At 70.9% G+C, this 53975-nt stretch carries 53 protein-coding genes and 1 riboswitch (2 of these 54 running past the window's edge); of the genes, 25 read left to right on the top strand and 28 right to left on the bottom strand.

What is annotated here, in order from left to right; translation table 11 throughout:
- The 5 genes from ACWFR4_RS30050 to ACWFR4_RS30030 all read right to left on the bottom strand — a co-directional run.
- A protein-coding gene (locus tag ACWFR4_RS30050) for a DUF6328 family protein (protein WP_453467198.1) crosses the window boundary here: on the bottom strand, positions 1-116 show its 5' portion. 442 nt of this gene lie to the left of the window's left edge; only the first 116 of its 558 coding nucleotides appear in the window; its start codon is at positions 114-116; its stop codon lies off the left edge, out of view.
- Positions 117-223: 107 nt separating this feature from the next.
- Entirely contained in the window at positions 224-697 is a 474-nt protein-coding gene (locus ACWFR4_RS30045) for a C40 family peptidase (RefSeq protein ID WP_453458463.1), read from the bottom strand.
- A 3-nt stretch (positions 698-700) separates the two neighbouring features.
- A riboswitch (cyclic di-AMP (ydaO/yuaA leader) is annotated at positions 701-878 on the bottom strand.
- Positions 879-1231: 353 nt separating this feature from the next.
- Positions 1232-1540, bottom strand: a complete 309-nt coding sequence (locus ACWFR4_RS30040; protein WP_453458460.1) for a hypothetical protein — start codon at positions 1538-1540, stop codon at positions 1232-1234.
- 7 nt (positions 1541-1547) lie between these two features.
- Positions 1548-2183: an ATP-dependent Clp protease proteolytic subunit gene (locus ACWFR4_RS30035; RefSeq protein ID WP_453655414.1), complete on the bottom strand. Its 636-nt coding sequence runs from the start codon at positions 2181-2183 to the stop codon at positions 1548-1550.
- A gap of 192 nt (positions 2184-2375) precedes the next feature.
- On the bottom strand, positions 2376-2735 hold the full coding sequence (locus ACWFR4_RS30030; protein WP_453458455.1) for a hypothetical protein: 360 nt from the start codon (positions 2733-2735) through the stop codon (positions 2376-2378).
- Positions 2736-2965: 230 nt separating this feature from the next.
- Between ACWFR4_RS30030 and ACWFR4_RS30025 the strand changes: the two genes are divergently transcribed.
- On the top strand, positions 2966-3244 hold the full coding sequence (locus ACWFR4_RS30025; RefSeq protein ID WP_266566943.1) for a type II toxin-antitoxin system Phd/YefM family antitoxin: 279 nt from the start codon (positions 2966-2968) through the stop codon (positions 3242-3244).
- Between the two features lie 99 nt (positions 3245-3343).
- Here the strand turns inward: ACWFR4_RS30025 and ACWFR4_RS30020 are convergent, their stop codons facing one another.
- Positions 3344-3589, bottom strand: a complete 246-nt coding sequence (locus ACWFR4_RS30020; protein ID WP_453655413.1) for a hypothetical protein — start codon at positions 3587-3589, stop codon at positions 3344-3346.
- Positions 3590-3942: 353 nt separating this feature from the next.
- Here ACWFR4_RS30020 and ACWFR4_RS30015 point away from each other — a divergent pair, with 353 nt between their 5' ends.
- The 7 genes from ACWFR4_RS30015 to ACWFR4_RS29985 all read left to right on the top strand — a co-directional run bounded on the left by ACWFR4_RS30015 (position 3943) and on the right by ACWFR4_RS29985 (position 10282).
- Positions 3943-4245 (top strand): urease subunit gamma, encoded by a 303-nt coding sequence (locus ACWFR4_RS30015; RefSeq protein WP_453458449.1) that lies wholly within the window; start codon positions 3943-3945, stop codon positions 4243-4245.
- A gap of 16 nt (positions 4246-4261) precedes the next feature.
- The gene (locus tag ACWFR4_RS30010; RefSeq protein WP_326714182.1) at positions 4262-4573 is read left to right on the top strand and encodes an urease subunit beta; all 312 of its coding nucleotides are present in this window, start codon (positions 4262-4264) and stop codon (positions 4571-4573) included.
- Entirely contained in the window at positions 4566-6287 is a 1722-nt protein-coding gene (locus ACWFR4_RS30005) for an urease subunit alpha (protein WP_405483029.1), read from the top strand. Before ACWFR4_RS30010 ends, ACWFR4_RS30005 begins: the two co-directional genes overlap by 8 nt.
- A gap of 19 nt (positions 6288-6306) precedes the next feature.
- Positions 6307-6981 (top strand): urease accessory protein UreF, encoded by a 675-nt coding sequence (locus ACWFR4_RS30000; protein WP_453655412.1) that lies wholly within the window; start codon positions 6307-6309, stop codon positions 6979-6981.
- Positions 6982-7046: 65 nt separating this feature from the next.
- On the top strand, positions 7047-7724 hold the full coding sequence (ureG, locus tag ACWFR4_RS29995) for an urease accessory protein UreG (protein WP_453655411.1): 678 nt from the start codon (positions 7047-7049) through the stop codon (positions 7722-7724).
- Positions 7721-8476 carry an urease accessory protein UreD gene (locus ACWFR4_RS29990; RefSeq protein WP_453458438.1) on the top strand — a complete coding sequence of 252 codons (756 nt, stop codon included), beginning with the start codon at positions 7721-7723 and terminating at the stop codon, positions 8474-8476. Before ureG ends, ACWFR4_RS29990 begins: the two co-directional genes overlap by 4 nt.
- 294 nt (positions 8477-8770) lie before the next feature.
- Entirely contained in the window at positions 8771-10282 is a 1512-nt protein-coding gene (locus ACWFR4_RS29985; protein ID WP_453458470.1) for an alpha/beta hydrolase, read from the top strand.
- Between the two features lie 94 nt (positions 10283-10376).
- Here the strand turns inward: ACWFR4_RS29985 and ACWFR4_RS29980 are convergent, their stop codons facing one another.
- Positions 10377-11099: a lysophospholipid acyltransferase family protein gene (locus ACWFR4_RS29980; protein ID WP_453458436.1), complete on the bottom strand. Its 723-nt coding sequence runs from the start codon at positions 11097-11099 to the stop codon at positions 10377-10379.
- Between the two features lie 188 nt (positions 11100-11287).
- Here ACWFR4_RS29980 and ACWFR4_RS29975 point away from each other — a divergent pair, with 188 nt between their 5' ends.
- On the top strand, positions 11288-11692 hold the full coding sequence (locus ACWFR4_RS29975; RefSeq protein ID WP_453655410.1) for an SSI family serine proteinase inhibitor: 405 nt from the start codon (positions 11288-11290) through the stop codon (positions 11690-11692).
- Between the two features lie 38 nt (positions 11693-11730).
- Here ACWFR4_RS29975 and ACWFR4_RS29970 read toward each other — a convergent pair whose 3' ends face one another.
- From ACWFR4_RS29970 to ACWFR4_RS29950, 5 genes are all read right to left on the bottom strand, one after another.
- Positions 11731-11889, bottom strand: coding sequence for a hypothetical protein (locus tag ACWFR4_RS29970; protein WP_453458432.1), 159 nt, complete (start codon positions 11887-11889; stop codon positions 11731-11733).
- An 84-nt stretch (positions 11890-11973) separates the two neighbouring features.
- Positions 11974-12924: a cytochrome c oxidase assembly protein gene (locus ACWFR4_RS29965; protein WP_453655409.1), complete on the bottom strand. Its 951-nt coding sequence runs from the start codon at positions 12922-12924 to the stop codon at positions 11974-11976.
- 103 nt (positions 12925-13027) lie between these two features.
- The gene (locus ACWFR4_RS29960) at positions 13028-14053 is read right to left on the bottom strand and encodes a 6-phosphofructokinase (protein ID WP_453458427.1); all 1026 of its coding nucleotides are present in this window, start codon (positions 14051-14053) and stop codon (positions 13028-13030) included.
- Positions 14054-14196: 143 nt separating this feature from the next.
- Positions 14197-14925 carry a type 1 glutamine amidotransferase gene (locus ACWFR4_RS29955; protein ID WP_453458424.1) on the bottom strand — a complete coding sequence of 243 codons (729 nt, stop codon included), beginning with the start codon at positions 14923-14925 and terminating at the stop codon, positions 14197-14199.
- Positions 14926-14948: 23 nt separating this feature from the next.
- The gene (locus ACWFR4_RS29950; RefSeq protein WP_453458421.1) at positions 14949-16187 is read right to left on the bottom strand and encodes a MurT ligase domain-containing protein; all 1239 of its coding nucleotides are present in this window, start codon (positions 16185-16187) and stop codon (positions 14949-14951) included.
- Positions 16188-16328: 141 nt separating this feature from the next.
- Between ACWFR4_RS29950 and def the strand changes: the two genes are divergently transcribed.
- A complete protein-coding gene (def, locus tag ACWFR4_RS29945; protein WP_383991315.1) occupies positions 16329-16883 on the top strand; it encodes a peptide deformylase in 555 nt (184 codons plus the stop codon).
- Positions 16884-16893: 10 nt separating this feature from the next.
- On the opposite strand, the gene ACWFR4_RS29940 is transcribed toward def, so the two are convergent.
- Positions 16894-17550: a TetR family transcriptional regulator gene (locus tag ACWFR4_RS29940; protein ID WP_116500183.1), complete on the bottom strand. Its 657-nt coding sequence runs from the start codon at positions 17548-17550 to the stop codon at positions 16894-16896.
- Positions 17551-17714: 164 nt separating this feature from the next.
- Between ACWFR4_RS29940 and ACWFR4_RS29935 the strand changes: the two genes are divergently transcribed.
- The gene (locus ACWFR4_RS29935) at positions 17715-18944 is read left to right on the top strand and encodes an acyl-CoA dehydrogenase family protein (RefSeq protein WP_453458418.1); all 1230 of its coding nucleotides are present in this window, start codon (positions 17715-17717) and stop codon (positions 18942-18944) included.
- 63 nt (positions 18945-19007) lie between these two features.
- Here ACWFR4_RS29935 and ACWFR4_RS29930 read toward each other — a convergent pair whose 3' ends face one another.
- From ACWFR4_RS29930 to ACWFR4_RS29920, 3 genes are all read right to left on the bottom strand, one after another.
- Positions 19008-21200 (bottom strand): alpha-N-acetylglucosaminidase, encoded by a 2193-nt coding sequence (locus ACWFR4_RS29930; RefSeq protein ID WP_453655408.1) that lies wholly within the window; start codon positions 21198-21200, stop codon positions 19008-19010.
- Positions 21201-21359: 159 nt separating this feature from the next.
- A complete protein-coding gene (locus ACWFR4_RS29925) occupies positions 21360-22697 on the bottom strand; it encodes an SWIM zinc finger family protein (protein WP_453655407.1) in 1338 nt (445 codons plus the stop codon).
- Positions 22694-25564 (bottom strand): SNF2-related protein, encoded by a 2871-nt coding sequence (locus ACWFR4_RS29920; RefSeq protein WP_453655406.1) that lies wholly within the window; start codon positions 25562-25564, stop codon positions 22694-22696. Before ACWFR4_RS29920 ends, ACWFR4_RS29925 begins: the two co-directional genes overlap by 4 nt.
- A 319-nt stretch (positions 25565-25883) precedes the next feature.
- Between ACWFR4_RS29920 and ACWFR4_RS29915 the strand changes: the two genes are divergently transcribed.
- On the top strand, positions 25884-26939 hold the full coding sequence (locus ACWFR4_RS29915; protein ID WP_453458408.1) for a fatty acid desaturase family protein: 1056 nt from the start codon (positions 25884-25886) through the stop codon (positions 26937-26939).
- Between the two features lie 283 nt (positions 26940-27222).
- Positions 27223-27405: a hypothetical protein gene (locus ACWFR4_RS29910; protein WP_116500187.1), complete on the top strand. Its 183-nt coding sequence runs from the start codon at positions 27223-27225 to the stop codon at positions 27403-27405.
- 9 nt (positions 27406-27414) lie between these two features.
- On the opposite strand, the gene ACWFR4_RS29905 is transcribed toward ACWFR4_RS29910, so the two are convergent.
- From ACWFR4_RS29905 to ACWFR4_RS29890, 4 genes are all read right to left on the bottom strand, one after another.
- Complete coding sequence (locus ACWFR4_RS29905) at positions 27415-28818, bottom strand: tannase/feruloyl esterase family alpha/beta hydrolase (RefSeq protein WP_453655451.1); 1404 nt, start codon at positions 28816-28818, stop codon at positions 27415-27417.
- Between the two features lie 175 nt (positions 28819-28993).
- On the bottom strand, positions 28994-29932 hold the full coding sequence (locus tag ACWFR4_RS29900) for a hypothetical protein (RefSeq protein WP_453655405.1): 939 nt from the start codon (positions 29930-29932) through the stop codon (positions 28994-28996).
- A 179-nt stretch (positions 29933-30111) separates the two neighbouring features.
- The gene (locus tag ACWFR4_RS29895) at positions 30112-30408 is read right to left on the bottom strand and encodes a hypothetical protein (protein WP_453655404.1); all 297 of its coding nucleotides are present in this window, start codon (positions 30406-30408) and stop codon (positions 30112-30114) included.
- Between the two features lie 71 nt (positions 30409-30479).
- Entirely contained in the window at positions 30480-31025 is a 546-nt protein-coding gene (locus ACWFR4_RS29890; protein WP_453458400.1) for a PadR family transcriptional regulator, read from the bottom strand.
- A gap of 135 nt (positions 31026-31160) precedes the next feature.
- Between ACWFR4_RS29890 and ACWFR4_RS29885 the strand changes: the two genes are divergently transcribed.
- On the top strand, positions 31161-31940 hold the full coding sequence (locus ACWFR4_RS29885; RefSeq protein WP_453655450.1) for an alpha/beta fold hydrolase: 780 nt from the start codon (positions 31161-31163) through the stop codon (positions 31938-31940).
- On the opposite strand, the gene ACWFR4_RS29880 is transcribed toward ACWFR4_RS29885, so the two are convergent.
- Positions 31937-32536 carry a class I SAM-dependent methyltransferase gene (locus ACWFR4_RS29880; protein ID WP_453458398.1) on the bottom strand — a complete coding sequence of 200 codons (600 nt, stop codon included), beginning with the start codon at positions 32534-32536 and terminating at the stop codon, positions 31937-31939. The two genes, ACWFR4_RS29885 and ACWFR4_RS29880, sit on opposite strands and share 4 nt — an antisense overlap.
- Before the next feature lie 225 nt (positions 32537-32761).
- Here ACWFR4_RS29880 and ACWFR4_RS29875 point away from each other — a divergent pair, with 225 nt between their 5' ends.
- From ACWFR4_RS29875 to ACWFR4_RS29855, 5 genes are read left to right on the top strand one after another with little or no spacing between them, the layout of a single operon-like run.
- Entirely contained in the window at positions 32762-33535 is a 774-nt protein-coding gene (locus ACWFR4_RS29875) for an MHYT domain-containing protein (RefSeq protein ID WP_382772440.1), read from the top strand.
- A 56-nt stretch (positions 33536-33591) separates the two neighbouring features.
- A complete protein-coding gene (locus tag ACWFR4_RS29870) occupies positions 33592-36132 on the top strand; it encodes a sensor histidine kinase (RefSeq protein ID WP_453458392.1) in 2541 nt (846 codons plus the stop codon).
- Entirely contained in the window at positions 36129-36566 is a 438-nt protein-coding gene (locus tag ACWFR4_RS29865; RefSeq protein WP_344385925.1) for a roadblock/LC7 domain-containing protein, read from the top strand. The genes ACWFR4_RS29870 and ACWFR4_RS29865 overlap by 4 nt, the downstream gene beginning before the upstream one ends.
- 16 nt (positions 36567-36582) lie before the next feature.
- Positions 36583-37014 carry a DUF742 domain-containing protein gene (locus tag ACWFR4_RS29860; protein ID WP_382606806.1) on the top strand — a complete coding sequence of 144 codons (432 nt, stop codon included), beginning with the start codon at positions 36583-36585 and terminating at the stop codon, positions 37012-37014.
- Entirely contained in the window at positions 36995-37600 is a 606-nt protein-coding gene (locus ACWFR4_RS29855; RefSeq protein WP_116500196.1) for a GTP-binding protein, read from the top strand. Before ACWFR4_RS29860 ends, ACWFR4_RS29855 begins: the two co-directional genes overlap by 20 nt.
- Positions 37601-37647: 47 nt before the next feature.
- Here ACWFR4_RS29855 and ACWFR4_RS29850 read toward each other — a convergent pair whose 3' ends face one another.
- A complete protein-coding gene (locus ACWFR4_RS29850; protein ID WP_453458389.1) occupies positions 37648-38076 on the bottom strand; it encodes a PPOX class F420-dependent oxidoreductase in 429 nt (142 codons plus the stop codon).
- A 96-nt stretch (positions 38077-38172) separates the two neighbouring features.
- Between ACWFR4_RS29850 and ACWFR4_RS29845 the strand changes: the two genes are divergently transcribed.
- Positions 38173-38571, top strand: a complete 399-nt coding sequence (locus ACWFR4_RS29845) for a roadblock/LC7 domain-containing protein (RefSeq protein ID WP_116500198.1) — start codon at positions 38173-38175, stop codon at positions 38569-38571.
- 110 nt (positions 38572-38681) lie between these two features.
- Positions 38682-39668: a DUF6397 family protein gene (locus ACWFR4_RS29840; protein WP_453458386.1), complete on the top strand. Its 987-nt coding sequence runs from the start codon at positions 38682-38684 to the stop codon at positions 39666-39668.
- A gap of 37 nt (positions 39669-39705) precedes the next feature.
- Here the strand turns inward: ACWFR4_RS29840 and ACWFR4_RS29835 are convergent, their stop codons facing one another.
- The 3 genes from ACWFR4_RS29835 to ACWFR4_RS29825 form a co-directional block, all read right to left on the bottom strand.
- On the bottom strand, positions 39706-40269 hold the full coding sequence (locus ACWFR4_RS29835) for a tetratricopeptide repeat protein (RefSeq protein WP_453655403.1): 564 nt from the start codon (positions 40267-40269) through the stop codon (positions 39706-39708).
- Positions 40266-41138, bottom strand: coding sequence for an acyl-CoA thioesterase (locus tag ACWFR4_RS29830; protein ID WP_453458381.1), 873 nt, complete (start codon positions 41136-41138; stop codon positions 40266-40268). The genes ACWFR4_RS29835 and ACWFR4_RS29830 overlap by 4 nt, the downstream gene beginning before the upstream one ends.
- Positions 41139-41205: 67 nt before the next feature.
- Positions 41206-43719, bottom strand: coding sequence for a DEAD/DEAH box helicase (locus ACWFR4_RS29825; protein WP_453655402.1), 2514 nt, complete (start codon positions 43717-43719; stop codon positions 41206-41208).
- A gap of 157 nt (positions 43720-43876) precedes the next feature.
- On the opposite strand from ACWFR4_RS29825, the gene ACWFR4_RS29820 reads away from it, so the two are divergent.
- Positions 43877-44671: a metal-dependent hydrolase gene (locus ACWFR4_RS29820; RefSeq protein ID WP_266667943.1), complete on the top strand. Its 795-nt coding sequence runs from the start codon at positions 43877-43879 to the stop codon at positions 44669-44671.
- 32 nt (positions 44672-44703) lie between these two features.
- On the opposite strand, the gene ACWFR4_RS29815 is transcribed toward ACWFR4_RS29820, so the two are convergent.
- Both ACWFR4_RS29815 and ACWFR4_RS29810 read right to left on the bottom strand, forming a co-directional pair.
- Positions 44704-46494 carry an ABC transporter ATP-binding protein gene (locus tag ACWFR4_RS29815; protein WP_453655401.1) on the bottom strand — a complete coding sequence of 597 codons (1791 nt, stop codon included), beginning with the start codon at positions 46492-46494 and terminating at the stop codon, positions 44704-44706.
- A complete protein-coding gene (locus ACWFR4_RS29810; protein WP_453655400.1) occupies positions 46491-48440 on the bottom strand; it encodes an ABC transporter transmembrane domain-containing protein in 1950 nt (649 codons plus the stop codon). The genes ACWFR4_RS29815 and ACWFR4_RS29810 overlap by 4 nt, the downstream gene beginning before the upstream one ends.
- Positions 48441-48687: 247 nt before the next feature.
- Here ACWFR4_RS29810 and ACWFR4_RS29805 point away from each other — a divergent pair, with 247 nt between their 5' ends.
- The 3 genes from ACWFR4_RS29805 to ACWFR4_RS29795 all read left to right on the top strand — a co-directional run bounded on the left by ACWFR4_RS29805 (position 48688) and on the right by ACWFR4_RS29795 (position 52677).
- Positions 48688-49374: a L,D-transpeptidase family protein gene (locus ACWFR4_RS29805; RefSeq protein ID WP_453655399.1), complete on the top strand. Its 687-nt coding sequence runs from the start codon at positions 48688-48690 to the stop codon at positions 49372-49374.
- 71 nt (positions 49375-49445) lie between these two features.
- The gene (locus ACWFR4_RS29800) at positions 49446-51101 is read left to right on the top strand and encodes a peptide-N4-asparagine amidase (RefSeq protein WP_453655398.1); all 1656 of its coding nucleotides are present in this window, start codon (positions 49446-49448) and stop codon (positions 51099-51101) included.
- A gap of 190 nt (positions 51102-51291) precedes the next feature.
- A complete protein-coding gene (locus ACWFR4_RS29795) occupies positions 51292-52677 on the top strand; it encodes a cation:dicarboxylate symporter family transporter (RefSeq protein WP_453655397.1) in 1386 nt (461 codons plus the stop codon).
- A 50-nt stretch (positions 52678-52727) separates the two neighbouring features.
- On the opposite strand, the gene ACWFR4_RS29790 is transcribed toward ACWFR4_RS29795, so the two are convergent.
- A protein-coding gene (locus ACWFR4_RS29790) for a Gfo/Idh/MocA family protein (protein ID WP_453655396.1) crosses the window boundary here: on the bottom strand, positions 52728-53975 show its 3' portion. 243 nt of this gene lie beyond the right edge of the window; the window shows 1248 of its 1491 coding nt (coding positions 244-1491); its start codon lies beyond the right edge, outside the window — the gene reads right to left on this strand; it ends in the stop codon at positions 52728-52730.

Raw genomic sequence — 53975 nt, 5'->3', positions numbered from 1 at the left:
TCGCCGAAGTTCCGGTCCGCGCGCTCCAGCGGCGTCTCGTGCCGGTCCAGGCCTCCGCTCGGCGGGCCCGGGGCGCGTGGGGCGTCGTCGTCGCCTGCCGTTCGGTCCTCGTCCATACGACCACGAGTACCCCATCGCGCGGTTCCGAGGCGGACGGGGCGGATGTGAGTACTCTCCGGCGCCTGACGGGTCCCCAGGGCGCCCGGGGACCCGTCAGGCGGCGCTAGCGCACGCGCCCGTACCAGACGCTCTTCGTCCAGATCCGCTGGAGTCGCACCACGTCACCGGTCTTCGGCGAGTGCCAGATCTTTCCCTTCCCGGCGTAGATGCCGACGTGGTAGACACCGAAACCCGAATGGAAGAAGACCAGGTCACCGCGTTTTCGATGGGATGCGGAGACATGGCGGGTCTTGTTGTACTGCTGGGCGGCGGTGCGGGGCAGCTTCTTTCCCGCAGCCTTGAACGAGTAGAGCGTCAGGCCCGAGCAGTCGAATGTGTGCGGCCCAGTGGCGCCCCACCGGTAGGGGCTTCCCCTCTTGGAGGCCGCGATCTGGAGTGCCTTCGTCGCCGGTGGCGCGGCTTCCGCTTCGGGCGCGGCTCCGGGGACCAGCAGGCTGCCACCCGTTACGGCGAGTGTGAGGGCCGAGGCGGTTCCGGCCCGGGCGAGCAGCGACGGGACACGATTGAGCGCAGTCATGCGCAACCCTTCGTCAGCCGCCTGTGAAGGATGACCTGTCGGATTCGGGCTGGCGAAGTTGCCCGGCCGCGATGTGCGGCTTCACCCCAAGGGCCGGCCCGGAAAACAGCTCCGGCGGCCCGTCGTGCTCGGGTCCTCCACTCCTGCCGATCCACTTCTGTCGACCTGGCATCCGTACGGCGGCAGGACTCGGCGTCCGCACGGACCGCCCCGCCGCGGCGGCGGGGGCTTGTCGTCGGAAGGGATCTTCACGCACGAACGGCGCGAACGCAGCGCCGAATCGGCGTTGAGTGAGTGTCCTCACGACTGACCTGTTCGGGTGGACAGCACACCTTTCCACCCCGGCGCGGGGGTCCCGGCGACGCCCGCACCAGCAGCGGAAGGCGGAATCCCGGACTCTGCGTAGGCGTTCCGCGCAACTCTTCCGGTTCGCATGTGCGAGTACCGGCTACTCCGTATGTGGGTACCTCTTCTGGTCCGTTTCGGCCCGGGTCCGGACGGTTCGCGTCGACCGCTTCGGTCTCGAATGCACCGTCAATTGACCGGCTCCGGCGGCACTGTGACCCGTTGTGACCTCCTTTCTCCGTCCAGGACCCGCAAAGCCTGGGCCAGCGTCGTCGCGTGGACCTCGCTCTCGCCCCGCTGATGCATGAGCGTCAGGGCGTCCCTGAGAGCCGTCGCCCTGCCGACGAGCGCTTGAGCGGCGCGCAGTCCGCCGTACGTGTGGTCGCTCCTGGCCGGGTTGATCCTTCCGAGCAGATCGACCACCTCCAGATAGCGGTCGAGGAGTTCGCACTCGGCCCGCGTCAGTGCGGGCAGCGGAGGCAGTTCGGGCGGCAGCATCGTCGGCTCACCTGGCGCCGGGGGCCGAACCGGACGTCTTACGGTTGTCGATGACCCGGTCCGCGAGCCCGTACTCGACGGCGTCCTGGGCCCGGAGGATCGTGTCCCGCTCGATATCGGCGCCGATGCGCTCGCGGCTCTGCCCGGTGTGCCGCGCGAGCAGTTCCTCCAGCTGGGCGCGCATGCGTACCAGTTCACGGGCCTGGATCTCCAGGTCGGTCGGCTGGCCCTGCGCGGGCTCGGGCAGCCCCGGCTGATGGATCACCACGCGCGCGCCGGGCAGCACGGCCCGCTTCCCCGGCGTCCCGGCCGCCAGGAGCACGGCGGCGGCGGAGGCGGCCTGCCCGAGGCACACGGTCTCGACCTCGCAGCTGACGAACCGGATCGTGTCGTAGATCGCCGTCATCGCGCTGAACGAGCCGCCGGGGGAGTTGATGTACAGCGAGATGTCCCGGTCCGGCGCGGCGTACTCGAGGTGCATGAACTGCGCCATCACGTCGTTCGCGGAGATGTCGTCGATCGGCGTCCCCAGAAAGACGATCCGCTCCTCCAGGAGCTTGGAGTACGGATCGAGGGTGCGGTGCCCGGCCGAGGTGCGCTCGGTGAACTCGGGCAGGACGTAGCGGGCGGAAGGTCGGTTCATGGCACATGCCTCCGTGAGCGCGGAACTCTGTCGCTGCTTCTGTAAAAAATGTACAGGACGTACGGATGGTCGAGTAGGGCTCAGGGTGCGAGAAACGCGAAAGGGAGGGCTCAGGCTGCGAGAAACGCGAAAAGGGGCCGGCCCGCGCCCGAGGCGCCGGCCGACCCCCTGCTCCGTTCTCCTGTGTCGTGGCTACCGGTCGCCGTCGTCCGACCTGGACAGGCGCAGCGCGAGGTGTTGCAGGAGGTCGGCGGTCTTGATGTCGGTCCGGCCCGCGTCATGCACCTCGGCGAGCTCGGAGAAGAGGAACGCGAACGCGCCCACCAGGGAGATCGTCACCGGCATCAGTGCTGCGACGGTGGCCTCCGCCGCCTCCTCCACGCTCGATTCCGCCGGGATCTCGATGGAGGGGAACACCTCTGTCACCAGGCGCCCGAGCTGGGCGTCCTCGGCCTCGATGTCGGGCTCGGCTTCCTTGCTGAGCCTGCGCACCATTTCCTGGGTCTCGGTCAGGACGCCGATTGCGCGCAAGATGATCTCGCTCTGTTCCATGCGCGGAGCCTAGGCGCGCGAGGCCCCGCCGCGGGCGCTGTTCCGGGCGGGGCTCCGTCGGATCCGCGCAAGCAGCCATGCAGCACGAACAGTTGACACGTCGACGCTACGCGCAGCCACTGACATCGACGGCGCCCCGAACCGTCCCGCCCGGGCTGCCGCCCTACCTGTGCGTCGCGGTGCGGTCACGGACCGTGTCCGTGCTGCGGGCCCGGTCTAAGCTGGAGAACATGGCCTACGAGATTCCGGTGACGCAAGCCCGCGCTGAGCTCGCCGATCTGATCAACCGCGTCGTGTACGGCGGGGAGCGCGTCGTCGTGACCCGGCACGGCAAGCCGCTCGTCGCGCTGGTCTCCGCCGCCGATCTCGAGCGCCTCGAAGCCTTGGGGGAGCCGGAGGACGAGCAAGTGATCAGCTCCGTCTCCAGCATCGGCTCGACCTCGTCCACCGGCGGCGACCGCCACCGCTTCGGCATCGCCGCGGAGCACCGGGGGCCGGAGGTCAGGTAGGTCGGTCAGGTTGGACAGGTCGGGAGGTCGGACAGGTCCGGCAGATCTGGCCGACCTGGTAGGTGAGGTACGTGTGTCAGGCCTCAAGCGGGGCCTGGATCAAGTGACTTGGGCTTCCTGGCCCCTTCGCCGGAGCCCGCCCCGCTTCTTGCGAAGCCCGCCGAGCAGTACGTGTACGAGCCCGAGCCCCGTCCGGGCCGCCGGCGTGAGCGCGGGCGTCGAGGCTCGCGCCCCGTCGAAGCACGAGACCGAGCGCAGCGGCGTTCCGCCCGCGCCCGGCGGCGTGAAGTGGCCGACGCGGCCGACCGGTTCGGACTGCCGCGGCATCGGCAGCGCCGACGACATCCCCGCACCTGCGTGCCCTTCGGGGCATCGGCGGTCGCGGCGCCACGGCGGTCACGGCCGGCTGGAGCCGCGCGGCAGGCGCTGTTCGGGGAGGTCCATGTCGAAACTTTGCAGAACGGCCTGCAGGCCCAGATGGGTATGGGTGAGCCCAGCCGACAGTCATGGGCGGGTCAATGGGTGGTTAACCTCGTTGAAACTCCCCGCAATTAGCCTGCACCGCACGTCACCAGGGGCTTTTGTGGCCGGGATGCACAAGATCATGTGCATTTCTTGTGTGTTACATCTATACCCGTCGCGGTGGCCGCGGCAGCCGGATCCCGCACGGTCCGGAGTGAAGGACTGTGAGGTGAGCTGTGCAACTGACCCCGCACGAGCAGGAACGACTGCTCATTCATGTGGCGGCCGACGTGGCCGAGAAGCGTCGGGGCCGGGGTCTGAAACTCAATCATCCCGAGGCGATCGCTCTCCTCACGTCGCACATTCTCGAAGGTGCCCGTGACGGCCGGACCGTAGCCGAACTCATGTCGTCCGGTCGCAAGGTGCTCACGCGCGACGACGTCATGGAGGGCATCCCCGAGATGATCCACGATGTGCAGGTCGAGGCGACCTTCCCCGACGGCACCAAGCTCGTCACCGTCCATGACCCGATCGTCTGACGGGGGGAGCGTTTCCATGATCCCCGGAGAAATCCTGTTCGCCGACGAGCCCGTCGTGTTCAACGAGGGCCGCGAGGTCACCCGTCTGACCGTGCTCAACGCCGCCGACCGGCCCGTCCAGGTCGGCTCCCACTACCACTTCGCCGAGGCCAATCCCGGTCTGGAGTTCGACCGTGCCGCAGCGCACGGTCTGCGACTCAACGTCGCCGCAGGGACCGCCGTGCGCTTCGAGCCCGGAATCCCTGTCGACATCGAACTCGTGCCTCTGGCCGGCCGGCGCATCGTGCCCGGTCTGCGGGGCGAGACCGGAGGTGCCCTCGATGGCTGAACTCTCCCGCGCCGCCTACGCCGACCTGTTCGGCCCCACCACAGGCGACCGCATCCGCCTCGCGGACACCGACCTGCTGATCGAGATCGAGGAGGACCGCTCCGGCGGCCCCGGACTCTCCGGTGACGAGTCGGTGTTCGGCGGCGGCAAGGTGATCCGCGAGTCCATGGGCCAGTCACGCGCTACGCGCGCAGACGGCGCCCCCGACACCGTCATCACCGGCGCCGTGATCATCGACCACTGGGGCATCGTCAAGGCCGACATCGGTATACGGGACGGCCGGATCACGGCGATCGGCAAGTCCGGCAACCCGGACACGATGGACGGAGTCCATCCCGACCTCGTCATCGGCCCCGAGACCGAGATCCTCGCGGGCAACGGCAAGATCGTCACCGCCGGCGCCATCGACACCCACATCCACTTCATCTCGCCGACCATCGTCGACGAGGCGCTCGCCTCCGGTGTCACCACGCTCATCGGCGGCGGCACCGGCCCGGCCGAGGGCTCCAAGGCGACCACGATCACCCCTGGTTCGTGGCATCTTGCCCGCATGTTCGAGGCGATGGAGTCGAGCCCCGTCAACATCGGCTTCCTCGGCAAGGGCAACACCACGTCCGCCGAGTCGATGTACGCCCAACTGCGCGCGGGCGCCGTCAGCTTCAAGATCCACGAGGACTGGGGCGCGACCCCCGCCGTGATCGACGCCTGCCTGAACGTCTGTGAGGACACCGGCGCGCAGCTCGCCGTCCACACGGACACCCTGAACGAGGCGGGCTTCGTCGACGCCACGTTCGACGCCGTGGCGGGCCGCACCCTGCATGCCTTCCATGTCGAGGGCGCGGGCGGCGGACACGCGCCCGACATGATCACGGCCGTCTCGCTGCCCAACATGCTGCCGAGCTCGACCAACCCGACGCGGCCGCACACCGTCAACACCGTCGAGGAACACCTCGACATGCTGATGGTCTGCCACCACCTCAACCCGGCCGTCCCCGAGGACCTGGCCTTCGCCGAGTCCCGGATCCGGCCCACCACCATCGCGGCCGAGGACATCCTTCACGACATCGGCGCCATCTCGATCATGTCCTCGGACTCGCAGGCGATGGGCCGCATCGGCGAGGTCGTCCTGCGGACCTGGCAGACCGCGCACGTCATGAAGCGCCGCCGCGGCCAACTGCCCGGTGACACCCGCGCCGACAACCGGCGCGCCCGTCGCTATGTCGCCAAGTACACGATCAACGCGGCCGTCGCCCAGGGCATCGACCACGAGATCGGCTCCGTCGAGACCGGCAAGCTCGCCGACCTCGTGCTCTGGGACCCCCAGTTCTTCGGCGTCAAGCCGCAGCTCGTCATCAAGGGCGGCCAGATCGCGTACGCTCAAATGGGTGACGCCAACGCGTCCATCCCCACGCCGCAGCCCGTCCTGCCCCGCCCCATGTTCGGCGCCCACGGCAGGGCCCCCGCCTCGAACTCGTTCTTCTACGTGACGCAGACCGCCCTCGACGACGGTCTGCCCGAACGCCTCGGTCTCGACCGGAAGTTCGTGCCGATCCGCTCGACGCGGGGACGCACGAAGGCGGACATGCGGGAGAACGACGCGCTGCCGCGGGTCGAGGTCGCCCCCGACAGCTTCGCCGTCACCATCGACGGCGAGCTCGTCGAGCCCGCGCCCGCCGCCGAACTGCCGCTGGCGCAGCGGTATTTCCTGTTCTGACGGGTCGAGAAGAAGAGTCATGACACGAGCCGCACTACTCGTTCTGGCCGACGGCCGCTTCCCCGCCGGTGGGCATGCCCACTCCGGCGGGGCGGAGGCCGCCGTCAAGGCGGGACGCATCACCGGCGCGGCGAGCCTGGAGGAATTCTGCCGGGGCCGTCTGCACACCACGGGACTGGTGTCGGCGTCTCTGGCGGCCGCCGCCGCGCTCGGCCTCGACCCGGTCACCCTGGACGAGGCCGCTGACGCCCGTACGCCTTCGCCCGCCTTGCGCACCGCGGCGCGCAGGCTCGGCAGACAACTCATGCGTGCCGCGCGCGCGGCCTGGCCGCATCCCGAACTCGACGCGCTCGCCCGGCGGTTCCCCAAGGGGGCGCACCAGCCGGTGGTCCTCGGCCTCGCCGCGCGGGCCGCGGGCCTCGGACCCGTCGACGCCGCCTACTGCTCTGTGTACGAGAGCGTCAGCGGGCCCGCCAGCGCGACGGTCAGGCTGCTCAGCCTCGATCCGTTCGACGCGACGGCGGGGCTCGCGCGGCTCGCGGACGACATGGACCGCGTCGCGACGGCGGCCGCCGAGGCGGCGGCACGCGCCGTCACCGAAGGGGTGGATTCACTGCCCGCGGCGTCCGCGCCGCTGCTGGAGGTGGGGGCCGAGGCCCACGCGGCCTGGGCTGTACGCCTGTTCGCTTCGTAGGACGCGACCTGGCGGACGCGCCCCAGGGCGCCCCGACCTCCACACAGAACGATTGGAGTAACACCATGCACCTCGACCACTCGCACGACGGCCCCGCCGCGGTCAGCGCCGACGCCCGCCGTCCCGACGGCACCCGCCGCGCACTCCGTATAGGCCTCGGCGGCCCCGTCGGCTCCGGGAAGACGGCCACTGTCGCCGCTCTCTGCCGCGCGCTGCGCGACGAGCTGTCCCTCGCCGTCGTGACGAACGACATCTACACGCGTGAGGACGCCGAGTTCCTGCTCCGCGAGGCCGTGCTGCCGCCCGAGCGCATCACCGCCGTGGAGACCGGCGCCTGCCCGCACACCGCCATCCGCGACGACATCTCCGCCAACCTGGAGGCCGTGGAGGACCTGGAGGACGAGGTCGGGCCGCTCGACCTGATCCTCGTCGAGTCCGGCGGCGACAACCTCACCGCCACGTTCTCGCGCGGCCTCGTCGACGCGCAGGTCTTCGTCATCGACGTCGCCGGCGGCGACGACATCCCGCGCAAGGGCGGTCCCGGCGTCACCACCGCCGACCTGCTCGTCATCAACAAGACGGACCTCGCCCCGTACGTGGGCTCCGACCTCGCCCGGATGTCCGCCGACGCCAAGGCGCAGCGCGCCGAACTTCCCGTCATCCTCCAGTCCCTGCGCTCCGCCGACGGTGTGCGCGAGGTCGCCGACTGGGTGCGCGGACAGCTCACCGCGTGGACGGCATGACAGCAGGCGTACGCTCCACGGCCCGCATCACGGCGAGCGACGACGGCCGGGGTGGCACCTGTCTGCCCGTCCTCGACGGAGAAGGCTCCCTGGCCCTGCGCCGCACCCGCTCCACCGGTCCCGACGCGCGCGTCATGCTCGTCGGCGCCATGAGCGGGCCGCTCGGCGGCGACCACATGAGTGTCGAGGCGCATGCGACGACCGGTGCCCGCCTGCGTATCGGGTCCGTCGCCGCGACGATCGCCCTGCCGGGCCAGGCCAAGGGCGAGGCGCGCTACGACGTCCGTCTCACGGTCGACGACGGGGCCGAACTGCACTGGCTGCCCGAGCAGTTGATCTCCGCGTGCGAGAGCGACCTGCGCGTCACCACGCGGGCCGAGCTCGCCCCGGGCGCCCGGCTCGTGCTGCGAGAGGAGCAGGTGCTCGGCCGCACCGCGGAGGAGCCCGGTCGGCTCACCAGCCGACTCACCGTCCACCGAGCGGGCCGGCCGCTGCTCGACCAGGAGCTGGCCTGCGGTCCGGGCGCACCCGGCGGCTGGGACGGCCCCGCCGTGGTCGGAGGACACCGGGCGCTCGGGCAACTCGTGGTCGTAAGGCCCGAGTTCGAGAAGGACAGGCCGCCTCCCGCGCTGCTCGGCGAGAACGCCGCGCTGACGCCGCTCGCCGGGCCTGCGGTCCTGGTCACGGCCCTCGCGTCCGACGCGCTGCGGCTGCGCGGAACGCTCGACGACGCCCTGCGTCGCCTGGCCTGAGGGACGGCCCAGGGGCCCGGCCGGTCCGAACCAAACGACCGTACGGGCCCATTCCGCTCACCGGGACGAGTTATACCGTTTATCGGATTGGTAAAGAACGTCAACTGTCCCTGTTGCCGGGGACGGTGTAGGCGCAAGGATCCCCGTACTGATCGAGAACCCGATCGAAGTAACGATCGAATCGATGTACGGAGGCCTCAGTTGAGACGGACTCGACTTACCAGTCGAAGCAGCCGGACGGCGGTGATCGGCTCCGCCGGAACCCTGGTGGCGGCGACCCTGATTGCCGGAGCGATGGCGGCGCCGGTGGCGAGCGCGGACTCCCGGACCGGCCAGGACCGTGAGGCCCGCGGTGCGGCCGTCGCGGCGGCCCGTGCCGCCAAGGCCGGCATCGACTGGAAGGACTGCCCCGCTGACTGGGGCATAGCCAAGCCCATCCAGTGCGGCTGGGTGACGGTGCCGCTCGACTACGCGAAGCCGTACGGCAAGCAGATCAAGCTGGCCGTCGACCGCATAGGCGCCACCGGCACCAAGGACGAGCGGCAGGGCGCTCTCGTCTACAACCCGGGCGGCCCCGGCGGCTCCGGCATGCGCTTCCCGGCGCGCGTGACCAGCAAGAACCCGCTGTGGACGAAGACTTCGAAGGCATACGACTTCGTCGGCTTCGACCCGCGCGGTGTCGGCCACTCGGCGCCGATCTCCTGCATCGACCCGCAGGAGTTCGTGAAGGCCCCCAAGGCCGACCCGGTCCCCGACTCCGAGGCCGACAAGCTCGCCCAGCGCAAGCTCGCCAAGGAGTACGCGGACGGCTGCGCCGAGCGCAGCGGCGACATGCTGCCGCAGATGACCACGCCGAACACCGCGCGTGACCTCGACGTCATCCGTGCCGCCCTCGGCGAGAAGAAGCTCAACTACCTGGGCGTCTCCTACGGCACATACCTGGGTGCCGTCTACGGCACGCTCTTCCCGGGCCACGTCCGCCGCATGGTCGTCGACAGCGTCGTCGACCCGTCGCGCGACAACATCTGGTACGAGGCCAATCTCGGCCAGGACGTCGCCTTCCAGGGCCGCTGGAACGACTGGACGTCGTGGGTGGCGAAGAACGACGCCTCCTTCCACCTCGGTGACACGCAGGCCAAGGTCGAGGCCCAGTGGCTGAAGCTGCGCGCCGCCGCCAAGAAGAACCCCATCGGCGGCGTCGTCGGCCCCGCCGAGCTGATCGCCTTCTTCCAGAGCGCCCCGTACTACGACTCGTCGTGGGTGCCGGTCGCGCAGGTGTGGAGCAAGTACGTCGCCGGGGACACCCAGGCGCTCGTCGACGCCGCGGCCCCCGACATGTCGGACACCGCGGGCAACGCCGCGTCGGAGAACGGCAACGCGGTCTACACGGCCGTCGAGTGCGCCGACGCCAAGTGGCCCACCAGCTGGAACAAGTGGGACCGCGACAACACGCGCCTGCACAAGGACTATCCGTTCATGACGTGGGCGAACGCGTGGATGAACCTGCCGTGCGCCACCTGGCCCACCAAGCAGCAGACCCCCGTGAACGTGAAGACCGGCAAGGGCCTGCCCGCTGTTCTGATCGTCCAGTCCACGCGTGACGCGGCCACCCCCTACAAGGGCGCCGTCGAGCTGCACCAGCGCTTCAAGGGCTCGCGCCTGATCACCGAGAAGGACGCGGGCTCCCACGGTGTCACCGGCCTGACCAACCCGTGCATCAATGACCGGGTCGACACCTACCTGCTCACCGGCAAGACGGACAGCAAGGACGTGACCTGCACCCCGCACGCCACGCCCAAGCCGTAACCACCGTCCCGCGGTGAAACTGTGACGGCCCGGCCTCCCCCAGAGGCCGGGCCGTCTTCATGCCGTCGCCGCCGGGCGCTCGAACTGCCCGGGCTCAGCTCAGAGGCATCCGCGGGAACTTCCGTGCCTTCTCCTTGGCCGCTTCGGCCTCGGCCTTGACGTCGGCCGCGTACTTGTCGACGTACTCCTGCCCGGACAGGCCGAGGATCGCGTAGATGATCTCGTCCGTGACGGCGCGGAGGATCGCCTTCTCCCCGTGCATGCCCGCGTAGCGCGAGAAGTCCAGGGGCTCACCGAAGCGGATCGTCACGCGGTGGAGGTTCGGGATGACCTGGCCGGGCGGCTGGGCCTCGAAGGTGCCGATCATCGCGCAGGGGATCACCGGGACCTGCCCCTTGAGCGCCATCGCGGCCACGCCGACCTTGCCCTTGTAGAGCCGCCCGTCGTGCGAGCGCGTGCCCTCGGGGTAGATCCCGAGCAGCTCACCCTTGCTCAGCACGCCGAGGCCCTCGCGGATCGCCGCCTGGCCCGCCTCCTTGCCGGAGCGGTCCACGGGGATCTGACCGGCGCTGCGGAAGAACGCGGCGGTCAGCCGGCCCTTGATGCCGGGCCCTGTGAAGTACTCCGCCTTCGCCAGGAACGTGATGCGCCGCTTCAGGATGGCAGGCATCAGGAAGTGGTCCGAGAACGACAGGTGATTGCCCGCGACGATCGCCGCGCCCGACTCCGGCACGTGTTCGAGCCCCTCGATCCGGGGCCGGAAGACCAGCCGCAGCAGTGGGCCCAGAATCACGTACTTGAGCAGTCGGTAGAACATGCTGGGCCGCCTTCCCCGTGGATCAGATGCGTGCGCACAGTAACCAATCGGCGGCCCGCGCGCGAGAGCCCGTTCGGACCTCGCCGGACCTCCGGCCGGGGGACCGTACGGCGCGTCCGCTTGGCGGCTGCCCGGTGCAGGGAGTGCCCTGGCCTCCCTTCGTCCCGCACGCTCACCGGAGGTCCCGCATGCGTCCGCACGTTCTCGCCGCCACAGCCCTTACCGTCCTCGCCGCGGCCCTCACAGCCTTCGCCGCGGCCGGCCCCGCCCGCGCCGCCGACCCGCCCGCGCCCCAGGGGGTCTTCCTCACCGTCTCCGGGGACCAGGGCTCGTGGATGCGCGGTGAGCTCCTGCGCTGCGAGCCGGAGGCGTGGGGACACCACCCGCACGCGTCCGAGGCGTGCGGAGCACTCGACAGGACGCAGGGGAATCTGGACGCGCTCGTCGCGGACCCGGAGATGTGCACCCAGGTCTACGCCCCGGTCACCGTGAGTGCGAGCGGTACGTACCGCGGCAAGCAGATCGCCTGGCAGAAGACATTCGCCAACGCGTGCACGATGGAAGCGTCGACCGGATACGTCTTCCGCTTCTGACGCCCGGGACCCGCTCCCGCGCGGCACCGCGCCAGGCGTCAGGTGCTGCGCGACGCGGCCATCCCGAGGGTGAGCAGCCCGAGCACGACCCAGCCGAACCACAGCCAGCCGTTGCTCCCGAGTGCCACCGTGTAGGCAGTCACCGCGACGAGGCCGCCGATGGTGAGCACCCCCATCGTCTTCATCGATCCGGGCATCGCCCGCCTCCTCCCGGCAACCCGGACGGCGCAGCGCCCGGACCACGGCTGAACACCATGGTCACCCCTCAGGGGCGCCGGGCGCTACTGCCCGCGTGTGTTCAGTGAGGCGAGGTACGCGTTGTACGCGGCCAGCTCCTGGTCGCCGTCGCGGTCGGCGGCCCTGTCCTTGCGGCGCGCCTGCCGGTCCTCGGACTTCTTCCACTGGAACAGCAGCGCGAGCAGCACGAGCACCGAGGGCACCTCGCTGAACGCCCAGGCGATGCCGCCCGCCGCCGTCTGGTCCGCCAGCGCGTCGATCCCGAGCGAGGCCGGCGGGTGCTCGTACGTGCCGATCATCGGCCCGGACGCCATCATCAGGGCGATACCGAAGAACGCGTGGAAGGGCATGCCCGCGAAGAGCTCCAGCATCCGCATCACGTAGCCGGGGCGGTGCGGGCCCGGGTCCACGCCCATGATCGGCCAGAAGAAGACCAGGCCGACGGCGAGGAAGTGCACCATCATGCCGATGTGTCCGACCTTCGAACCCATCAGGGTGTCGAAGATCGGCGTGAAGTAGAGCGCGTACAGGCTCGCGATGAACAGCGGGATCGTGAACGCGGGATGCGTGATGATCCGCATGTACCGGCTGTGCAGGAACATCAGGAGCAGCTCGCGCGGCCCCTTGGTGCCACGCCGCGCCACCGGCATCGCCCGCAGGGCGAGCGTGATCGGGGCGCCCATCAGGAGCAGGATCGGCGACAGCATGCTGATCACCATGTGCTGCACCATGTGCACGGAGAACATGACCATGCCGTAGTCGTTCAGCTTGGTGCACATCACCAGCATCACGGTCAGCACGCCGACGACGAACGACAGCGTGCGGCCCACCTGCCAGCTGTCACCGCGCCGCGCGAGCCGCACGACACCCCAGCCGTACAGGCCGAGCGCCACCAGGCAGCCGGTCAGGAAGAAGGGGTCCGGCGACCATTCGAGGCCTCGCCCCAGCGTGAACGGCGGCAGATCCATGTTCATGCCGTGCCCGCTGTGATCCATCCGCCGGCTCCTGATTGGTACTGGTTGTGGGCTGTCTGTCCGCACCAGAGTAGAACTGCCCCCGGTCGCGGCTGCGACCGGGGGCAGACTCTTCAAGCACGGACTACAGAACGCACTCCGCCTCGGCGTACCGCTCCTGCGGAACCGTCTTCAGCGTCTCCACGGCCTCGGCGAGCGACACCATCACGATGTCCGTGCCGCGCAGCGCCGTCATCATGCCGAACTCGCCGCGGTGCACGGCCTCGACGGCGTGCCAGCCGAAGCGCGTGGCGAGCACCCGGTCGTACGCGGTGGGGGTGCCGCCGCGCTGGACGTGACCGAGGATCACCGGGCGGGCCTCCTTGCCGAGGCGCTGCTCCAGCTCACCGGAGAGCCGCGTGGCGATGCCCGCGAAGCGCTCGTGGCCGTACATGTCCTTGACGCCCTCGTCGAACTCCATGGAGCCGGCGGCGGGCTTGGCGCCCTCGGCGGCCACGACGATGGCGAACTTCTTGCCCGCGGAGAACCGCTCGCCGACCTTCGCGGCCAGCTCCTCGATGTCGAAGGGGCGCTCCGGCACGACGATGGCGTGGGCGCCCGCGGCCATGCCCGAGTGCAGCGCGATCCAGCCGGTGTGACGGCCCATGACCTCGACGATCAGGACGCGCTGGTGGGACTCGGCGGTCGTCTTGAGGCGGTCGAGCGCCTCGGTCGCGACGCCGACGGCCGTGTCGAAGCCGAAGGTGACGTCCGTGACGGCGATGTCGTTGTCGATCGTCTTCGGTACGCCGACGATCGGGAGGCCGCTGTCGGACAGGAGACGGGCCGCCTTCAGCGTGCCCTCTCCGCCGATCGGGATGATCGCGTCAAGACCCAGATCCGCGACATGGCCCCTGGCCCGCTCCACGCCGTCGCGCAGATGCGCGGGCTGGACCCGCGACGAGCCGAGGATCGTGCCGCCGCGGGCGAGGATGCCGCCCACCGCGTCCAGGTCGAGCTTGCGGTAGTCGCACTCCAGCAGGCCCTTCCAGCCGTCGTGGAAGCCGATGACCTCGTCGCCGTGGTCGACGACGGCGCGGTGCACGACCGAACGAATCACGGCGTTCAGGCCGGGGCAGTCTCCGCCGGAGGTGAGGACACCAATACGCATAGCCCGAAAACCTTTGCAACGTGGGCCGATGACCGGACCACGTCGTCCGGGCTGGATCCCCGCCACCCTACCGGCGGGAGGGGGCGGGGCCGCACCAGGCGTCCGCCTGCTGGACTGGCCCGCTCACTTGTGCGGGAGGGTGATCAGGCGGGCTGCTGAGCCGCCGCGATCCGCTCGTTGCGCAGCGCCTCGTACCAGCGGTCGTCGACCGGCGGCAGCGCGTTCACATCGAGGGCCAGCTTCAGGAGCAGGTCCGCGATCAGCGGGTTGCGGGCGAGGACGGGACCGTGCATGTACGTGCCGAACACGGTGTCGTTGAACGCGCCCTCCGTGCCGTCACCCGTGCCGTTGCCCTTGCCGATCTGCACGCGGGCGAAGGGCCGCGCCGACGGGCCGAGGTGCGTGATGCCCTGGTGGTTCTCGAAGCCCGTCAGCGGGGGGAGCCCCAACTGCGGGTCGATGTCGCCCAGTACGTCGCCGACGCACCGCTCGCCCTCACCACGCGTGGACACCACGTCGAGCAGGCCGAGGCCCTGCTCGCGCTCGCCCAGGTCGTTGATGAACTCGTGGCCGAGGATCTGGTAACCGGCGCAGACCGAGAAGACGATCGCGCCGTTGGCCACGGCCCGCTGGAGACCGCCGTCACGCCGAAGCCGCTCCGCGGCGAGACGCTGCGGCCGGTCCTCACCGCCGCCGATCAGATAGATGTCGCCGGAGGTGGGCACCGGCTGGTCGCTGCGCACGTCGAGGCGGTGCACGTCGAGGCGGCGCTGGCGGGCGCGGCGCTCCACGACGAGGGCGTTGCCCTGGTCGCCGTACGTGCTCAGGAGGTCGGGGTAGACCCAGACAAGACGAAGGCCGTTGTCGCTCATGCTCATGAATCCTCTGCGGGGTCTCAGTTGCCGACGCGGCGGCGGACGTCCTGGAACGCGGTGTAGTTGGCGATCAGCTCGATCCGTCCGGGCGGGGCGGACTGCACCGCCTCGTCGACGCTCTCGCAGACCCGGAAGTCCAGGCCGGCGACCTCGAGCCGTACGGCGAGGTCGAGCCTGCGGTCGCCGATCACGAAGATCGGGTGACCGGCCAGACGCGTGTAGTCGACGTCCCACAGCCAGGAGGTGTCGGTGCCGTCGGCGCCGCGTGCGTTGACCGAAAGGATCACCGGGGTGGGCGGCGGGTCGATCAGGGAAAACGTTTCGAGCCAGCCCGCCGGGTTCTTCGCGAGCAGCAGACGCAGGTCACGGCCGAGGAACTGCACGACGTCGTAGCGCCCCGCGACCGCCTGCACCTGGTACATGCGCTCGAGGGCCACCTGCGGCGGCACGCCGAAGCACGCGGCGACGGCGGCCGACGAGGTCGCGTTCGCCTTGTTGGCGCGGCCGGGGAGCTGGAGGTGGATCGGCCAGGCGGAGCCGTGCGGGTCGAGGACGTAGTCGCCCTGGAGCGCCCAGCTGGGCGTCGGACGGCGGAAGCCGCACTCGCCGCAGTACCAGTCGTCGCCGGGGCGCTGCATCACGCCGCCGCACGACGGGCAGGACCACGCGTCGTCCTTCCACTCCTGGCCGGCGGCGACCCACACCACGTTCGGCGAGGAGGACGCGGCCCAGACGACCAGCGGGTCGTCCGCGTTCGCGATCACGATCGCCTTCGAACCGGCCAGGCCCTCGCGCCACTTCTCGGCGAGCATGCGGGTCTCGGCGGCACGGTCGAGCTGGTCGCGCGAGAGGTTGAGCAGCGCGATCGCCTTGGGAGCGGTGTCGCGGGCGACGCCCGAGAGGTACTTCTCGTCGACCTCGATCACGCCGAACTTCGCGTCCGAGCCGCCGGCCAGCGCCGACGTGATGCCCGCGGGCATGTTCGCGCCGAGCGCGTTCGACACGACGGGGCCGGCGGCGCGCAGGGCCTCCGCGATCAGCCGCGTGGTGGTGGTCTTGCCGTTCGTCGCCGAGACGAGCACCACGTCCAGATGCTGCGCAAGCCGCCCGAGCAGCTCGGGGTCGAGCCTGAGCGCGACCTTGCCGCCGATCACCGATCCGCTGCCGCGGCCCGCCGCGCGGGACACCGCCGCAGCCGCCTTGCCCGCCGTGACGGCCAGCTTGGCCCGCGGAGTCAGCGGCTCCGAGTTGCCTGACATCGTTCTGGATCCTCCTTGCGTACGGCGCCGCGCCTGCCCCCGGCATCGCTTGGTGGAGTCAGCCTATCGAGATCCACCTTTGAGCCCGAACCGCGGCACCACCCCGGATCCGGGGCTCGCCCTGACCGTACCCTTACGGCCATGCGACACGGCTCGATCCCGGGCGCCTCCGGGCGCGTACGACCCCTGACCCTGCTCGGTGATCCCGTGCTGCACACGCCCTGCGAGGAGGTGACAGATTTCGGCTCCTCGCTCGGCCGTCTTGTGGAGGACCTGTTCGCGACGATGTACGCCGCCCAGGGCGTGGGCCTCGCGGCGAACCAGATCGGTGAGTCCGCGCGGGTGTTCGTGTACGACTGCCCCGACGACGAGGACGTCCGCCACCTCGGGCACATCGTGAACCCGCGTCTCGTCGAGGCGGACGGCGTGGTCGTGCGCGGCCCGGAGGGCTGCCTCTCGCTGCCGGGCCTGGAGGCGGGCACGCCCCGCTTCGACCATGTCCTCGTCGAGGGCGTCGACCTGCGGGGAGAGCCCTTGGTCGTGCACGGCACGGGCTGGTTCGCCCGCTGTCTCCAGCACGAGTGCGACCACCTGGAGGGGCGGGTCTACACGGACCACGTCACGGGGTGGCGCCGCCGCAGGGTCCTGCGCCAGGCGGCGCGGGCCTCCTGGGCGACCGGCACGGCGGCGTCCTAGAGCCTCCCGGCTAGAACCCCGGCCCGCCCACCTTGTCGCCCGCCGCCGCGAGCCTGCCCCACAGCAGGTCGGCCAGGCTGCTGACCAACTCGCTCCGCGAGCAGGGCCTTTCGCCGAGCCACCAGTCGCCCGCGGCGTGCATCATGCCGACGATTCCGTGACCCCAGACCCGCGCGAGCTGCTGGCTGCCGGGGCCGAGGTCGACGCGCTCCTCGATGACCTCGGCGAGCTCCTCGCCCATGCGGCGCAGCAGGGGAGCGGAGTGCTTGCCCACGTAGAAGCCCTGCTCGCCCGGCGCCGCGCTCTCGGACACGCTCTCCGAGGGGTGCATGAGGAAGCGGTACACCTGAGGGCTCGCCTCGATCGCCGCGAGATAGGTGTCGAGCGTCGACTCGACCCGCTCCCGGCGCTCGGCCGGGGCGTCGAGCGCGGCCCGCAGCGAGGCGAGAAGCGCGTCGGTGTGGCGCTTGGCGAGCGCGGCGTAGAGGCCGCCCTTGTCGCCGAAGTGCCGGTAGAGGATCGGCTTGGTGATGCCCGCCTCGGCCGCGATGGCGTTCATGGACGCACCGGGCCCGTCGCGGAGCACCACGCGGTCCGCGGCCTCCAGCAGCTCACGCCGCCGGCGCTCGGCAGACGTCTGCTGTTCCGTCCGCTGTGTGGTCTCCATGAGGTTTCTCCCCGCCCGTGCGATGGCCTGACGCACGCGAAACGTAACACTCGAAGCCCTGGGGGCATCGAACGGGCTGCCGGGAGTTGACAGGGGCTACTGGCGAGTAACAGACTGCCGTTACCGCAAGTAACGTGTGAAGTGTACGCAGTGCTGGAGGGGTCATGGCCGAGTTCACGATGGATCTGAACGACGAGCAGAAGGAAGTCAGGGACTGGCTCCACGGGTTCGCCGCCGATGTGATCCGTCCCGCGGCCGCCGAGTGGGACGAGCGCGAAGAGACGCCGTGGCCGGTCATCCAGGAAGCCGCCAAGATCGGAATCTACTCCCTGGACTTCTACGCGCAGCAGTTCTTCGACCCGACGGGTCTCGGCATCCCGATGGCCATGGAGGAGCTGTTCTGGGGTGACGCGGGCATAGCCCTGTCGATCGTCGGGACCGGGCTCGCCGCGGTCGGCGTCCTCGCCAACGGCACCGAGGAGCAGATCGGCACCTGGATCCCCCAGATGTACGGCGACGCCAACGACGTCAAGGTCGCCGCCTTCTGCTCGTCCGAGCCGGACGCCGGATCCGACGTGGCCTCCATGCGCACCCGCGCCGTCTACGACGCGGCCAAGGACGAGTGGGTGCTCAACGGCACCAAGACCTGGGCGACCAACGGCGGCATCGCCAACGTCCACGTCGTCGTCGCCGTCGTCGACCCCGAGCTCGGCTCCAAGGGCCACGCCTCCTTCATCGTCCCGCCGAACACGCCGGGTCTGTCCCAGGGCCAGAAGTTCAAGAAGCACGGCATCCGCGCCTCGCACACCGCCGAGGTCGTCCTCGAGGACGTGCGCGTCCCCGGCTCGTGCCTGCTCGGCGGCAAGGACAAGCTCGACGAGCGCATGGCACGCGCCCGTGAGCGCGCCAGGGCCGGCGGCGGTGAGCGCGTGAAGAACGCCGCCATGGCCACGTTCGAGGCGTCCCGCCCGGCCGTCGGCGCGATGGCGGTGGGCACGGCCCGCGCCGCCTACGAGGAGGCCCTGGAGTACGCCAAGACGCGTACGCAGTTCGGCCGCCCGATCATCGACAACCAGGGCGTCGCCTTCCAGCTCGCCGACATGCGCACGCAGATCGACGCGGCGCGACTTCTGGTGTGGCGTGCCTCCTGGATGGCGACCACGGGCAAGAAGTTCGAGTCGGCCGAGGGTTCCATGTCGAAGCTCTTCGCGAGCGAGACCGCCAAGAAGGTCACCGGCCAGGCCATCCAGATCCTCGGCGGCAACGGCTTCACCCGCGAGTACCCCGTCGAGCGCATGCACCGCGACGCCGCGATCTACACGATCTTCGAGGGCACGAGCGAGATCCAGCGCCTGGTGATCGCCCGCACCCTTTCGGGCCTGCCGATCCGCTAGCCGAATCGGCCGGTGCCCTTCGCGCGGCGGAGGGCACCGGCTTCGGCGGCCGTGCCGCAGTGGTCAGAGCTGTGCGGCGACCTTGCGGGCGATACGGACGACATCGCCCGAAGGCCGTGCGGAGTACGCCGGGTGGTCGCGGACCCAGCCGTCCTCAAGGGCGTACCAGTCGACCGGCCGCGCAGCGGTGCCGTCTGCGAGTGCGGCCGAGAGTGCGTCGAAGTAGGTTCGCCAGCGCAGTGTGTAGAGGCCGCCGATGAGCCCGGCCCACTCGCGGTTCGCGTAGTCGTGCAGACCCCCGTCGTCGGCGCCCGAACGCGGGCCCCACACCGTCACCAGGGACACGGCGTCGTACTCGAGACGGTCCCGCTCCTCGTCGTCGGCGCCCCACGCGCGAGCGTCGGCGATCCAGCGCCCGAGCAGGTGCCGCGGCTGCGTGGCGACGGTCTCCTCCAGCAGCCCGAGCCACGTGAACCACTCACCCGTCAGCTCCTCGAACGCCGCGCTGTCCTTGGCGTCGTACGCGGCCTTGATCCGCGGCAGCAGAATGCGGCTGCGGTGCGAGATCGTCTGCCGGGTGACGTCCATCAGGTCGTAGGCGTACGCGGAGCTGCGGCGCAAGTCCGGTGCCACCGCGAGCAGTTCGGGCAGGGCGCGTGCGAACTCCTCGGGGTCGTAACGCAGCGCGCCCGGCGACCACGACGCCCCGCTGGAGACGTCCAGATCGGGCCGGGCGCCGAACAGGCCGTCGTGGCCCTCGCTCCAGCTGTCCGCGCGTGTGGTGCCGTACGCGGTGCGGCGCAGGACATCCCAGGCGGCCACCGCGTGCGCGTCGTGCCCGCCGTAGCGCTGCACCGGCCACTGCTCGAACCAGCTCTTCAGCTCGACCGGGCCGTCCGTCCACGGCAGATCGCTGAAGAGGGCGAACGCGGCCGGGTTGTTGTCGGCGCCCTCGGGCATGAGCGCGATGCCGTCCAGGGCGCTGTTCTCCTTGGTGCGCCAACTCTCGTACAGCGAAGCCCAGTCGGGGGTGTTGGCGCCCATCGTCGTATGGCCGCCGAAGTTCCAGATCGAGCCGAACGCGTAGGGCGTGCCCGCCCAGTCCTTGTCGCGGTCGGTCACCGAGGGGAAGCGGTCGGAGAGACCGTCGACGATGAACATCTTCGAGCGGTCGACGGCGTCGAGGATGTCGCGGCGCGGGTTGGTCTGCCAGCCGAGGATGTTCCAGATCGCGCCGGGATGGGCGGTGCGCAGCGCCTTCTCGACCGCCTTGGCGGCCTCGCCGACCGGCACGTCACCCGGTTTGCCGCCCTCGTGCAGCAGGTCGAGCTTGTACATGGTGGTGTCGCCGAGCAGTTCGCTCTGCACGCGGTAGAACGCCTCCGCGATCCTGGCGAAGTGCGGGTCGCGCGGGTCGAGCCAGTCGGGGCGCGTGAAGCCGACCCAATCGCCCTGGGGGACTGTGTGCGCGCCCGCGTTCCGGTCGGCGAAGCCGGGCGGGACGGTGCCGAAGTAGCCGGGGAGCACCGGGGTCATGCCGAGTTCGCGGATCCGGCGGACGACTCTGCGGGCGAGCGCCGCACGCCGGTCGAGAAGCCGCCGCGACACCGGGCCGCCGAACCCGGACATGTTCTGCAGCAGCCACCACGGCTGGTGGGCCGGGCCCGCGATCCACGCGCGCATCTCGGCGTCGTCGTAACCGAATTGCTGGAACGTGCGGTGGTAGACGGTGTCGGCGCCGAGGTGGACGAGGACCTCGTTGAAGCCGTGCAGGGCGAGGACGTCCAGCTCGCGCTCCCAGTAGTCCCAGCCGTGATACGGGCCTGTGTAGCCGTCGTTGGTGTCGTTGAAGGCGAACCGGTGGGCGACGTTCGCGCCGCGCGTCAGGGGTGCGGCGAGGCCGGGCAGCCGCGCCGGCAGGGACTCGGTCTGCTCGCCGTTCCACGAGAAGTGCGCGTGGGCGTGGTGCCGGAGGTACTGGTGGAAGCCCGTCAACTGCACGGCGGGCGTGGTGCCTTCGACGAGGATGCGGCCTCTGGACCCCGACACCCTGAACGCGTCGCCCGTGCCACCGGTGGGGCGGGGGACGGTGCGGAAGGTGACCTGGTCGTGGTGGCGCGGCAGCAGCCGGGCCAGGGCGTCGGCGGCCGGGGTGCGGGAGGCCGCCGCGCTCTCGGCGGCGGCACCGGTCGCTGACGCGGCGAGTGCGGCGGCGGAGCCGAGGGCGGTGAGCACGGTACGGCGACCGAGGTTCATGAAGCACTCCAAGCGCGTGAGTGGACTGGACCACTTGCGCCGGGGATCTTACGTAGGGCGGGAAGGGTTCGGTAGGGAGTGGGGGCAAGCGCTTTCGGGGGCCGCCGGACGGGAGGCCGGCCGGGGTGGACACAGGCGCGTGCTCACCCCGGCCGGACGTCACTCGTCCCCGACGGCGGCCGAGAGCGCCGCGGCCGGGTCATGGGCCGCCGGGCCCGCCGGGAGCCACCGGCCGCGGTTCTCGCGGAACGGCCACCAGCGGCCGTCGCGGCCGAGGCGGACCTGCGTGCCCGTGTCGGCGGCCGTCCACCGATTGCGGGTCGCCCGCAACGGTGGGCGCTCCCCGGCGTCCCAGGCCGCTTCGACAGCGGTACGCGCGCGTGCCGCGATCTCCGCGTCCGGCGTCCACTCGTCCTCCAGAACGGACAGGCCGGCGGTGCCTCCGTGTTCCCATGCCAGCACGGCCGCCGCGAGGCCATCGCCGTCCCGCCCCGACCCCTCCGCGAGCCGGGCCCCGATCCACGCCTCGGGGGCGCCCGCGGCCAGTCGGACGGCATCCTGATGGATCATCAATTCCACGCTCGGTGCGCGGAGTTCGTGACCAGGGGTCAGCGCATCCGTCAGCATCCGGTGCGCCTCGGCGGCCGCCCGCGCCCCGAGGAACTCCAGTGCCGTCACATCCGTCCCGGGGGGCGGCTCCGTCTCCGTGTCCAAGGACGGTACGGGCCCCGCTTCGGGTGGCACCGGGGGAGCGGCGGGCAGCGGCGGCAGTATGCTCCCCGCCGCGAAGACCTGCGTGGCGTCGACGCCGTCCGCGCCCGACGGCTCCTCGTCGGCCTCCTCGTCGGCGGACCCCGCAGAGGCGGACGCGACGCTGCGTACCTGGAGTTCGTCGAGCAGCGCCCGCTCGCCACGCCCGCGCATCAGCAGCAGTACGAACGGGTCGTGGTCGATGAGACGGGCCAGCTGATAGCAGAGCGCCGCCGTGTGGGCGCAGTGGTCCCACGCGTCACACCCGCAGTGCGGCTCCAAGTCACCGATGCCGGGCAGTAGTTCCACACCGGCCGCCGCCGCGTCCTCGACCAGGTGCGGCGGCATCTCACGGTCGAGCAGCGCCGCGATGTGCCCCGCCCGCTCGACCGCCATCCCGAGGAAGCGGTCCCACTCCTCCTCGCTCAGCCGTTGCAGCAGCACGTCGGCGCGGTACACGGCGCCGCCCCCGTCCCCGACGACCGCGGTGACCCGACCGGGCCGCACCGAGACCGCCCCCACGGACCCGGCGCGCGCGAGCCCGCGCCCGGCCTTCAGCTGCTGGAGGTCGAGAGCCGTGTCCTCCAGTGCCTTGAGCCAGGTCTGCCCCCACCACGACTGCGCGAAGCTTCGCCCCCGGACGGGCGCCAGCGCCGCGAAGACACGTTCCTCGTCCGATGCGTCGGCCCTCTCGCTGTTGCCCTCGGTGTCGAACAGGTCGTCGTCGTACTCGTGACGGTCCGTCATCGTGCGCCCCCTCGCAGCTCGACCAGATCGGCCAGTTCGGAATCGGTCAGTTCGGTCAGGGCCGCCTCGCCGGAGCCGAGTACCGCGTCGGCCAACTCCCGCTTGCGGACCAGCATGTCGGCGATCCGGTCCTCGATCGTCCCCTCCGCGATAAGGCGGTGGACCTGCACCGGCCTGTTCTGCCCGATCCGGTACGCGCGGTCCGTCCCCTGCGCCTCGACCGCGGGGTTCCACCAGCGGTCGTAGTGCACGACATGTTCGGCGCGGGTGAGGTTGAGGCCCGTACCCGCGGCCTTCAGGGAGAGCAGGAAGACCGGCACCCCGCCCTCCTGGAAGCGTCCCACCATCGCCTCGCGCGCGGCGATGGGCGTGCCGCCGTGGAGGAACTGCGAGGCCACGCCGCGAGCCGCCAGGTGCTGCTCGATCAGGCGCCCCATCTGCACGTACTGCGTGAAGACCAGCACGCTCGCGTCCTCGGAGAGGATGGTGTCGAGCAGTTCGTCGAGCAGTTCCAGCTTGCCGGAGCGGCCGGGGATGCGCGGCTCGTCCTCCTTGAGGAACTGGGCCGGGTGATTGCAGATCTGCTTGAGCCCCGTGAGGAGCTTGACGATCAGTCCGCGCCGGGCGATGCCGTCCGCTCCGGAGATCTCCGCGAGCGTCTCGCGCACCACGGCCTCGTAGAGCCCCGCCTGCTCGGTGGTGAGTGACACGGCGCGGTCGGTCTCGGTCTTCGGCGGGAGCTCGGGCGCGATGCCGGGGTCCGACTTGCGGCGCCTGAGCAGGAAGGGACGCACCAGTTGGGACAGGCGCTGGGCGGCGGCGGGGTCCTTGCCCTCCTCCACCGCACGCGCGTAACGCGTGCGGAACGTGCCGAGCTTTCCGAGCAGCCCCGGGGTCGTCCAGTCGAGGATCGCCCACAGCTCGGACAGGTTGTTCTCCACGGGGGTCCCGGTGAGCGCCACGCGCGCGCGTGCACCGATGGTCCGCAGCTCCTTCGCGGTCGCCGAGTGCGGGTTCTTGACGTGCTGTGCCTCGTCGGTGACGACCATGCCCCAGTCGACGCCCGCTAGTTGCGCGGCGTCGAGCCGCATCGTGCCGTACGTGGTGAGCACGAACTCACCGGCGGCGAGGTCCTCCAGGCTGCGGCGCCCGCCGTGGAAGCGGCGTACGGGGGTGCCGGGCGCGAACTTCTCGATCTCGCGCTGCCAGTTGCCCATGAGGGACGTGGGGCAGACAACGAGGGTCGGGGCGGCGGTCTCCGGGGCGGTCTGCCGGTGCAGGTGGAGGGCGATCAGCGTGATCGTCTTGCCCAGGCCCATGTCGTCGGCGAGGCAGGCGCCGAGGCCGAGGGATGTCATGCGGGCCAGCCAGTTCAGGCCGCGCAGCTGGTAGTCGCGCAGGTCTGCGGCCAGCGCGGCGGGCTGTCCGACGGGCTCCATGCCCTCCGGGTCGGCGAGCCGCTCCCGCAGCTCCGTGAGCCAGCCCGTCGGGTGGACGTCGACGCGGCGGCCGTCGACCTCCGTGGAGCCCGTCAGGACCGCGCCGAGCGCGTCGATCGGCGTGACTTTGCGATCCTGGTGCTCGCGGGCGCGCCGGGCCTCCTCGGGGTCGATGAGGACCCACTGGTCGCGCAGCCTGACCACGGGCCGGTTGGCCTCGGCGAGCCGGTCGAGCTCCTCCCGGCTCAGCTCCTGGTCTCCCAGCGCGAAGCGCCAGTTGAACGCGAGGAGCGCGTCCGCCGCGAGGAACGACGGGGTGTCCGTCCGGAGCCGGTCCGGGGCTTCCCCTCCGGGTGCACTGTCGTCCGGAGGGCCGATGACCGCGCGTGCGCTCAGCCGGCGTGCCAACTGCCGGGGCCAGTGCACGTCGACGCCCGCCGCCGCGAGGGCCCGTGCACCGGCGCCGAGCAGGTCGGTGATCTCCTCGTCCGCGAGATCGAGCGCGTCCGGGACGGCCGCCGAGAGCAGCGGCGTGAGGGGCGCCCAGGCGCGGGCTGCGCGCCGCAGCGCGAGCAGGGTGTCCATGCGGGCCCGCGGCCCGAACGCCTTGGCCGAAGCACCCGACGCCGCCCAGACCTCGGCGGCGTCGGCGACCAGCGCGGGGTCGCTGACGCTGTGCATCTGGAGCACGGCGCGGAAGGCGACGTGTTCCTCGTTCTCGGCTCCCGTTACGCCCCGGTCGAGGCCCTGCACCTCGACGCGCAACGAGATCCGCACGCCCGCGTCGTGTCCCGCGGCGACATCGGCGGCCCACGCGCGGTGTTCGGGCACCCGCTGCGGCTCGGCCGCGGCGAAGGGCCGTGTGCCCGCCGCGAGGCTCGCAGCGGGGGAGCGGGGCAGGGTGTCGGCGACGGCGTCGAGGAAGGCGCGCAGCAGCGCCTCGGGCGCGGGGAGGCGGAGCGGACCCGGACCGTCCAGGGGTGTCGCGTGGGCCTCGGGCGGCATCGCGGAGGCCAGTTCCCCGACCCGCTCCAGGTCCTCGGCCCGTAGCGGGCCCACGCGCCAGGCATCGTGATCGGTCGGCGTGAGCCCGGGCAGCAGCAGGCCGCGCGCCGCGAACTGGAGGGCGAGCACGGAGGCGGCGCCCCAGAAGACGGCGGTCGGGTGCGCCTGCGCGGTGGCACGCGCGCGCGTGAGGACCGGCAGCGCGGCGCGTACGGGCAGCAGGACGGCGGGTACGGACTCGCGCTCGGCACCGGTGTCTCCCGGTACGGCGAGGCTCAGCTCCTCGGGCGTGCCGGCCTCGGTGTGCGGAGGCCGCCCGCCGTCGGGGCGCCAGAAGGCGACTCTTCCTGCGCGTGCCGGGTCACCGGGCACGAAGACAGCGCAGCAGCGGACCAGTTCGGAGATCTCGGGGAGTGTTGCCACGGGATGCCTGTGGGCAGCGATGACGTATTCCTCAAATTTGACTACCGGCGGAATCGCCGAGGGTACCCCAAGACCCCGACCGGTGTACCGCGCCGCAAGGTGACGCCGGTCACTCCCGCTCGAAGGGGTGTGGCTAGCCCCCCTTCGGGGACGGTGCTACCCCCGCGCGCAGCCGGGTGGTGGCCTCATGGTGCCCAAGGCCGCCGATTCCTAGGTTTGTTGAGGTCAGGCCGTCTCGTGAGCAGGGCGTCCGGACAGAACGCCTTTCCCCTCCCCCTCACCACTCCCACCGCCATGCCCAGAGACCGGAGACCTCGCCATGACCCTGGCCGTCGAACCCGTAGTGGACCATTCCGCAGGAGCGGCCGGGACGCAGCCGCAAGGAAGCGAGTTCACGCCGTTGCTGCGTACCGTCAAGAGTCAGGATCTCCTGGAGCGGCGCACCGGCTGGTACGTGCGCAACATCGCGCTGAACGCCCTGTCCCTCGCCGCCGTCGGCACGGGCATGGCCCTCATCGGCGGTTCCTGGTGGGTCCTCGCACTCGCGCCGGTCCTCGCGGTCCTCTGCGCGCGCACCGCCTTCGTGGGGCACGACGCCGGCCACGCGCAGATCACCGGAAACCGCACCATGAGCCGGGTCATCGGGCTCATCCACGGCAATCTCCTGCTGGGCATGAGTTACAGCTGGTGGAACGACAAGCACAACCGGCACCACGCCAATCCCAACCACATCGACAAGGACCCCGACGTGGCCGCCGATGTCCTCGTCTTCACGAGCAAGCAGGCCGCGACCCGCTTCGGATTCCGCCGCTGGCTCACCCGCAACCAGGCCTGGCTGTTCTTCCCGCTGACCCTCCTGGAGGGCCTCGCCCTGAAGCTGCACGGCTTCCAGGACCTGCGCCGCCAGCCCCCGCGCGAGCGCGCCGTGGAGGGGCTGCTCCTCGTCGCCCACGTCGTCGGCTACGTGACCCTGCTCCTGACCACCATGCCGCTCGGCCACGCCCTCGCCTTCGCGGCGATCCACCAGGCACTGTTCGGCCTGCACCTCGGTATGGCCTTCGCGCCGAACCACAAGGGCATGGAGATGCCCGACCCGGACGGCGAACGCTGGGGCCACCTGCGCCGGCAGGTCCTCACCTCCCGCAACATCAAGGGCGGCGCGCTGACCGACTGGTTCCTCGGCGGCCTCAACTACCAGATCGAGCACCACCTGTTCCCGAGCATGCCCCGCCCCCACCTGCGCCTGGCCCAGCCCCTCGTCAAGGCCCACTGCCGCGACCTGGGCATCCCCTTCACCGAGACCGGGCTCGTCGACTCCTACCGGCAGGCCCTGCGCCACATGTACGAGGTCGGGGAGCCGCTGCGCATGGAGTGAGGCCCTGTCCGGGTGGGTCCGGTCGCCTCCTGTACAGCCCTGAGCCCCGGGTTCCTCGCCCGGGGCTCAGGGCGTGCGTCGCGCCTGGGGCTGCGCGGGGCTCAGGGGCGCGTGTTCTCCGGAGCTGCGCGGGGCTCAGGGGTGCGTCAGGGTGGAGGCTCAGGGGTGTCTCAGGGTCGTGAACAGGAACCGCCCGGGCCGCGAGTCCGTTTCAGAGAGTAGAGGCGGGGGCCCGCCTCTCATGGCGAGGGCGCTTTGCAGCCCCCCGAAGGAGGCGACGGACATGTCGAGGAACGCGAAGATCGCCGCAGGAGGTGTGGCGGCCGGACTCATCCTGTTGATCTGGCTGCCCTGGTGGGCGTCACTCCTGATCGTGCTCGGGGTGCCCGCGGCGGCCTACCTGGCGCTGGACCCCTCCCAGCGGCGCAGGCTCCGCCGCGCCTCACGCAGGGAGATCGGCCGCTGACGGACGGTGCTACGGGCGGGTGGCAGCTGCCACTGCCGTCGCCGAGCAGCTGTTGACGACGTCGCCGCCCGCCGGCCTGGCGATCGTGTGGTCGGCCGGCGGCCGCGCGCCGTCCTCCACCCACGCGGTGAGCACGTCGAACGCGGACCGATAGCAGGGCAGCACGGGCCGCAGCCGGTCGGGATAGGTGTCGTAGAGGCCATCGGTGTGCGTGCCGTCCTGCACGGTGTACGAGCGGTGCAGGCGGCCGCGCCCCCGGTCGTCGACCATCCGTCCGTAGACATCGGCGTCGGCCGCGATCGGCAGCAGGGTGTCCAGGTCGCCCTGGAGCGTGATCAGCGGCTTGCCGATCCGCCCGCTCAGCGCGACCCGTGCGACGGCCCGGTGGACCGAGGCGGGGCGTGCCGCGTAGTCGTAGGAGGCGTCGGACGCACACGGAGCGAGCAGCTCGTCCGTCGTCGAACCCGCTGATGGGCCTGGGCACTTGGAGTCGTAAGAGGGGTCGAACTCGGCGCGGTAGATCTTCTGCGTGATCCCCCAGTAGGCCTTCTGGTGGTAGGCCCACAGGAATTCGGACCCGCGCGCGAAGCCCACGCGGTACAGATCGTCGGCGTCGGCCTGCCCGAGCCCATGGGCGACAGCGGTCGGCAGTGAGGTGAGCAGGTTCGGGCCGTCCGCGGTCCAGAGGGTGCCCTCCCAGTCGACGCCCCCGTCGTACAGCTCGGGATGGTTCTCCAGCTGCCAGCGCGTCAGATAGCCGGCGTTGGAGATGCCGGTCATGTAGGTCCGGCGCGGAGCCCGCCCGTAGCGCTGGGTCACGGCCTTCTTCGCCGCTCTGGTGAGTTGAGTGGTCCGGTTGTTCCACTCGACGATCGCGTCGCCGGGACGCTTTCCGTCACGGTAGAAGTCGGGTCCGGTGTTGCCCTTGTCGGTCGCCGCGTAGGCGTATCCCTGGGCCAGGACTCGGTCGGAGATCGCCGCGTCCGTCGAGTACTGCTTACGGTTGCCGGGTGAGCCGGTCACCACGAGGCCGCCGTTCCAGTGGTCGGGCAGTCTGATCACGAACTGGGCATCGTGCTGCCAGCCGTGCGTCGCGTTCGACGTGGAGTCGTCCGGGAAGTACCCGTCGATCTGCGAACCGGGGACGCCGGACGGGTTGCGGGTCCCCTTCGCGGTGAGGCCCGCCTGGTCGGCGGTGTCGGTGTACGGGGTTCCGGCCAGAGCCGCTGTCGTCAAGTCGTCCAGACAGGCGCTCTGTTGAAGGGCGGCACCCGGCACGTGCACCCGCTCCTGGCGCGCGCAGTGCGTCCCGCCTCCGCCGCTCTCCACGGCGGCCCCCGCGGGCACCGGCCCCGAGGCGGCCAGCGCCAACAGAGCCGTGGCGAAGAGAGGGACTGTTCCGGGCACGCGCATGGTGAGCCTCCGCGACGACGAGGGACCGGCAAGGGTGACGAGCGGGGCCATCGTGCGGGTGGGACCAGTCACCGGGCCATGGGCCGGCGCCACATGGGGGAGGGAAGCGGTATGTGGGGCGGGGGGTTTGGTGCGGCCTGCGCGCAGCGGACCGGGTGGCCCGCTGCCGGAGGGGTCAGGAAGGGCGCACGGCCATCTTGTCGAGCGCTTCCAGGAGGCCGGGCAGCTCGGCGCCCCGCCCCACGGGCAGCACCTCACCGGGCTCGTCGTCCAGGAGCACGAACGCGATGTCGTCCGTACGGGCCACCATCGACCAGCCGGGACCGTCGGCCCGGAGCGTCCGGGCATCCCCGGACGCGAACGCCGATCGGACACGGCCGAGGGGCGGAGGGCTGTCCACGTAGGCGCGCACCTCGGAGAGGACCCGCCGGATGCCCACGTGCGGGGCGCGGGTGCTCTGCGCCTCGGTGCCGCTTCCTGAGGGAGTGGTGGCGGCGTCGCCGGAATCGGTGGTGGTGGGGGTGGCCGTGCTGTCGGCGTCGGGGCCGGCGGGCTTCGTGCCGTCTGTCCCCTCCGCACCAGAGGCGCCGCCCGCGTCGTCCGTCAGAAACGCGCTGTCGTCGATCTGCTCCCGCCAGGAAGCCCACTGGAGGGCGATCTCGTCGGCGCCGAGGCGGCGTTGGGCTGGGCCCCACGTCTCGGTGTTCGGCGGAGTGAGGGGCGGACCGTCCATGATCTCGGGGTCGTGTTCCGGGTCGTGCGGGGCGGGGACGCCCGGCGCGGACACGGACAGGGCGAGCGGCCACCCCGGCAGGGCCGAGACCACCGTCTGCTCGTCGGGCGACAACTCGTACTCCATGCCGCAGTCCCAGGACGCGATGGCGACGGCGACCAGGGACACGTCGTCGATGACGACGGTCCAGCGCGCCCCCGCCCCGTCCTGCCCGAGTACGAGCCCGTACCCGTCGGCGAGGGGCGCGAGCCCGAGCGCGGAGCATGCCTCCGGGTAGTCGTCCCCGAGCACGCTGGGGAACTTCGCAGGGGTCAGCAACACCGCCGTCAGTACGTACAGCGCGTCGTCCCCGGCGGCGACCGCGTCGTCCGTCCCGGCCATGCCAGCCTCCCCTGAGCTTCGTCCGTCGGCGCACCCTAACCAGTCGCGGTGGAGATCGTCGAGGGCGTTGAGCTGGAAATTCTCATCGGGGACCCGGTGTGGCGCCCGGTGGGCGGACCATGCCAAGATCCCGTGTGCACTTCGTGTGCCTCCCGTGGAGGGTCGACCGGAGTCGCGGGTCAGGTGGTGGCGGGCAGGCCGAGCAGCGCCCGTGCCACCACCTCGGGCGATTCGTCGCGTTCCCGTGCGAGCGCGACGACCGCGCGGCACGCGAGTTCGTTGATGCCGAATGTCAGGGCCTCCGGAGATACCCAGGTCGCGGCCTCGGCGAGCCTGTCCTCGTCGTCCTCGACGGATGCCGACACATAGGTGGCCGCCGCCTCGAAGAGGTTGGGCGGCCGCTTGCGCGGCGGTGTCGCGATGCTCGCGTCGGCCGGTGTCCGCGTGGCCAAGACCTTGCGGAGTCTGTCGAACATGTACGCCACCTTCCCCCTGTGTGATGTGCGACGGTGCGTCACATCCTCAACGTAGAGCGGGAGTTCGAGCGTCAGAAGAGTTTTGTCTCCGTGCGTGCCTGCAAGTCCGTGAGGGTGGAGCGCAGCCAGGCCAGTTCGGCCCGGCTGGTCGCGCGGGCGATGGTGAGGATGCCGCGGCGGAACGGGTCGCCCAACTCCTCCGCGCGCAGGGGGCGTTCACCTTCGTAGAAGAAGCTGGCCGGTTCCTCCAGGAACGCCAGCCTGCGCGCGAGCACGGTCGCCTGCGCCGCCGGGTCGTCTAGGTGCCGCAGGAACGCGAGGACCGTGAACCAGCGGTTCTCGTCGGTGATGTCGGCCCGGCCGGGCTCCGCCAGCCTGCCGCGGAGCTCCTCCCGGCCCGCTGCCGTGAGGTTGAGGACGTGGCGCTGGGCCGCGACCGACCCCGGCTGTGTCTCGCGGGTGAGCAGGCCCGCCTTCTCCAGGCGCTTGATCGCCGGATAGAGCGTGCTTTCGGCGACGGGCCGCACGTGGCCGGTCAGCGCCGTGATCCGTTTGCGCAGCTCGTATCCGTGCAGAGGCGCGTCGTAGAGGAAGCCGAGGATGGCGAGTTCCAGCATGCCCCCATTGTGCCGGACTCCATCCGCGGTCGGTGTACATCGACCTAGTAATACATCGACACCGATGTATGCTCTACGGAGTGCCTCGTAAGGGCGGGGTGTGCGGTTGCTGGGGAGAGGGAGTGGGAGCGCATGATGAAGCAGGCCCGGTTCGACTCGCAGGGGAGCTGTATCCGCTGGGTCGAGGCCGCCGGGGACGGGGCTCCGCTGGTGTACGTCCATGGGCTGGGGTCCGCCTCGACCGTCTACCACGCGCACATCGCCGGCAGGCCCGAACTCGCGGGCCGGCGTTCACTGTTCGTCGATCTGCCGGGGCACGGCATCAGTGACCGGCCCGCCGACTTCGGGTACTCGCTGGACGACCACGCCGGTGCTCTGGCGGCCGCTCTCGACGCGGCCGGCGTGTCCCGGGCCGAGCTCGTCGCGCACAGCATGGGCGGCGCCGTGGCGATTGTTCTCGCCCACCGGCGCCGCGACCTCGTCTCGCGACTCGTGCTCACCGAGGCGAACCTCGACCCGTACCCTCCCCGCGTGGAGGGCAGCAGCGGAATCGCCTCCTACGGAGAGGACGAGTACGTCAACGGCGTCGGCCACGCGCGCGTGCTCGCCAAGGTCGGTCCCCTGTGGGCGGCCACCATGCGTCTCGCGGACCCCCTCGCCCTGCACCGCACCGCCGTCGGGCTCGCCCACGGTACCCGCCCCACCATGCGACGGATGCTCATGGACCTGGACATCGACCGGCTGTATCTGCAGGGTGCGCGCAGCGGTGAACTCGCGGACCGCGCGGGCCTCGAGGCCGCGGGTGTACGCGTGCGCACCGTGCCCGACGCCGGGCACAACGTCATGTTCGACAACGCGGAGGCCTTCGCCACGGCGGTGGCGGACCACGCTCTCGCGTCGCCCGGCACGCGTTAGTCCTGGCGCTCCGCCAGCGCCAGGAAACGGGCGTCCTCGTCCACGTACGACGTCATCCGCCAGCCCGAACCGGCCAGCAGTGAGCGAAGGTTCGGTTCGGCGCGCAGGTCGTCCGTGGTGAGCTCGCGGCCCTGTCGCGCCGCCAGTGCCGCCCGCCCGATGGGGTGGAACAGCGCGAGGAGTCCACCCGGGCGTACCACCCTCGCCAACTCCCGCAGATTCTCCTGTGGTTGGGGCAGGTGCGCGACGAGGCCGGAACCGAAGACGGCGTCGAGCGACTCGGACCGTACGGGCAGGCGCGTCACGTCGGCAAGCATCAGTGAGCCGGCGCGATCCCGTCCCGCCCGCACGGCGGCCTCCAGCATCGCGGGCGTCAGGTCGACCCCGAGGACGGCCCCCGAAGGCCCCACGGCGTCCCTGAGCGCCGGCAGGGCGCGTCCCGTGCCGCATCCCGCGTCGAGCACCCGGTCGCCCGCGCGGAGCCCCAGCTCGGCGACGGCCCTCTCGAAGCGTGGACCGTCGTCGGGGAACCGTGTGTCCCACTGAGCCGCGCGGGCCGAGAAGAACTCCTGTACGTGCGTGTGGTCGTCGCTCATGACTCCATGATCCCTCGCGTGCGGGAGCGTGTGGGCGGGTGTGAGGGATCGAAAACTCCGCATGCGACCGATGGGAACCGATGCGAACCGAAACCGCCGCATGCGCGGACGGTGCACATGTTCGAGCCTGACGCGATCGTTCACGCGCGTCTCTCTGTCATATTCCAGCAGCTTTCGAAATGCGCCCCTGCTGTGCGCCCCCGAGAGGTCTAGCGTCCCGGAGCCATGGGACACCTGGACCACGCCACCTTCGGCTGGCTTACCCCCGTGCTGTCATACGTGATGGCCTCCATCGGCGCCGCGCTCGGTCTGCGCTGCACCGTCCGCGCCCTCGGCGCCACCGGCCGTTCGCGGCGCAACTGGCTGATCACCGCGGCGTCCGCGATCGGCACGGGCATCTGGACGATGCACTTCGTGGCGATGCTCGGCTTCGGCGTCACCGGTACGCAGATCCGCTACGACGTGCCGCTCACCGTCCTCAGCCTGGTCGTCGCCGTGGCCGTCGTGGGCGTCGGCGTCTTCGCCGTCGGCTACAGCCGTGACCGCAACCGCGCTCTCGCCCTCGGCGGGCTCACCACGGGACTCGGCGTCGCGAGCATGCACTACCTGGGCATGGCGGCGCTGCGCCTGCACGGCCAGGTGCGCTACGACCCGCTGCTCGTGGGGCTCTCCGTCGCCATCGCCGTCGTCGCCGCGACGGCCGCCCTCTGGGCCGGACTCAACATCAAGTCGCCCGCCGCTGTCGCGGTCGCCTCCCTCGTCATGGGCGGCGCGGTGAGCAGCATGCACTACACCGGAATGATGGCGGTGAGCGTGAAGGTCGCGTCCTCCGCAGCGGCCCTGCCCGGGGCCACGGCGATGCAGTTCATCTTCCCCCTCGCCGTCGGCCTCGGGTCCTACCTCTTCCTGACGTCCGCGTTCGTCGCGCTGTCCCCCACCACGGGGGAGCGCGAGGCCTCCGCGTCGGCCCAGCGGCCCGTCGAGAGCGTCGCCCGCTGACGGCGGACCGGCGCCACCACCCTTCGCACCACGAGCGCACCACGAGCGAGGAGGCCATGCGTACACCCCGTAGGACCCCCATCAACGGCGCGCCGCCCAAGCCCGCGCCCCCGGCGCGCGGACGGCGCGCGCACGCCGGACCGCCCGCGGAAGAGGACCACACAGCGGACGACCCGTCCGCTCCGACCGTGCCTCCTACGCGCGCGGGCGGCCGAGGACTGCGGCCCCGCACCGTCCGCGCCAAGATCGTGTGCCTCCTGATGGTGCCCGTTGTCTCGCTGCTCGCCCTGTGGGCGTACGCGACGGTCACCACCGCCCAGGACGTCGCCCGCATGCGGCAGTTGCAGCGGGTCGACTCCACGGTCCGTGGCCCGGTCGCCGACGCGGTCGCCGCGCTCCAGGCCGAACGCACCGCCGCTGTGGCCTACGCCGCCGAGCCGGCGGCCGACCGCGGTGACGACCTCAGGAAGCGCACCTCGGCGACCGTCAAGGCTGTGGCGAAGCTTCGCCTCGGCGACGGCAACACCGTCGCGGACGGCGCCGATCTGCCAGCCCGGGTCGGTGAGCGCCTCTCGGCGTTCGTCACCGGCGCCGAGAAGCTGCGCTCCGTGCGCAGCGCGGTGCTCGGCCGGCGCACCGGCTGGGAGGGAGCGTACGGGCAGTACACGAAGACGATCGACTCGGCGTTCGCCGTGACCGGCGCGGTGACCGGGATCCAGGACGACCGTCTCGGCTCCGACGCGCGCGTGCTGCTCGAGTTCTCGCGGTCCGGCGAGATGCTCGCCCGCGAGGACTCCCTGCTCGCCGCCGCACGACTCGCAGGCGCCCTGGACGGCGCACGGCTGCGGCTGTTCACCGGAGCGGTCGACACCCGGCGGACCCTCGCCGAATCGGCCGTCGCCGACCTCCCGGCACCGCAACGGACAGCCTGGCGCCACCTCGTGGAGGGGAGCGCGTACGGCGACGTACGCGCCGTCGAGGACAAGGCGCTCGCCGCCAGGCCCGGCAGTGCTGCGCTCGCCGCGGCACCCGCACTCACCTGGGACAGCGCGCACACGACCGTGCAGAACCGGTCCCGCTCGATCGAGGCGGACGCGGCGCGCACGGCCGCGGTCCGGGCGGATCCGTTCACCCGCGGACTGCTCACGCCCGCGGGCGCCGCGGTCCTCTTCGGCCTGCTGGCCGTCGCCGCCTCCCTCGTGATCTCCGTACGCATCGGCCGGGGCCTGGTCATCGAACTGATCAGCCTGCGCAACAGCGCCCTGGAGATCGCCCGGCGCAAACTCCCGCACGCCATGCGGAAACTGCGCGCCGGCGAGGAGATCGACGTCGGCGCCGAGGCGCCGGAAGGACCTCCCGCCGAGGACGAGACCGGACAGGTCGCCGAAGCGCTCGGCACGGTGCACAGGGCAGCCCTGCGCGCCGCTGCCGAACGCGCGGAACTCGCCAGCGGGATCTCCGGGGTCTTCGTCAACCTCGCCCGCCGCAGCCAGGTCCTCGTACACCGTCAGCTCGGCCTCCTCGACACCATGGAGCGCAGGGCCGAGGACCCGAACGAACTCAGCGACCTCTTCCGCCTCGACCACCTCACGACCCGCATGAGGCGCCACGCGGAAAGCCTGATCATCCTCTCCGGAGCCGCCCCGGGCCGCGCTTGGCGCACCCCCGTCTCGCTGACCAACGTGGTCCGCGCGGCCGTCTCCGAAGTCGAGGACTACGCGCGCGTGGAGGTACGGCAACTGCCCGCCGCCGCCGTACAGGGCGCGGCGGTCGCCGACCTCACCCACCTCCTGGCCGAACTCGTCGAGAACGCCGCCCAGTTCTCCCCACCGCACACCAAGGTGCGGGTCAGCGGCGAACCCGTCGGAAACGGCTACGCCCTGGAGATCGAGGACCGTGGGCTCGGCATGGGCAAGGAGACCCTCGCCGAGGCCAACAACCGCATCGCCCACTCCGAAGCGCTCGACCTGTTCGACAGCGACCGGCTCGGGCTCTTCGTGGTCAGCCGGCTCGCCCACCGCCACGGCGTCAAGGTGCACCTGCGCACCTCGCCCTACGGCGGCACCACCACGGTCGTCCTGCTGCCCACACCCCTGCTGCACGCCGGAACCCCGGAACGGGCGGACACCACCCAGGAACACGCGACGGAGCACCACTACGCGCGCGTGCCCGACCGGGAAGCACCCCACATGAACGGTAACTCTGTGCCCGGCCAGGGGCCGCGCCCTGCCATCGTCGCCGCCGTACACGCCGTGCCGGACGTCGACACGGCTCACGACGCCCCACCGCCCCCGGGAGTCACTGCCCTGCGCCTGCACAGGCAGCCCGCGAACAACGCAGACAACACCGACGACGAATCACCGGACGGACTGCCCAAGCGGGTGCGGCAGGCGAGCCTCGCGCCCCAGCTGCGCGAGCGGCCCGAGGAGCAGAACGGCGCCGCACAGCACCAGGAACCCGATGCACGGACGCCCGAACAGGCACGGCAGCGCATGGCGGCCTTCCGTGACGGCTGGGTCCGGGGCGGCGGCCGCCCACCAGGAGCCGGTTCAGGACCCGTGCCCGGCAGCGACAGCACCGAAGGAGATCCCACATGATCCAGGACCCCACCACGGGCGCCGCGCCCCGGTCCGGAGAACTCGACTGGCTCCTCGACGACTTGGTGCAGCGCGTGGCCGAGCTGAGGCACGCGGTCGTCCTGTCCAACGACGGGCTCGCCGTCGGCGCGTCGAGCGGTCTCGGCCGCGAGGACGCCGAACACCTGGCCGCCGTAGCTTCCGGCTTCCACAGCCTCGCCAAGGGGGCCGGCCGGCACTTCGGAGCGGGCGGCGTTCGCCAGACCATGGTCGAGATGGACGACGGCTTCCTCTTCGTCGCGGCCGCGGGCGACGGTTCCTGCCTCGCCGTCCTCAGCACGGCCGACGCCGACATCGGCCTCGTCGCGTACGAGATGGCCCGCATGGTCAAGCGGGTCGGCGAACACCTCTACACCCCACCGCGGTTCGCCGCGCACCCGCCCGCCGCCGGATGACCGGACGGCCACGACGATGAACGATCACGGGCACAGGGACGACCAGGGTCGGGGCAACCCGGACCGGTCGGGCAGTCAGTGGTACGACAACGAGGCCGGGCCCCTGGTCCGCCCCTATGCGATGACCGGCGGGCGCACCTCACCCGGGCCCAGAGGGGTGCGTTTCGACCTGATCGCACTCGTCAAGCTCGACGACGCCGCGCCCGGCAAGGACGACGACACGGCGCTCGGCCCCGAGCACAGGGCGCTCATCGAGCTGTGCCGCACCGAGACGCAGTCGGTCGCCGAACTCGCCGCGGGCACCGACCTCCCCGTAGGGGTGGTCAGGGTGCTCCTGGGTGACCTTCTCGACATGGGTTGCGTCAAGGTCAGCCGGCCCGTGCCGCCCGCTCAGCTACCCGACGAAAAGATCTTGAGGGAAGTCATCGATGGCCTCCGAGCACTCTGAAGAGACGAACGCCGACAACTCCGCCCTGGCTCTGAAGATCCTGGTCGCGGGCGGATTCGGGGTGGGCAAGACCACCCTGGTCGGCGCCGTGAGCGAGATCCGACCGCTGCGCACCGAGGAACTGCTCAGCGAGCTCGGCCAGAACGTGGACGACACGGGAGCCGTGGAGCGTAAGACCACGACGACCGTCGCCATGGACTTCGGCCGCATCACCATCCGCTCCGGTCTCTCGCTCTACCTGTTCGGCACGCCCGGCCAGGACCGTTTCTGGTTCCTCTGGGACGAACTCTCGCAGGGCGCGCTGGGCGCCGTGGTTCTTGCGGACACCCGTCGGCTCGAGGACAGCTTCCCCGCCGTGGACTACTTCGAGCACCGCCGCATCCCGTTCGTGGTGGCGGTCAACTGCTTCACGAACGCCCGTACTTACGGTGCGCTCGAGGTGTCGCGTGCCCTCGACCTCGACCGCGGGACACCCGTCGTGCTGTGCGACGCCCGCGACCGCGACTCGGGAAAGGAGGTGCTGATCCGGCTCGTCGAGTACGCCGGGCGGATGCACACCGCCCGGCTCCTCGACTCCGTGGGCTGAGTGCGCCGTAGTCAGTCGGCGAGCCCGGCCCGAGGGGTGCGCCGTCGTCAGTCGGCGAGCCCCGCGAGGGCCACGACCTTCTCGATCCGCACGCGCACCAGGAGCTCGCCGGGCACGCCGTTGCGCTCGCCGAACTCCTGGGCGCGGTCCTCGCCCATGTAACGCCCGCCGATCCTGGCGGCCGAGGCCCGCAACTGCCCCAGGTCCTCGCTGAGTTCGGCGCGGCCCTCGATCACCGTGAAGGAGAACGGCGGCCGATCGTCGTCCACGCACAGGGCCACCCGGTTGTCCCGGGCGAGATTGCGGCCCTTCACGGTGTCCTTGCCGGTGTTGAACAGGAGGTCCTCGCCGTCGAGGACGAACCAGACGGGCGCGATGTGCGGGCTGCCGTCGGGCCGCACGGTGGACAGCTTGGCGGTACGGGTCCCCTCGGAGACGAACGCCCGCCATTCCTCATCGGTCATCTTGTGTGCCATGGGGTCATCCTGCTTGCCGAGACGCCGGGCGTGGGGAAGGCTGGCGAGACAGATCCTCCGGGTAGGGGAGCGATCGGGAATGGGGGAGACGGGATCATGGCGGACAACGAGGGGCTCGGCTGGCTGCTGGACGACCTGACAGAGCGTGTCGAGCACGTGCGCCACGCCCTTGTCCTGTCCAACGACGGTCTGGTCACCGGAGCGAGCAGCGACCTCAGGCGGGAGGACGCCGAGCATCTGGCGGCAGTGTCGTCCGGTCTGCACAGCCTGGCCAAGGGATCCGGGCGGCACTTCGGTGCCGGCGGCGTCCGGCAGACGATGGTCGAGTTCGACGACGCCGTCCTTTTCGTGACGGCGGCGGGCGACGGCAGCTGCCTGTGCGTCCTCAGCTCGGCCGAGGCCGACATCGGCCAGGTCGCCTACGAGATGACGCTGCTCGTCAATCGGGTCGGCGAGCACCTCGGCGTGGGAGCCCGCCGAGCAGAAGGCTCCTGACCTGCACAAACGTCAGGCCGGTCAGGGTTATCCACAGGCTCAGCGGCGCGGGCGGGTTTCGGGCTACGGTTTTTCCCGGGAGCGATCACGACTCACGGGGGAGATCTGACATGGGTGGCAACACCATCGCGACACCGGCCACGCGGGTACCCGCCGCCTTGCTCGCGCAGAGCAGGGCGGCTCGCGAACTGGGGCTGAAACGGGGCGAGTTCGAGCTGGCGGTACGACTCGGACGCGTCCGCACCGTACCGGCCCAGGACGGCGGGCGCCGCCGCGTGGCCCGCGAGGAGATCGAGCGGGTGCGGGACACCGCGGGCTTCCCGGATTCATTGCGGGAGCATGTCCGGGCCGTGGGGACCACGGAAGGCGCGGGCCTCATGGACATCACCACGACCAGGTTCACCCGGCTCGCCCGCGCGGGGATGCTGACGCCGGTCCGCTTCTACCTCAATCGCTACAGGGCTGTCGTCTGGCTCTATCTGGCCGAAGAACTACGGGAGTTCGCGGCGGCCGAGGTCAACGCACCGCTGATGACGGGACGTGCACCCGACCGAATGCGCGCCCGCCTCGACGCGGGGATCGACCTACGGCCCCGGAACTGGCGGTCGCGGCACGCGGGACACCTGCTCGGGCAGAGCACCGACGCATGGGAGCGCGCTGCCGCCGTCGCGTCCCTTCTGGACCCGGGGACGGTCCGGGAACTCGTCAAGTGCCCGTACGAGCGCGGCTATCTGAGCAAACTGCGGCCCGAGTCGACCGGACACGGGGCGCCCGACTCGCCATCGGTACGCATCGCCGAGCGGATCATGACAGCGGACGACCCGCACGAGGTCAGCTGGCTCAGGGCGAGCCTGCTGCTCAGCCTGGCGGAGGCGCGACGCCTGCGGCCCGCGCCGCGACCGAACGCGGGCACTCCCGTCGCCGCGCACCGAGAACCACTCGCGCCGAGCACGTACTCAAATGGAGTGACCCCGCCGGAGCCGGATGTCACACCGGCGGGAGGGGCAACCGGGATGGGCGAGCAGCGTCCGGCTGAGGCGGAGCCACCCCGCCCATCGCGCGGACTGTTCGGCTGGCTCCGCCGCAGAGGAGCCTGAACCGGACCTGCGGAAGCGGCAGTTCGCAGGCGCGGGCCTACTCGACGGCGTTGAGACCTGTGGCGTTGAGACCTGTGGCGTTGAGACCTGTGGCGTCGAGGTCGGTGGCGTCGAGATCCTTGGCGTAGTGCTCGATGGCCGGCCGGTACGCGATGAGGTCAGGATCGCCGCTCGTCTCCGCGAGAACGGTCAGCAGCAGCCGCATCCCGTCGTGCGCGCGGCCCACGTTGTACAGGGCCATGGCCAGGAACGTCTGGAGGGCGTTGTCCTCCGGGAACTCGGTGACGCCGCCGCTCAGCGTGGCGACCGCCTCCGCGTAGCGGCCGAGGGTGCGGTACGTGCTGCCCAGACCGAGCAGTGCGCCACGCCGGTCGTCCGCACCCAGGCCGGAGCCGGCGAGTGCCCGCACGTAGTACGGAACGGCATCCGCCTCGAGCCCGAGGGCGTCGTGGACCCAGGCCGTCTGGTAAGCGACCTCGGCGTCGTGGGGGAAACGGGCGGACAGCTCGACGAGCCGCTCGCGGGCCTCCTCGCGCAGGCCGTCCTCGCGCAGCCGCACGGCCCGGGCGAGCGACGCGTCCCGGTCGACGGCGCCGGTCACTCCCCGAGCTTCCGGAAGAGGCCCTCTTGCACCACGGACACGAGGAGGTGTCCGTCGACGTCGTAGATCCGGCCGCGCGCCAGACCGCGGCCGCCCGTCGCGATCGGGGACTCCTGGTCGTACAGGAACCACTCGTCCGCACGGAAACGACGGTGGAACCACATGGCGTGGTCGAGCGAGGCCATGTCGAAACCGCGCTGCCCCCACAGCGGTTCCACGGGGATGCGCACGGCATCGAGGAGGGTCATGTCGCTCGCGTACGTGAGTGCGCAGGTGTGCACGAGCGGGTCGTCGCCGAGGGGACCGACCGCGCGCATCCACACCGCGCTGCGCGGCTCGGCGCTCTCGATGTCCTCGGGTGACCAACGCAGCCGGTCCACGTACCGGATGTCGAAGGGCTGGCGCCGTGCCATGAGCTCCAACGCGGCCGGCAGCGCGCCCAGATGAGTACTCACCTCGTCGGCGATCGTCGGCAGGGACTCCGGATCGGGAACCTCGCGCGTCGGCGGCAGCTGGTGCTCGAAGCTCCCGTCCTCGGGCTTGTGGAAGGAGGCGGTCAGATTGAAGATCGTGCGGCCCTGCTGCACGGCGGTGACACGGCGCGTCGTGAACGACCGGCCGTCGCGGACCCGTTCGACCTGGTACACGATGGGCACGCCGGGGCGGCCCGGACGCAGGAAGTACGCGTGCAGCGAGTGCACGGGCCGGTCGCCCTCGGTGGTGCGGCCCGCCGCGACGAGCGCCTGGCCGGCCACCTGGCCGCCGAAGACCCGCTGCAGAGACTCCTGCGGGCTGCGGCCCCGGAAGATGTTGACCTCGATCTGCTCCAGGTCGAGCAGGTCGACGAGCCGCTCAGCTGGGTTCGTCATGCGTTGTTCTCTCATCTCTGCGCCGCGCTCCGAGCGCTGCGGCCGGGGTGCGCGGCCGGGTCAGGGCCTACAGCTGGCCGACATCCGTGACGCGGATGACCGCACGGCCCTCCGCGTCGGACGCCTCGAGGTCGACCTCGGCGCTGATGCCCCAGTCGTGATCGCCGTTCGGATCGGCGAACGTCTGGCGCACCCGCCACAGGCCGTGCGCGGTGTCCTCCTCGATCTGCAGCAGCTTCGGCCCGCGGGCGTCGGGACCGGTGCCGAGATCTTCGTACTCGTCCCAGTACTTGTCCATGGCCTCGCCCCAGGCGTCCGCGTCCCAGCCCGCGTCGGCGTCCAGCTCGCCCAGTTCGTCGACGTTGTCGAGGGCGGCCAGCTCGACCCGGCGGAACATGGCGTTGCGGACGAGCACACGGAACGCCCGCGCGTTCGCCGTGACCGGCTTGACCTGGTCGGCCTTCTCCTGGGCCTCCTCGGCCGTCATGACCTCGGGGTTGGCGAGCTGCTCCCACTCGTCGAGGAGGCTGGAGTCGACCTGGCGGACCATCTCGCCCAGCCAGGCGATCAGGTCCTCGAGGTCTTCGGACTTGAGGTCGTCGGGGACCGTGTGCTCAAGCGTCTTGTAAGCGCCCGCAAGGTAACGCAGCACGATGCCCTCGGTGCGGGCGAGCTCGTAGTAGGACACGAACTCCGTGAAGGTCATGGCCCGTTCGTACATGTCACGGATCACGGACTTCGGCGACAGCGGGTGGTCACCCACCCACGGGTGGCTCGTGCGGTACACGTCGTACGCGTGGTAGAGCAGCTCGTCCAGGGGCTTGGGGTACGTGACGTCCTGGAGCCGCTCCATGCGGTCCTCGTACTCGACGCCGTCGGACTTCATCGCCGCGACGGCCTCACCGCGCGCCTTGTTCTGCTGGGCGGCGAGGATCTGCCGCGGGTCGTCGAGCGTCGACTCCACGACGGACACCATGTCGAGCGCGTACGACGGCGAGTCCTTGTCGAGCAGGTCGAAGGAGGCCAGGGCGAACGTCGACAGCGGCTGGTTGAGCGCGAAGTCCTGCTGGAGATCGACCGTCAGACGCACGATCCGGCCCGTGGGGTCGGGCTCGTCGAGCTTCTCGACGATGCCGCCGTCGAGGAGCGAGCGGTAGATGGCGATCGCGCGGCGGATGTGCCGCAGCTGCTGCTTGCGCGGCTCGTGGTTGTCCTCGAGGAGGTGGCGCATGGCGTCGAAGGCGTTGCCGGGGCGGGCGATGACCGCGAGCAGCATCATGTGCGTCACCCGGAAGCGGGACGTCAGCGGCTCCGGAGCCGAGCCGATCAGCTTCTCGAAGGTGTTCTCGGTCCAGCCGACGAAGCCCTCGGGCGCCTTCTTGCGGACCACCTTGCGGCGCTTCTTCGGGTCGTCCCCCGCCTTCGAGAGCGCCTTCTCGTTCTCGATGACGTGCTCGGGCGCCTGCGCCACGACGAGGCCCGCCGTGTCGAACCCGGCCCGCCCGGCCCGGCCCGCGATCTGGTGGAACTCCCGCGCGCGCAGCGTCCGCACCCGCGTCCCGTCGTACTTCGTCAGAGCGGTGAACAGGACGGTACGGATGGGCACGTTGACCCCCACGCCCAGCGTGTCCGTACCGCAGATGACCTTCAAGAGGCCGGCCTGCGCGAGCTTCTCCACCAGGCGCCGGTACTTGGGCAGCATGCCCGCGTGGTGCACGCCGATCCCGTGCCGCACGTAGCGCGACAGATTGCGGCCGAACTTGGTGGTGAAGCGGAAGTTGCCGATCAGGTCGGCGATCTTCTCCTTCTCCTCGCGCGTGCACATGTTGATGCTCATGAGTGCCTGCGCGCGCTCGACGGCCTGGGCCTGCGTGAAGTGCACGATGTAAACCGGGGCCTGCCGGGTGTCGAGCAGCTCGGTCAGCGTCTCCGTGAGTGGCGTGAGCCGGTACTCGTAGGAAAGGGGAACCGGACGCGTCGCGGAGCTGACCACGGACGTGGGGCGGCCGGTGCGCCGCGTCAGATCCTTCTCGAACATGGCGACGTTGCCGAGCGTCGCCGACATGAGGATGAACTGCGCCTGGGGCAGTTCGAGCAGGGGAATCTGCCAGGCCCAGCCGCGGTCGCCCTCCGCGTAGAAGTGGAACTCGTCCATCACGACCTGGCCGATGTCGGCCCGCGCCCCGTCGCGCAGCGCGATGGACGCGAGGATCTCGGCGGTGCAGCAGATCACGGGGGCGTCGGCGTTGACCGACGCGTCACCCGTGAGCATGCCGACGTTCTCCGTGCCGAAGAGCTTGCACAGCTCGAAGAACTTCTCGGAGACCAGCGCCTTGATCGGTGCCGTGTAGAAGGTGACCTCGTCCCGCGCGAGCGCCGCGAAGTGCGCACCGGCGGCGATCATGCTCTTGCCGGAACCGGTGGGCGTCGAGACGATCACGTTCGCCCCCGACACCACCTCGATCAGCGCCTCCTCCTGGTGGGGGTAGAGGGTGATCCCGCGCTCCTCGGCCCACGACTCGAAAGCCTCGTAGAGGGCGTCGGGGTCGGCGGTCTGCGGCAGCTGATCGATAAGGGTCACGCCCCCATCTTGCCTGCCATCCGACCCGATCCGGCAATCGGTTGCCCGTACGAAGATCACGAAAGGTACGCTGTGGCGCCGACGGAGCGTCAGGACGCGGTGGCCCGGGTGGGGACAACTGGGCACCTGCACAAGTGGAATGGGGCGGAACGCAGCCATGATGGGACCGGCACACTCGCTGTCAGGAGCAGCGGCCTGGCTGGGGGTGGGCGCGGCCGCGGCCGCCGCCGGGCACCCCATGCCCTGGCCCGTCGTTCTCGTCGGGGCACTGATCTGCGCGGGCGCAGCCCTCGCCCCCGACCTGGACCACAAGGCGGCCACCATCTCGCGGGCCTTCGGCCCCGTGTCGCGCGGCCTGTGCGAGATCGTCGACAAGCTGTCGTACGCGGTCTACAAGGCGACCCGTATGAAGGGCGACCCGCGCCGTTCCGGCGGACACCGCACCCTCACGCACACCTGGCTGTGGGCGGTCCTCATCGGAGCCGGCGCCTCGGCCGCGGCGATCTTCGGCGGGCGCTGGGCGGTCCTCGCCCTCCTCTTCGTCCACATGGTGCTCGCCATCGAGGGCCTGCTGTGGCGGGCGGCACGCGGCTCCAGCAGCGACGTCCTGGTGTGGCTGCTCGCCGGGACCAGTGCCTGGATACTCGCCGGAATCCTCGACAAGCCGGGCAACGGGTCGGACTGGCTGTTCACGCAGCCCGGCCAGGAGTACCTGTGGCTGGGCCTGCCCATCGTCCTGGGCGCCCTGGTCCACGACATCGGGGACGCGCTCACGGTCTCCGGCTGCCCGGTCCTGTGGCCCATCCCCATCGGCCGCAAGCGCTGGTACCCGATCGGCCCGCCCAAGATGATGCGCTTCCGAGCGGGCAGCTGGGTCGAGCTCAAGGTGCTGATGCCGGTGTTCATGCTGCTCGGCGGAGTGGGGTGCGCGGCTGCGCTCAACGTCATCTGAGCCGCCGCGCACCCCCTGCCCCGCCCGCGCGGTCACCCGTGCCAGGACCGCCACAGCGCCGCGTACGCACCGTCGGCCGCGACCAGCTGGTCGTGGCTGCCGAGTTCCCTGATCCGGCCCTCCTCGACCACAGCGATCACATCCGCGTCGTGCGCGGTGTGCAGCCGGTGGGCGATCGCGACGACCGTGCGGCCGTCCAGGACCCTGCCGAGCGAACGCTCCAGGTTCCTCGCTGCCCGAGGATCGAGCAGCGAGGTCGCCTCGTCCAGGACCAGGGTGTGCGGATCGGCGAGGACCAGGCGTGCCAGGGCGATCTGCTGCGCCTGCGCCGGGGTCAGCGCCACCGCGCCCGAGCCCACCTCGGTGTCGAGGCCCCCGTCGAGCGCCCGCGCCCAGCCGTCCGCGTCGACCGCTCCGAGAGCCGTCCACAGCTCGGCGTCCTCGGCCCCGGTGCGCGCGAGCCGCAGATTGTCGCGCAGGGAGCCGACGAACACGTGGTGCTCCTGGTTGACCAGCGCCACATGCGAGCGCACGCGCTCGGCGGGCATCCGGGAGAGCTCGGCGCCCCCCAGCGTGACCTGCCCGGAGCGCGGCGCGTAGATCCCGGCGAGCAGCCGGCCGAGCGTGGACTTGCCCGCTCCCGACGGCCCGACCAGCGCGAGCCGGGTCCCGGGCCGCACGTCGAGGGACACCTGGCGCAGCACGTCGACGCCCGCCCGGTACCCGAAGTGGACGTCGTCGGCCTGCACGTGCCGGCCGTCCGGCGCCACCGAGGCGTCGCCCGCGTCCGGCTCGATGTCCCTGACCCCCACGAGCCGGGCCAGCGACACCTGGGCGACCTGGAGCTCGTCGTACCAGCGCAGGATCAGGCCCAGCGGGTCGACCAGCATCTGGGCGATGAGCGCGCCCGTGGTCAGCTGCCCGACGCCGATCCAGCCCTGGAGTGCGAAGACACCACCGATCAGGAGCACCGAGCACAGCACCGTCACATGGGTGGCGTTGATGACCGGGAAGAGCACCGAGCGCAGATAGAGCGTGTAGCGCTCCCACGCCGTCCATTCCTTGACCCGCCGGTCGGACATGGCCACGCGGCGGTCGCCGAGCCGGTGCGCCTCGATGGTGCGCCCGGCGTCGACGGTCTCCGCGAGGGCCGCGGCCACCGCGGCGTAGCCGGCGGCCTCCGAGCGGTAGGCGGACGGGGCCCGCTTGAAGTACCAGCGGCAGCCGACGACGAGCAGCGGTACCGCGACGAGGACCGCCGGGGCCAGTGGCGGAGCGGTCACGGCGAGACCGCCGAGGAGCAGCCCCACCCACACGACGCCGATGGACAACTGGGGAACGGCCTCGCGCATCGCGTTGGCGAGCCGGTCGATGTCGGTGGTGATACGGGAAAGGAGGTCACCGGTACCGGCCCGTTCGAGCACGCCGGGCGGCAGGCCGACCGCTCGTACGAGGAAGTCCTCGCGCAGGTCCGCCAGCATCCGCTCGCCGAGCATCGCGCCCCGCAGCCGCACCTGCCGCACGAACACGGCCTGGAGGACGAGCGCGACGACGAACACGGCGATGGTGCTGCCCAGATGCTCCACGCGCAGCCGGTCCGTACCGTCGGAGACGTCCTGGACCAGGGCGCCGAGCAGATAGGGGCCGACCATCGACGCCACGACGGCGATCGTGTTCACGCCGATGAGCAGCAGGAACGCGCGGTGGTGCCGCTGGTACAGCTCGCGGACGTAGGACCGGACGGTAGCCGGGGCGCCGACGGGCAGGGTGTTCGCCGTGGTCGGAGCCGCCGGGTCGTAGGCCGGTGGCGCCAGGCCGATCATGCCGTCTCCTCGATCTCGGTGAGTTCTTCGATGCCGGCGTCGCCGATGCCCGGCTCGGCGCGCAGAGAGGTGCCGGCGTTCCGGGACAGGGCCGCCGACGCCGCCTCCTCGTCGGTCTCGCGGGTCACGACGGCCCGGTACCGGGGCTCGGTGAGCACCAGCTCCCGGTGCTCGCCGACCGCCGCGACCGTGCCCTCGTGGATCAGGACGACCCGGTCCGCGCGGTCGAGCAGCAGCGGTGACGAGGTGAGCACGACGGTCGTGCGCCCGCTGCGCAGCGCCCGTAGGCCCTCGGCGATCCTGGCCTCGGTGTGGGAGTCGACGGCGGACGTCGGCTCGTCGAGGACCAGCGCCTCCGGGTCGGTGACCAGGGACCGCGCAAGAGCGAGCCGCTGCCGCTGGCCTCCGGAGAGGGAACGGCCGCGCTCGGTGATCCGCGCGTTCATCGGGTCGTTGTCAAGGGACGCCTGCGAGAGCGCGTCCAGCACGTCGGCGCACTGTGCCGCGGTCAGCGCCTCCTCGGGACGCACGGATCCCGAGGACGGGACGTCGAGCAGTTCGGTGAGCGTGCCCGACAGCAGCACCGGGTCCTTGTCCTGGACGAGCACGGCGGTGCGGGCTGTGTCGAGCGGCAGCTCGTCGAGCGGCACCCCGCCGAGCAGCACGGAGGGCAGGGCGGTGACAGACGTTGTCGGCTTGTCAGGGTCGCTTCCGGAGCCGGAATCCGAATCCGAATCCGAGCCGGACCCTGACCCGGCACCCGAACCCGAACCGGTCCCGGTGTCCGCCTCCGTGGGGTGCCCGCCGAGTCGGTCTGCGAGTCGGCCCGCGAGGTCAGGATCGCCGCACACCACGGCGGTGAGCCGGCCCGCGGGGGCCAGCAGCCCCGTCACCGGGTCGTACAGGTCACCGGCCGGTGTCTCTGCGGCGCGGAGTCCGCCCGGCTCCGTGACCCGTTCGAGGGAGAGGACGCGCGCCGCGCGCTGGGCCGAGGGGCGCGAGAAGGAGTACGCCATGGCGATCTCCTCGAAGTGCCGCAACGGGTAGTTGAGGATCATCACGGCGCTGTACACGGTGACGAGTTCACCGACGGTGATCCGGCCCTGGCGGGCCAGCTCGATGCCGTACCAGACGACCGCGATCAGCAGCAGGCCCGGCAGCAGCACCTGGACCGCGGAGATCAGGGACCACATGCGCGCGCTGCGCACGGCGGCCGTACGGACCTCCTGTGAGGCGCGGCGGTAGCGGTCGAGGAACAGTTCCTCGCCGCCGATGCCGCGCAGGACACGCAGTCCCGCGACGGTGTCCGAGGCGAGTTCCGTGGCGCGGCCCGCCTTGTCGCGCTGCTGGTCGGCGCGGCGGGTGGCGCGGGGGAGGAGCGGCAGGACGGCGAGCGCGAGGACCGGCATGCCGACGGCGACGACGATGCCGAGCGCCGGCTGGTAGAGGACCAGCCCGACGCAGACCACGACGACGGTGAGCGCGGCGGCGGCGAAACGCGACAGCGCCTCGACGAACCAGCCGATCTTCTCGACGTCGCCCGTGGAGACGGCGACGACCTCACCGGCGGCGACCCGCCGGGTCAGCGCGGCGCCCAAGGCCGCCGTCCTTCGGGCGAGGAGCTGCTGGACCCGGGCCGCCGCGGTGATCCAGTTGGTGACCGCCGTCCGGTGCAGCATCGTGTCGCCGAGGGCCAGCGCGACGCCGAGAAGCAGGATGAGCCCGCCCGCGAGGGCGAGCCGTGAGCCTGAGCCGTCGACCACGGCCTGCACGGCGAAGCCGACACCGTAGGGAAGGGAGGCGACGGACAGGAAGTGCAGGAGTCCCCAGCAGAGGGACTTGAGCTGGCCGCCGAGTTGGTTCCGGCCGAGCCAGAGAAGGAAGCGGGGGCCGGAGCGGGCATCCGGCAGGCCCGGGTCGGGATACGGAAGATCGTGGATCTGCATGGTGTCCCAGGGCTTGGAAGGGGAGTGCGAAGTAGGGGGTACGGACGGAACAAACCGTGCAAGGTTCGCGGGATTCAGGCACCGGAGGCAAACGGTTTTCCGCCGTGGGGCAAAGTTTCGGCCCGTGTTCGACGCCGGGGGCAGGGCCGGTCGGGGGCACCTGGTGCGTGGTGCGACCATGGACCGCATGCGTAACGCGGGTGCGGTTCGAACGGCGGTCGCTGCGGCGGCCTGCAGCGTCCTTCTCATGGCCCTGTCCGCCTGCGGCGGTTCGAGCGGGGGCGACGGGACCGAGCGCAAGGCCGGGTCGGGCCCGGCCGACACTCGGCAGGAGGACCGCCCGGCCGCCGACCTCAAGCGCATTCCCGACGTCGGGGACCAGCTCCAGTCGAAGATCCCGCAGAACACGGAACAGGTCGTCGCGGTCTACGGCGACGCCAAGAACTCCGGTGACTCGACCGTCGTGCTCTACACGAAGTCCGGTTCCACCTGGGACAAGACGCGCAGCTGGCCCGCCCACAACGGCAAGAAGGGCTGGACCGCCGACCACCGCGAGGGCGACAAGCGAAGCCCCATAGGAGTGTTCACGCTCACCGACGCGGGCGGTGTGCTCGGTGACCCGGGAGCGAAGCTGCCGTACACGCAGGCCGCGTCGTTCCAGGCCCCGCACTACTGGGCCAAGTCGCACTGGCACGACTTCGACTACGTCATCGCCATCGACTACAACCGCGTGAAGGGCACCGCGCCGAACGACCCGACCCGGCCCGAGGGGCAGACCAAGGGCGGCAGCATCTGGCTCCACATGGATCACGGCAGCGGCACGTCGGCGTGCGTGAGCCTGTCGAAGTCCGGCATGGAGTACCTACTGCGCACGATCGACCCCAAGCAGCACCCGGTCGTGGTGATGGGCGACAAGGCGTCACTGAAGAGCTGAAGAGCTGACGCGTCGCCCGGCGATGGCACGGGCTGTTGCGGGGGCCGCGTCCGCCCCGTACAACACCCCTCATGAGAAGACGCGTCATGTCCATGCTGGCCGCGGTGACCCTCGCGGCCGCTGCCCTGGCCGGCCAGGCCACCGCCGCCTCCGCGGAAGCCCGTCCCGCAGAGGCCTCCGCCGACAGCCATCCCGCCGCTCCCCAACCCGCCGACCCGCCAACAGAGTTCGGCACCGACTGGCACGACCCGATCACCGCCACGCCGCCGGTGGCCAAGCCCGCCACCAAGTCCTGCCGCGTGACGCTCGCGGAGACCGAGTTCCGTGACTTCACGCCCTACAAGGGCAGTTACACTCCGCCCAAGGGCTGCGGCGACCGGTGGAGCAAGGTCGTCCTGCGCCTCGAGGGCAAGGTCAAGGGGCGGCAGTTCGACCGTCTCGGCTATCTGCACATCGGTGGCGTGGAAGTCCTGCGCACCTCCACTCCCGAGCCCTCGCCCGACGGCATCGCCTGGAATGTGGAAAAGGACGTCACCCGCTACAGCGACACCCTGCGGGCCGACCAGCCGGTCGAGATGCTCATAGGCAACGTTGTCGACGACACGTACACCGGCGTCATCGAGGTCAAGGCAACCCTCACTTTCTACGCCGCCGAGCCGCACGCGAAGCGTCAGCCCGCCACGGACACTCCCGACCGCGTACTCACCCTTGACCAGGGCAGACTCACCACCCCGCGCAACAGCGAGCGCATCGTCGCCGAGGTGTACGCCACCGGATCCGGCGGCGGCTGCGAGGAGTTCTGGTACCTGGCGGTGCCGAACGAGGTCCCGTACTCGTGCAAGGCGGACGGCGGCCCGTACCGCGAGGTGCAGATCTCCGTGGACGGCCAACTCGCGGGCATCGCCTCGCCGTTCCCGAACGTCTGGACGGGCGGCTGGTCCAACCCCTTCCTCTGGTACGTGATTCCGGCCCCCGGAGCCTTCGACGTGCGGCCCCTGCAGTACGACCTGACGCCGTTCGCCGGACTCCTCGACGACGGCCGTCCGCACCAGGTAGACGTCTCCGTCGTGGGTGTCCCGAAGGGCCAGAGCGGCTGGAGCGCCCCGGTCAACGTGCTCGTCTGGCAGGACGGCGGGAGTGCGCGCGTCACCGGCGCGCTGACCGGCCACAAGGAGAGCGAGCCCGACAGCTCGACGACGTACACGCCCGGCACGGACGAGTACCGCCTCGACGCGAAGGGAGGGCACAGGCTGACGGTGTCCGGCTACGTGAACACCTCGCACGGCCGCGTCGCCACCACCGTCACCCGCGATCTCACCAGCACGTCCACGCACCGCTGGACCGACGGCGAGAACAACGACGCGCTGAAGGGGACTTGGACCGACCGTCAGAACGTTGTCTCCGGCCGTCACACCCTTCGTACGAACCGGACCTACACGATGGACGGCGCCACCACGCTCGACGCGGACAACCGGCTGCGGACCGTGATCGAGCTCGGTGACCGGGCGGAGACGGGACGGGCCACGGGCGCGGGCCGCGCGGCGTGGACGGTGCTCGACGACACCTACACGGGCGACGCCTCGTACACGGCGAACGTTCCGCGTGACGAACGGCACGCTGTGGGCACCAGTCGTGAGCGATACCGTCTGACCAGCCCCAATGGCTGTTACGACCGAGAGCTGAATACGGCACAGGGTGCGCTGACGGTGGACCGCAGGCGCTGCTGAGGGGCGCGGCGGCAGGCGCGGGCGCTCAGGCCTTGGAGCAATATCCAAGATTTACGCCGATGTGACATCGGGGTCTTCTACGGGAGCCGCCACTCCGACATAGTGACGCTTCGCGGAACAGAAATTGGAATCCAGTTTCCGCATAGCAGAATCCGCACAAGTCACTGACGTTGCTCCGGAGGAATGCCCCGTGCCGCAGTCCGTACCGTCCCTGCCGCGACGCGCCGCACGCGTTCTAAGTACCTCATTGTTCGCGCAGGTCGCCTGCGCACTCGTGATCGGAGTCGTCGTCGGACGGCTGTGGCCCCACGCGGGCACAGCCGTCCAACCGCTCGGCGACGGCTTCGTACGTCTCATCAAGGCGATGATCGCGCCCCTTGTCTTCTGCGTGGTCGTCGCCGGAATCACCAAGGCCGGTGACCTCAAGGCCTTCGGCCGCATCGGGCTCAAGGCGCTCCTCTGGTTCGAGGTGGCGACGACCGTCGCCCTCGTCGTCGGACTGCTCGCCGGAAACCTGGCCGGCCCCGGCGTCGGAATGAACGTCGACCCGTCCAAGCTGGACGCGTCCGCCGTGGAGGACAAGACCGGCGGCGGCTCGCTCCCGTCGACCGGCGACTTCATCCTGCACTCGCTCCCCGACAGCGCCGTCGGCGCCTTCGCCGAGAATTCGCTGCTCCAAGTGCTCGTCCTCGCCTGCCTCGTGGGCGCCGCGCTGCTGCATCTCGGCAACACCAAGGTCCCCGCGATCCTGCCCGCCATCGAACAGGGCCAGGAAGTGGTCTTCGCCGTCGTCGGCTTCATCATGAAGCTGGCCCCGCTCGCCGTGTTCGGTGCGACGGCGCACCTGGTGGGGGAGTACGGCCTCGGCGCCCTGTCGACGTACGGCAAGCTCATCGGTGTCTGTTACGCCGTCGCCGTGGTCTTCCTCGTGCTCCTCGGCCTCGCCATGAAGGCGGTCACCGGACTGAGCCTGTGGAAGTTCGTCCGCTACACGCGCGAGGAACTGCTCCTCGCCCTCGGCACCGCCTCCAGTGAGACGGTCATGCCCCGCATGATGCAGAAGCTGCGCCACGCCGGCTGCCGCGACGACGCCGTGGGCCTGGTCCTGCCGACGGGGTACTCGTTCAACCTCGACGGGGCGTCGATCTATCTCTCCATCGGTACGTTGTTCATCGCGCAGGCTGTCGGCGTGGACCTCTCGCTCGGCCAGCAGATCACTGTGGTGATCGTCCTGATGCTCACCAGCAAGGGCATGGCGGGGGTGCCCGGTTCGGCCTTCCTCGCCCTGTCGGCCACCGCGTCCGCACTCGGGGTCATCCCGGCGGGTGCCGTCGCCCTGCTGCTCGGCGTCGACCGGATCATGGACGCCATGCGCGTCTCCACGAACCTGCTCGGCAACTGCGTGGCCGTCTTCGTGGTCTCCCGCTGGGAGGGCGCGCTCGACACGGCCAAGGCCAAGAAGGTGCTGGGCGGCGAGATCCCGTTCGTACCGGAGGAGGACCGCGACGAGCCGGTAAAGTCTCCGGAACTCGCGAAGCCTCAGGACTCCAAGTCCGCTTCGGAGACAGTGGGTTGAGTCCGAGCGGGGGCCCGGAACGCGCGCGCGTGTTCCGGGCCCCCGCGTCGTCAGGCCCCCTCGGGCTTCTCGGAATCCACCCCCGGGCGCGCCTTCTTCCACATCCCGCGCGTGAAGTCGGGGATCGCCTGAGGCGCACCCTTCGCCTTGATGGACAAGTGGCTCAGCGGCACCGGGGACGTCCACGTAGCGGCGTCGTACACGTCGAAGTCCGGTACCAGGCCCACCCGCAGACACTGCATCAGACGGAACACCATGATGTAGTCCATGCCGCCGTGGCCGCCCGGCGGATTGGAGTGCTCCTTCCACAGCCAGTGGTCGAAGTCGGTGTACTTGGAGAAGTCACCCCAGGAGTCGTTCGTGTGGTCCGGCTCTATATAGATCCGCTCCGGGTAGTCCTCGAACACACCCTTCGTACCGCCGAGGCTGTTGATCCGCGAGTAGGGGTGGGGCGTGGACACATCGTGTTCGAGCCGGATGACGCGCCCCTTCGCCGTCTGGACCAGGCTGATGGTGCGGTCGGACTCGATGTACGTCTCCTTCCAGCTCGGGTCGCCCTCCGGCATGTGGGCCTCGCGGTACTGGGCGAGGCCCAGCGAGGGCGTGCCGAAGCTGGAGATGTGCGTGACGCGGTCACCGCGGTTGATGTCCATGTAGTTGGCGACCGGGCCGAAACCGTGGTTGGGGTACAGATCGCCCCGCAGCCGCGTGTGCCACAGGCGCCGCCACGGGCCCTCGTAGTAGTGGGGGTCGAACATCAGGCCGCGCAGGTCGTGGTTGTAGGCGCCCGCTCCGTGCAGCAGGTCGCCGAACTTGCCGGCGTGCGCCATCCGCAGGACCCGCATCTCGTTCCTGCCGTAACAGCAGTTCTCCAGCTGCATGCAGTGCCTGCGGGTGCGCTCGGAGAGATCGACCAACTCCCAGAGCTGGTCGAGCTGGAGGGCGATCGGACACTCCACACCGACGTGCTTGCCGTTCAGCATCGCCGTCTTCGCCATTTCGAAGTGCCAGTCCCAGGGCGTCGCCGCGTACACGAAGTCGATGTCGCCCCGCTTGCACAGGTTCTCGAAGTCGTGATCGCCCTTGGTGTACGTCGCCGGGGCGGGCTGCCCCGCCGCCGTCACCTTGGCCGCCGCACTCGCGGTCTTGTCCTTCACCGGGTCGCAGAGCGCGACCACTTGGACCCCGGGGATCGCCAGGAACAGATCGATCATGCTGCCGCCGCGGTTGCCGAGCCCGATGATGCCGACCCGCACGGTGGAACGCCCCTCGAAGGGCACGCCGACCATGGTCTCGCC

This window comes from Streptomyces sp. NPDC055140 (assembly GCF_053607285.1).
This window is presented reverse-complemented; position numbering and strand designations above follow the sequence as displayed.

What these genes read in the sequence shown, in the direction of transcription:
- ACWFR4_RS29925 (WP_453655407.1), bottom strand. Translation starts at nt 22,697, where the DNA reads ATGACGGACCGTCACGAGTACGACGACGACCTGTTCGACACCGAGGGC.
- ACWFR4_RS29870 (WP_453458392.1), top strand. Translation starts at nt 33,592, where the DNA reads ATGCGTACACCCCGTAGGACCCCCATCAACGGCGCGCCGCCCAAGCCC.
- ACWFR4_RS29940 (WP_116500183.1), bottom strand. Translation starts at nt 17,550, where the DNA reads ATGGAGACCACACAGCGGACGGAACAGCAGACGTCTGCCGAGCGCCGG.
- ACWFR4_RS29880 (WP_453458398.1), bottom strand. Translation starts at nt 32,536, where the DNA reads ATGAGCGACGACCACACGCACGTACAGGAGTTCTTCTCGGCCCGCGCG.
- ACWFR4_RS30040 (WP_453458460.1), bottom strand. Translation starts at nt 1,540, where the DNA reads ATGCTGCCGCCCGAACTGCCTCCGCTGCCCGCACTGACGCGGGCCGAG.
- ACWFR4_RS29910 (WP_116500187.1), top strand. Translation starts at nt 27,223, where the DNA reads ATGTCGAGGAACGCGAAGATCGCCGCAGGAGGTGTGGCGGCCGGACTC.
- ACWFR4_RS30000 (WP_453655412.1), top strand. Translation starts at nt 6,307, where the DNA reads ATGACACGAGCCGCACTACTCGTTCTGGCCGACGGCCGCTTCCCCGCC.
- ACWFR4_RS29840 (WP_453458386.1), top strand. Translation starts at nt 38,682, where the DNA reads ATGGGTGGCAACACCATCGCGACACCGGCCACGCGGGTACCCGCCGCC.
- ACWFR4_RS29975 (WP_453655410.1), top strand. Translation starts at nt 11,288, where the DNA reads ATGCGTCCGCACGTTCTCGCCGCCACAGCCCTTACCGTCCTCGCCGCG.
- ACWFR4_RS29865 (WP_344385925.1), top strand. Translation starts at nt 36,129, where the DNA reads ATGATCCAGGACCCCACCACGGGCGCCGCGCCCCGGTCCGGAGAACTC.
- ACWFR4_RS30025 (WP_266566943.1), top strand. Translation starts at nt 2,966, where the DNA reads ATGGCCTACGAGATTCCGGTGACGCAAGCCCGCGCTGAGCTCGCCGAT.
- ACWFR4_RS29800 (WP_453655398.1), top strand. Translation starts at nt 49,446, where the DNA reads ATGAGAAGACGCGTCATGTCCATGCTGGCCGCGGTGACCCTCGCGGCC.
- ACWFR4_RS29960 (WP_453458427.1), bottom strand. Translation starts at nt 14,053, where the DNA reads ATGCGTATTGGTGTCCTCACCTCCGGCGGAGACTGCCCCGGCCTGAAC.
- ACWFR4_RS29895 (WP_453655404.1), bottom strand. Translation starts at nt 30,408, where the DNA reads ATGTTCGACAGACTCCGCAAGGTCTTGGCCACGCGGACACCGGCCGAC.
- def (WP_383991315.1), top strand. Translation starts at nt 16,329, where the DNA reads ATGCGACACGGCTCGATCCCGGGCGCCTCCGGGCGCGTACGACCCCTG.
- ACWFR4_RS29830 (WP_453458381.1), bottom strand. Translation starts at nt 41,138, where the DNA reads ATGACGAACCCAGCTGAGCGGCTCGTCGACCTGCTCGACCTGGAGCAG.
- ACWFR4_RS29915 (WP_453458408.1), top strand. Translation starts at nt 25,884, where the DNA reads ATGACCCTGGCCGTCGAACCCGTAGTGGACCATTCCGCAGGAGCGGCC.
- ACWFR4_RS29850 (WP_453458389.1), bottom strand. Translation starts at nt 38,076, where the DNA reads ATGGCACACAAGATGACCGATGAGGAATGGCGGGCGTTCGTCTCCGAG.
- ACWFR4_RS30020 (WP_453655413.1), bottom strand. Translation starts at nt 3,589, where the DNA reads ATGTCGTCGGCGCTGCCGATGCCGCGGCAGTCCGAACCGGTCGGCCGC.
- ACWFR4_RS29860 (WP_382606806.1), top strand. Translation starts at nt 36,583, where the DNA reads ATGAACGATCACGGGCACAGGGACGACCAGGGTCGGGGCAACCCGGAC.
- ACWFR4_RS29985 (WP_453458470.1), top strand. Translation starts at nt 8,771, where the DNA reads ATGGCGGCGCCGGTGGCGAGCGCGGACTCCCGGACCGGCCAGGACCGT.
- ACWFR4_RS29815 (WP_453655401.1), bottom strand. Translation starts at nt 46,494, where the DNA reads ATGATCGGCCTGGCGCCACCGGCCTACGACCCGGCGGCTCCGACCACG.
- ACWFR4_RS29890 (WP_453458400.1), bottom strand. Translation starts at nt 31,025, where the DNA reads ATGCTGGAACTCGCCATCCTCGGCTTCCTCTACGACGCGCCTCTGCAC.
- ACWFR4_RS30045 (WP_453458463.1), bottom strand. Translation starts at nt 697, where the DNA reads ATGACTGCGCTCAATCGTGTCCCGTCGCTGCTCGCCCGGGCCGGAACC.
- ACWFR4_RS29950 (WP_453458421.1), bottom strand. Translation starts at nt 16,187, where the DNA reads ATGTCAGGCAACTCGGAGCCGCTGACTCCGCGGGCCAAGCTGGCCGTC.
- ACWFR4_RS29965 (WP_453655409.1), bottom strand. Translation starts at nt 12,924, where the DNA reads ATGGATCACAGCGGGCACGGCATGAACATGGATCTGCCGCCGTTCACG.
- ACWFR4_RS29875 (WP_382772440.1), top strand. Translation starts at nt 32,762, where the DNA reads ATGGGACACCTGGACCACGCCACCTTCGGCTGGCTTACCCCCGTGCTG.
- ACWFR4_RS29845 (WP_116500198.1), top strand. Translation starts at nt 38,173, where the DNA reads ATGGCGGACAACGAGGGGCTCGGCTGGCTGCTGGACGACCTGACAGAG.
- ACWFR4_RS29900 (WP_453655405.1), bottom strand. Translation starts at nt 29,932, where the DNA reads ATGGCCGGGACGGACGACGCGGTCGCCGCCGGGGACGACGCGCTGTAC.
- ACWFR4_RS29905 (WP_453655451.1), bottom strand. Translation starts at nt 28,818, where the DNA reads ATGCGCGTGCCCGGAACAGTCCCTCTCTTCGCCACGGCTCTGTTGGCG.
- ACWFR4_RS29820 (WP_266667943.1), top strand. Translation starts at nt 43,877, where the DNA reads ATGATGGGACCGGCACACTCGCTGTCAGGAGCAGCGGCCTGGCTGGGG.
- ACWFR4_RS29810 (WP_453655400.1), bottom strand. Translation starts at nt 48,440, where the DNA reads ATGCAGATCCACGATCTTCCGTATCCCGACCCGGGCCTGCCGGATGCC.
- ACWFR4_RS30005 (WP_405483029.1), top strand. Translation starts at nt 4,566, where the DNA reads ATGGCTGAACTCTCCCGCGCCGCCTACGCCGACCTGTTCGGCCCCACC.
- ACWFR4_RS29980 (WP_453458436.1), bottom strand. Translation starts at nt 11,099, where the DNA reads ATGTTCTACCGACTGCTCAAGTACGTGATTCTGGGCCCACTGCTGCGG.
- ACWFR4_RS30030 (WP_453458455.1), bottom strand. Translation starts at nt 2,735, where the DNA reads ATGGAACAGAGCGAGATCATCTTGCGCGCAATCGGCGTCCTGACCGAG.
- ACWFR4_RS29930 (WP_453655408.1), bottom strand. Translation starts at nt 21,200, where the DNA reads ATGAACCTCGGTCGCCGTACCGTGCTCACCGCCCTCGGCTCCGCCGCC.
- ACWFR4_RS29955 (WP_453458424.1), bottom strand. Translation starts at nt 14,925, where the DNA reads ATGAGCGACAACGGCCTTCGTCTTGTCTGGGTCTACCCCGACCTCCTG.
- ACWFR4_RS30010 (WP_326714182.1), top strand. Translation starts at nt 4,262, where the DNA reads ATGATCCCCGGAGAAATCCTGTTCGCCGACGAGCCCGTCGTGTTCAAC.
- ACWFR4_RS29990 (WP_453458438.1), top strand. Translation starts at nt 7,721, where the DNA reads ATGACAGCAGGCGTACGCTCCACGGCCCGCATCACGGCGAGCGACGAC.
- ACWFR4_RS29885 (WP_453655450.1), top strand. Translation starts at nt 31,161, where the DNA reads ATGAAGCAGGCCCGGTTCGACTCGCAGGGGAGCTGTATCCGCTGGGTC.
- ACWFR4_RS29970 (WP_453458432.1), bottom strand. Translation starts at nt 11,889, where the DNA reads ATGCCCGGATCGATGAAGACGATGGGGGTGCTCACCATCGGCGGCCTC.
- ACWFR4_RS29855 (WP_116500196.1), top strand. Translation starts at nt 36,995, where the DNA reads ATGGCCTCCGAGCACTCTGAAGAGACGAACGCCGACAACTCCGCCCTG.
- ureG (WP_453655411.1), top strand. Translation starts at nt 7,047, where the DNA reads ATGCACCTCGACCACTCGCACGACGGCCCCGCCGCGGTCAGCGCCGAC.
- ACWFR4_RS29935 (WP_453458418.1), top strand. Translation starts at nt 17,715, where the DNA reads ATGGCCGAGTTCACGATGGATCTGAACGACGAGCAGAAGGAAGTCAGG.
- ACWFR4_RS29805 (WP_453655399.1), top strand. Translation starts at nt 48,688, where the DNA reads ATGGCCCTGTCCGCCTGCGGCGGTTCGAGCGGGGGCGACGGGACCGAG.
- ACWFR4_RS30035 (WP_453655414.1), bottom strand. Translation starts at nt 2,183, where the DNA reads ATGAACCGACCTTCCGCCCGCTACGTCCTGCCCGAGTTCACCGAGCGC.